Source organism: Providencia sp. PROV267 (assembly GCF_028477825.1).
Taxonomy (GTDB): Bacteria; Pseudomonadota; Gammaproteobacteria; order Enterobacterales; family Enterobacteriaceae; genus Providencia; species Providencia stuartii.
Map to the genome: position 1 here is coordinate 1 of NZ_JAMPLX010000017.1, position 57,671 is coordinate 57,671.

At 42.0% G+C, this 57,671-nt stretch carries 53 protein-coding genes, 1 tRNA gene and 2 pseudogenes (1 of these 56 running past the window's edge); 31 read left to right on the forward strand and 25 right to left on the reverse strand.

What is annotated here, in order from left to right:
• The 4 genes and pseudogenes from PR709_RS11640 to PR709_RS11655 all read left to right on the forward strand — a co-directional run.
• Window positions 1–401, forward strand: a pseudogene (locus PR709_RS11640) (hypothetical protein); the annotation flags it as partial.
• Window positions 402–443: 42 nt separating this feature from the next.
• Window positions 444–1,061: a hypothetical protein gene (locus tag PR709_RS11645; RefSeq protein ID WP_239505687.1), complete on the forward strand. Its 618-nt coding sequence runs from the start codon at window positions 444–446 to the stop codon at window positions 1,059–1,061.
• Between the two features lie 35 nt (window positions 1,062–1,096).
• A protein-coding gene (locus tag PR709_RS11650) for an IS3 family transposase (RefSeq protein ID WP_272570908.1) occupies window positions 1,097–2,205 on the forward strand; the annotation gives its coding sequence in 2 pieces (ribosomal slippage) (window positions 1,097–1,349 and window positions 1,349–2,205; 1,110 coding nt in all).
• A gap of 211 nt (window positions 2,206–2,416) precedes the next feature.
• On the forward strand, window positions 2,417–2,581 hold the full coding sequence (locus tag PR709_RS11655) for a hypothetical protein (RefSeq protein ID WP_190956435.1): 165 nt from the start codon (window positions 2,417–2,419) through the stop codon (window positions 2,579–2,581).
• Here the strand turns inward: PR709_RS11655 and PR709_RS11660 are convergent.
• From PR709_RS11660 to pth, 4 genes and pseudogenes are all read right to left on the reverse strand, one after another.
• Window positions 2,578–3,195: a Fic/DOC family protein gene (locus PR709_RS11660; RefSeq protein WP_150375471.1), complete on the reverse strand. Its 618-nt coding sequence runs from the start codon at window positions 3,193–3,195 to the stop codon at window positions 2,578–2,580. The genes PR709_RS11655 and PR709_RS11660 overlap by 4 nt on opposite strands.
• A 172-nt stretch (window positions 3,196–3,367) precedes the next feature.
• Window positions 3,368–4,557 (reverse strand): annotated as a pseudogene (locus tag PR709_RS11665) (tyrosine-type recombinase/integrase).
• A 215-nt stretch (window positions 4,558–4,772) separates the two neighbouring features.
• Window positions 4,773–5,864 (reverse strand): redox-regulated ATPase YchF, encoded by a 1,092-nt coding sequence (ychF, locus tag PR709_RS11670; protein WP_004919376.1) that lies wholly within the window; start codon window positions 5,862–5,864, stop codon window positions 4,773–4,775.
• A 122-nt stretch (window positions 5,865–5,986) separates the two neighbouring features.
• Window positions 5,987–6,577 carry an aminoacyl-tRNA hydrolase gene (gene pth, locus PR709_RS11675; RefSeq protein WP_004919378.1) on the reverse strand — a complete coding sequence of 197 codons (591 nt, stop codon included), beginning with the start codon at window positions 6,575–6,577 and terminating at the stop codon, window positions 5,987–5,989.
• 299 nt (window positions 6,578–6,876) lie between these two features.
• Here pth and ychH point away from each other — a divergent pair, with 299 nt between their 5' ends.
• Window positions 6,877–7,149 (forward strand): stress-induced protein YchH, encoded by a 273-nt coding sequence (gene ychH, locus PR709_RS11680; protein ID WP_004919381.1) that lies wholly within the window; start codon window positions 6,877–6,879, stop codon window positions 7,147–7,149.
• A gap of 323 nt (window positions 7,150–7,472) precedes the next feature.
• Here the strand turns inward: ychH and prs are convergent, their stop codons facing one another.
• The 3 genes from prs to lolB all read right to left on the reverse strand — a co-directional run bounded on the left by prs (window position 7,473) and on the right by lolB (window position 10,022).
• Window positions 7,473–8,420, reverse strand: a complete 948-nt coding sequence (prs, locus tag PR709_RS11685; protein WP_006661866.1) for a ribose-phosphate diphosphokinase — start codon at window positions 8,418–8,420, stop codon at window positions 7,473–7,475.
• 64 nt (window positions 8,421–8,484) lie between these two features.
• Entirely contained in the window at window positions 8,485–9,360 is an 876-nt protein-coding gene (gene ispE, locus PR709_RS11690) for a 4-(cytidine 5'-diphospho)-2-C-methyl-D-erythritol kinase (RefSeq protein ID WP_004919385.1), read from the reverse strand.
• Window positions 9,357–10,022 (reverse strand): lipoprotein insertase outer membrane protein LolB, encoded by a 666-nt coding sequence (lolB, locus tag PR709_RS11695; RefSeq protein ID WP_042116548.1) that lies wholly within the window; start codon window positions 10,020–10,022, stop codon window positions 9,357–9,359. Before lolB ends, ispE begins: the two co-directional genes overlap by 4 nt.
• A 529-nt stretch (window positions 10,023–10,551) precedes the next feature.
• Here lolB and hemA point away from each other — a divergent pair.
• From hemA to PR709_RS11725, 6 genes are read left to right on the forward strand one after another with little or no spacing between them, the layout of a single operon-like run.
• Window positions 10,552–11,814, forward strand: a complete 1,263-nt coding sequence (gene hemA / locus PR709_RS11700) for a glutamyl-tRNA reductase (protein ID WP_272570900.1) — start codon at window positions 10,552–10,554, stop codon at window positions 11,812–11,814.
• A 31-nt stretch (window positions 11,815–11,845) separates the two neighbouring features.
• Entirely contained in the window at window positions 11,846–12,928 is a 1,083-nt protein-coding gene (gene prfA / locus PR709_RS11705) for a peptide chain release factor 1 (RefSeq protein WP_004919392.1), read from the forward strand.
• On the forward strand, window positions 12,928–13,773 hold the full coding sequence (gene prmC / locus PR709_RS11710; RefSeq protein WP_036940091.1) for a peptide chain release factor N(5)-glutamine methyltransferase: 846 nt from the start codon (window positions 12,928–12,930) through the stop codon (window positions 13,771–13,773). The genes prfA and prmC overlap by 1 nt, the downstream gene beginning before the upstream one ends.
• Entirely contained in the window at window positions 13,773–14,582 is an 810-nt protein-coding gene (sirB1, locus tag PR709_RS11715) for an invasion regulator SirB1 (protein WP_004919394.1), read from the forward strand. Before prmC ends, sirB1 begins: the two co-directional genes overlap by 1 nt.
• A gap of 44 nt (window positions 14,583–14,626) precedes the next feature.
• Window positions 14,627–15,481 (forward strand): 3-deoxy-8-phosphooctulonate synthase, encoded by an 855-nt coding sequence (gene kdsA, locus PR709_RS11720; protein ID WP_014658273.1) that lies wholly within the window; start codon window positions 14,627–14,629, stop codon window positions 15,479–15,481.
• Window positions 15,482–15,493: 12 nt separating this feature from the next.
• Entirely contained in the window at window positions 15,494–16,396 is a 903-nt protein-coding gene (locus PR709_RS11725) for a TIGR01212 family radical SAM protein (protein ID WP_040133088.1), read from the forward strand.
• 221 nt (window positions 16,397–16,617) lie between these two features.
• On the opposite strand, the gene dauA is transcribed toward PR709_RS11725, so the two are convergent.
• The 5 genes from dauA to PR709_RS11750 form a co-directional block, all read right to left on the reverse strand.
• Window positions 16,618–18,306, reverse strand: a complete 1,689-nt coding sequence (gene dauA / locus PR709_RS11730) for a C4-dicarboxylic acid transporter DauA (protein ID WP_004919397.1) — start codon at window positions 18,304–18,306, stop codon at window positions 16,618–16,620.
• 641 nt (window positions 18,307–18,947) lie between these two features.
• Window positions 18,948–20,288: a phosphatase PAP2/dual specificity phosphatase family protein gene (locus tag PR709_RS11735; RefSeq protein WP_036940096.1), complete on the reverse strand. Its 1,341-nt coding sequence runs from the start codon at window positions 20,286–20,288 to the stop codon at window positions 18,948–18,950.
• Between the two features lie 186 nt (window positions 20,289–20,474).
• Entirely contained in the window at window positions 20,475–22,241 is a 1,767-nt protein-coding gene (locus tag PR709_RS11740; RefSeq protein ID WP_053110883.1) for a bifunctional alpha/beta hydrolase/class I SAM-dependent methyltransferase, read from the reverse strand.
• Window positions 22,238–22,873, reverse strand: a complete 636-nt coding sequence (locus PR709_RS11745) for a CDP-alcohol phosphatidyltransferase family protein (RefSeq protein WP_004919403.1) — start codon at window positions 22,871–22,873, stop codon at window positions 22,238–22,240. The genes PR709_RS11740 and PR709_RS11745 overlap by 4 nt, the downstream gene beginning before the upstream one ends.
• A 463-nt stretch (window positions 22,874–23,336) precedes the next feature.
• Window positions 23,337–24,152 (reverse strand): helix-turn-helix domain-containing protein, encoded by an 816-nt coding sequence (locus PR709_RS11750; protein ID WP_004919404.1) that lies wholly within the window; start codon window positions 24,150–24,152, stop codon window positions 23,337–23,339.
• 151 nt (window positions 24,153–24,303) lie between these two features.
• On the opposite strand from PR709_RS11750, the gene PR709_RS11755 reads away from it, so the two are divergent.
• From PR709_RS11755 to PR709_RS11775, 5 genes are all read left to right on the forward strand, one after another.
• On the forward strand, window positions 24,304–25,254 hold the full coding sequence (locus PR709_RS11755; protein WP_004919407.1) for a 4-hydroxyproline epimerase: 951 nt from the start codon (window positions 24,304–24,306) through the stop codon (window positions 25,252–25,254).
• A gap of 9 nt (window positions 25,255–25,263) precedes the next feature.
• Window positions 25,264–26,511: an NAD(P)/FAD-dependent oxidoreductase gene (locus PR709_RS11760; protein WP_004919408.1), complete on the forward strand. Its 1,248-nt coding sequence runs from the start codon at window positions 25,264–25,266 to the stop codon at window positions 26,509–26,511.
• A gap of 18 nt (window positions 26,512–26,529) precedes the next feature.
• Window positions 26,530–27,393 carry a 4-hydroxy-tetrahydrodipicolinate synthase gene (gene dapA / locus PR709_RS11765; RefSeq protein WP_004919411.1) on the forward strand — a complete coding sequence of 288 codons (864 nt, stop codon included), beginning with the start codon at window positions 26,530–26,532 and terminating at the stop codon, window positions 27,391–27,393.
• 11 nt (window positions 27,394–27,404) lie between these two features.
• Window positions 27,405–28,889: an aldehyde dehydrogenase gene (locus tag PR709_RS11770; protein WP_004919412.1), complete on the forward strand. Its 1,485-nt coding sequence runs from the start codon at window positions 27,405–27,407 to the stop codon at window positions 28,887–28,889.
• 82 nt (window positions 28,890–28,971) lie between these two features.
• On the forward strand, window positions 28,972–30,474 hold the full coding sequence (locus PR709_RS11775; protein WP_004919417.1) for an alanine/glycine:cation symporter family protein: 1,503 nt from the start codon (window positions 28,972–28,974) through the stop codon (window positions 30,472–30,474).
• A gap of 28 nt (window positions 30,475–30,502) precedes the next feature.
• Here the strand turns inward: PR709_RS11775 and PR709_RS11780 are convergent.
• A tRNA-Ser gene (locus PR709_RS11780) sits at window positions 30,503–30,590 on the reverse strand.
• 318 nt (window positions 30,591–30,908) lie between these two features.
• On the opposite strand from PR709_RS11780, the gene ghrA reads away from it, so the two are divergent.
• Complete coding sequence (ghrA, locus tag PR709_RS11785) at window positions 30,909–31,850, forward strand: glyoxylate/hydroxypyruvate reductase GhrA (RefSeq protein ID WP_004919418.1); 942 nt, start codon at window positions 30,909–30,911, stop codon at window positions 31,848–31,850.
• 148 nt (window positions 31,851–31,998) lie between these two features.
• A complete protein-coding gene (locus PR709_RS11790; RefSeq protein WP_014658284.1) occupies window positions 31,999–32,544 on the forward strand; it encodes a TorD/DmsD family molecular chaperone in 546 nt (181 codons plus the stop codon).
• 219 nt (window positions 32,545–32,763) lie between these two features.
• Here the strand turns inward: PR709_RS11790 and PR709_RS11795 are convergent, their stop codons facing one another.
• Complete coding sequence (locus PR709_RS11795) at window positions 32,764–33,324, reverse strand: lipoprotein (RefSeq protein ID WP_004919424.1); 561 nt, start codon at window positions 33,322–33,324, stop codon at window positions 32,764–32,766.
• Between the two features lie 124 nt (window positions 33,325–33,448).
• On the reverse strand, window positions 33,449–34,651 hold the full coding sequence (gene mdtH / locus PR709_RS11800) for a multidrug efflux MFS transporter MdtH (protein WP_004919425.1): 1,203 nt from the start codon (window positions 34,649–34,651) through the stop codon (window positions 33,449–33,451).
• Between the two features lie 177 nt (window positions 34,652–34,828).
• On the opposite strand from mdtH, the gene rimJ reads away from it, so the two are divergent.
• Together rimJ and murJ are read left to right on the forward strand one after the other, a co-directional pair.
• Window positions 34,829–35,416, forward strand: coding sequence for a ribosomal protein S5-alanine N-acetyltransferase (gene rimJ / locus PR709_RS11805; RefSeq protein WP_004919428.1), 588 nt, complete (start codon window positions 34,829–34,831; stop codon window positions 35,414–35,416).
• Between the two features lie 160 nt (window positions 35,417–35,576).
• Window positions 35,577–37,112 carry a murein biosynthesis integral membrane protein MurJ gene (murJ, locus tag PR709_RS11810; RefSeq protein WP_004919431.1) on the forward strand — a complete coding sequence of 512 codons (1,536 nt, stop codon included), beginning with the start codon at window positions 35,577–35,579 and terminating at the stop codon, window positions 37,110–37,112.
• A gap of 820 nt (window positions 37,113–37,932) precedes the next feature.
• On the opposite strand, the gene argS is transcribed toward murJ, so the two are convergent.
• Window positions 37,933–39,663, reverse strand: coding sequence for an arginine--tRNA ligase (gene argS / locus PR709_RS11815; protein WP_004919432.1), 1,731 nt, complete (start codon window positions 39,661–39,663; stop codon window positions 37,933–37,935).
• Between the two features lie 244 nt (window positions 39,664–39,907).
• On the opposite strand from argS, the gene PR709_RS11820 reads away from it, so the two are divergent.
• Complete coding sequence (locus tag PR709_RS11820; RefSeq protein ID WP_004919436.1) at window positions 39,908–40,462, forward strand: VOC family protein; 555 nt, start codon at window positions 39,908–39,910, stop codon at window positions 40,460–40,462.
• Window positions 40,463–40,640: 178 nt separating this feature from the next.
• Window positions 40,641–41,402, forward strand: coding sequence for a copper homeostasis protein CutC (gene cutC / locus PR709_RS11825; protein WP_004919437.1), 762 nt, complete (start codon window positions 40,641–40,643; stop codon window positions 41,400–41,402).
• A 376-nt stretch (window positions 41,403–41,778) separates the two neighbouring features.
• On the opposite strand, the gene PR709_RS11830 is transcribed toward cutC, so the two are convergent.
• The 6 genes from PR709_RS11830 to PR709_RS11855 all read right to left on the reverse strand — a co-directional run bounded on the left by PR709_RS11830 (window position 41,779) and on the right by PR709_RS11855 (window position 46,083).
• Window positions 41,779–42,585 (reverse strand): hypothetical protein, encoded by an 807-nt coding sequence (locus tag PR709_RS11830; RefSeq protein ID WP_004919438.1) that lies wholly within the window; start codon window positions 42,583–42,585, stop codon window positions 41,779–41,781.
• A 210-nt stretch (window positions 42,586–42,795) separates the two neighbouring features.
• Window positions 42,796–43,767 carry a tRNA 5-methoxyuridine(34)/uridine 5-oxyacetic acid(34) synthase CmoB gene (gene cmoB, locus PR709_RS11835; RefSeq protein ID WP_004919439.1) on the reverse strand — a complete coding sequence of 324 codons (972 nt, stop codon included), beginning with the start codon at window positions 43,765–43,767 and terminating at the stop codon, window positions 42,796–42,798.
• Window positions 43,764–44,519 (reverse strand): carboxy-S-adenosyl-L-methionine synthase CmoA, encoded by a 756-nt coding sequence (gene cmoA, locus PR709_RS11840; protein WP_004919440.1) that lies wholly within the window; start codon window positions 44,517–44,519, stop codon window positions 43,764–43,766. Before cmoA ends, cmoB begins: the two co-directional genes overlap by 4 nt.
• A 132-nt stretch (window positions 44,520–44,651) precedes the next feature.
• Complete coding sequence (locus PR709_RS11845) at window positions 44,652–45,050, reverse strand: MAPEG family protein (protein ID WP_004919441.1); 399 nt, start codon at window positions 45,048–45,050, stop codon at window positions 44,652–44,654.
• 155 nt (window positions 45,051–45,205) lie between these two features.
• Entirely contained in the window at window positions 45,206–45,610 is a 405-nt protein-coding gene (locus PR709_RS11850; RefSeq protein WP_004919442.1) for an NUDIX hydrolase, read from the reverse strand.
• 152 nt (window positions 45,611–45,762) lie between these two features.
• Complete coding sequence (locus PR709_RS11855; RefSeq protein WP_004919443.1) at window positions 45,763–46,083, reverse strand: DUF4377 domain-containing protein; 321 nt, start codon at window positions 46,081–46,083, stop codon at window positions 45,763–45,765.
• 573 nt (window positions 46,084–46,656) lie between these two features.
• Between PR709_RS11855 and aspS the strand changes: the two genes are divergently transcribed.
• The 6 genes from aspS (at window position 46,657) to ruvB (ending at window position 52,214) form a co-directional block, all read left to right on the forward strand.
• Window positions 46,657–48,429, forward strand: a complete 1,773-nt coding sequence (gene aspS / locus PR709_RS11860) for an aspartate--tRNA ligase (protein WP_042116553.1) — start codon at window positions 46,657–46,659, stop codon at window positions 48,427–48,429.
• A gap of 10 nt (window positions 48,430–48,439) precedes the next feature.
• Window positions 48,440–48,871, forward strand: a complete 432-nt coding sequence (gene nudB / locus PR709_RS11865; RefSeq protein WP_169342169.1) for a dihydroneopterin triphosphate diphosphatase — start codon at window positions 48,440–48,442, stop codon at window positions 48,869–48,871.
• 30 nt (window positions 48,872–48,901) lie between these two features.
• Window positions 48,902–49,645, forward strand: a complete 744-nt coding sequence (locus PR709_RS11870; RefSeq protein ID WP_004919448.1) for a YebC/PmpR family DNA-binding transcriptional regulator — start codon at window positions 48,902–48,904, stop codon at window positions 49,643–49,645.
• 330 nt (window positions 49,646–49,975) lie between these two features.
• Window positions 49,976–50,497, forward strand: a complete 522-nt coding sequence (gene ruvC, locus PR709_RS11875) for a crossover junction endodeoxyribonuclease RuvC (protein ID WP_004919450.1) — start codon at window positions 49,976–49,978, stop codon at window positions 50,495–50,497.
• Window positions 50,498–50,569: 72 nt separating this feature from the next.
• The gene (ruvA, locus tag PR709_RS11880) at window positions 50,570–51,187 is read left to right on the forward strand and encodes a Holliday junction branch migration protein RuvA (protein WP_004919453.1); all 618 of its coding nucleotides are present in this window, start codon (window positions 50,570–50,572) and stop codon (window positions 51,185–51,187) included.
• Between the two features lie 16 nt (window positions 51,188–51,203).
• Complete coding sequence (gene ruvB / locus PR709_RS11885; RefSeq protein ID WP_004919456.1) at window positions 51,204–52,214, forward strand: Holliday junction branch migration DNA helicase RuvB; 1,011 nt, start codon at window positions 51,204–51,206, stop codon at window positions 52,212–52,214.
• 72 nt (window positions 52,215–52,286) lie between these two features.
• Here ruvB and PR709_RS11890 read toward each other — a convergent pair whose 3' ends face one another.
• From PR709_RS11890 to znuC, 3 genes are all read right to left on the reverse strand, one after another.
• Complete coding sequence (locus PR709_RS11890; RefSeq protein WP_004919459.1) at window positions 52,287–52,760, reverse strand: hypothetical protein; 474 nt, start codon at window positions 52,758–52,760, stop codon at window positions 52,287–52,289.
• A 167-nt stretch (window positions 52,761–52,927) separates the two neighbouring features.
• On the reverse strand, window positions 52,928–53,713 hold the full coding sequence (znuB, locus tag PR709_RS11895; protein WP_004919461.1) for a zinc ABC transporter permease subunit ZnuB: 786 nt from the start codon (window positions 53,711–53,713) through the stop codon (window positions 52,928–52,930).
• Entirely contained in the window at window positions 53,706–54,473 is a 768-nt protein-coding gene (znuC, locus tag PR709_RS11900; RefSeq protein ID WP_004919464.1) for a zinc ABC transporter ATP-binding protein ZnuC, read from the reverse strand. The genes znuB and znuC overlap by 8 nt, the downstream gene beginning before the upstream one ends.
• 76 nt (window positions 54,474–54,549) lie before the next feature.
• Between znuC and znuA the strand changes: the two genes are divergently transcribed.
• The 3 genes from znuA to lpxM form a co-directional block, all read left to right on the forward strand.
• The gene (gene znuA, locus PR709_RS11905) at window positions 54,550–55,509 is read left to right on the forward strand and encodes a zinc ABC transporter substrate-binding protein ZnuA (protein WP_272570901.1); all 960 of its coding nucleotides are present in this window, start codon (window positions 54,550–54,552) and stop codon (window positions 55,507–55,509) included.
• Between the two features lie 27 nt (window positions 55,510–55,536).
• A complete protein-coding gene (gene mepM, locus PR709_RS11910) occupies window positions 55,537–56,859 on the forward strand; it encodes a murein DD-endopeptidase MepM (RefSeq protein WP_004919469.1) in 1,323 nt (440 codons plus the stop codon).
• Between the two features lie 108 nt (window positions 56,860–56,967).
• A protein-coding gene (lpxM, locus tag PR709_RS11915) for a lauroyl-Kdo(2)-lipid IV(A) myristoyltransferase (RefSeq protein WP_004919471.1) crosses the window boundary here: on the forward strand, window positions 56,968–57,671 show its 5' portion. Its footprint extends 271 nt past the window's final position; only the first 704 of its 975 coding nucleotides appear in the window; it begins with the start codon at window positions 56,968–56,970; its stop codon lies beyond the right edge, outside the window.

A 57,671-nucleotide genomic window follows, 5' to 3' on the forward strand; every position in this document is an offset into this window, starting at 1 on the left:
TAGATCCGTTAATATCAAAAAACTTTGGTATGGAAGCCACCTTTGTGCTTGATAACAATGCACCAGCGACTTTTGATGGCGGCTATGAAAAAAAATCAGGAGATATAAATGAGCAGTTAATATTATTTCCGTTGATTAGCGAGCGATTTATAGGGGGGTATGTCAAACAATTTTGGTTAATAGCTAAATATGAAACTATGACCTATAAAGTAATAAACACTCAAAATATCAATATAAATATTGATTATAGATCTAACATAAAAAGTTACTGGGTTGGGGCAAAAAAGAAAGGCGAAGATTCTTTTTTAAAGTATCCAAATGGCGATGTTATTCTTAATTCTGAAGTTGAACCTGAGTATAAAAAACTACTTGAAATATCAGAATCCATGATCCAAAAATAAAAACACTAACTTATACACATTATATGGGTGTAATATTTTTATATGAAATGTAAAACACTCCCCATTATTACCTCTTTGCTTTCTTTGTTGTTTATGTCTGATGCACTTGCTTTAAAAACGTGCTCAAATGAGCAGAGAAATATTAACAAACAGAACGCTTATATAATTACCAGTGATATTTTTTATGGTCCCGTAAAATCTGTAAAAGCCATACACACGAGACCTGAAAATAAATACGGTAAAACCGATAATGGAACAAGAGTATATCAATTCTCAGATTGTAATGAGCTGACTGAATTCAGCTGGAAATCTCAAAGAGTCATATCACCGTCGGATTCTGTAACCTTTGTTTCAGACGGGGAATTAATTGGCAGTAATCCTTACCATGTTAAAGCTGTCTCTGACTTCAGTGCCTCCAGTAACTCCAGCTATACCAATGCCAGCTTATTTTATTACACTGATAGCAATGGGCGGATTATCAAAAATGAGGAAATAGTTCTGACTAAAAACAGAGTCTTTTCTGATGCCGATGAAGAAAATAAACGCCGTGAATTGTCAGAAAATTCAGACGATACTTTTTCTGTTTCAGTTATTAACTGGAATAATGGACTTATTAATAACAGGGTTGTGTCCACTCCCCCTAAAATAATACAGCTATAATTAGAGTTTCTGCCCTAAAAATTGCAGAGGTCATGATGAAAAAAGCCCGTTTTACTGAAACTCAAATCGTTAATATTTTAAAGCTCGCTGATTCAGGGATGAAAGTGGAAGACATTTGTCGCCAAAATGGGATCAGTAACGCCACTTATTATAATTGGAAATCAAAATATGGTGGCATGGAAGCTAATGATGTTAAACGATTAAAAGAGCTTGAGGATGAAAATGCGAAACTGAAAAAGCTCTTTGCGGAAGTCAGCCTTGAAAATCATGCGATGAAGGAGCTTTTTGCAAAAAAGGGTTGGTAGTGACTGAAAAGAAGTCCTGTGCACAATCATTAAAAGAGGCAGGTTTATCAGTCATTAAGGCTTGCAAACTAACTTCATTGCCCCGAGCTACTTTTTACCGTCAACCGTTAGATTGGCGTAAAAAAGACCAAGTGGTGATCGATGCCATACAATCTGTGTTAGCGAAATCACCACAATCAGGATTTTGGAAATGCTATTTTCGGCTGCGATTTCAAGGCTATTCTTTTAATCATAAACGAGTTTATCGCGTTTATTGTCGATTAGGATTGAACTTGAAACGACGGGTTAAAAAGGTGCTTCCGAAGCGTGAAAAAAGACCATTAGTGATAGAAAAAGTCCCGAATATTCAATGGGCTTTGGATTTTGTACACGACAGTTTGTACTGTGGTAAACGCTTCAGAACCTTGAATATTATTGATGAGGGGACACGTGAGTGCCTGGCAATTGAAGTTGATACGTCATTGCCTGCTGAACGAGTCATTAGAGTACTAGAACGTTTGAAAATCGATAGAGGATTGCCGAAACAAATTCGAGTGGATAATGGGTCTGAACTTATTTCAGCTAATCTATTGAATGATTGTAAAAATAATCGAATTGATTTATGCCATATTCAACCTGGTAAACCTCAACAAAACGGTTTTATCGAACGATTTAATGGTTCATTTCGCCGTGAATTTTTAAATGCCTATTTATTTGAATCATTAAGCCAAGTACGAGAGATGGTGTGGTTTTGGCAGCAAGATTACAATCTAAATCGAACCCACGAAAGTTTAAATAACCTCCCACCGGAGACATACCGTAAACAGTTAGAAATCTCTAATTTGAAGTGTCTTAATTAATGGGGAGTGGACACTCCCCATTGGGAGCATGTTTTTTATACGTCAAAGTATTCATATAATGAAGTATTAAAGATAGCCAAGGATAGAGCTAAAAACAGTGGTTTTTAAATTGATATCTAGCTTTAAGGTTATAGTTTCGCCATAAGATCTATGTTGCCATATAAACCAACGATGATAAAATGCACTATCGCCCGTTTGATGTGAGACTACCATGAAAAAGAACGAATTAATTCAAATAACAAGACCAACTCGTACTCAGCTCACTCGTTCGGTAGCAACCTCTACAGCTATTGAAACAGGGCAGGAGTCTCGTCGCCTTGAAGAAGAGATGAAGGCTAAGCGTGAGAAGTTCGGGCATTTGAAACTGGCGATTTAGTTCTCTTTCAAGGCTTCATTAACCCAATATTTCATGGGTTCATAGTTAAGGTTTAGCCCTGCGTGGATTGTTGCAATGTATTGCTCGGGGTGTTGAGTCCAACTTTCATAGTCTAACGACTGAAAACCAGCTTGTACCGCCATCACATCAGCGAGTAAGCGCGATAAGCGCCCATTTCCTTCCCTAAATGGATGTATCAGAATTAATTCCACATGTACTGTTGCAATTGCTTCTATGACTTGTTCTCGGCTCATATTAGTGCAGGGTGTATACTTCGCTAGAAACTCTTTTTCAAATTGAGCAAGTAACTTTGCAACACGACCCGCAGGGGCAAACATAAAACCACCCTTGCTAATATTCACTGTGCGTAATTGACCAGCCCACTCGTAAACATTCCCTAACCATTGGCGGTGCCAACGCTGAATAAGAGATACAGTAATTTGCTCAGTGGGGAATTGTTCTTCAAAAATGACTTGATACAGTTTTTCTAACAGGACAAGCTCTGCGTCATTGATATCATCAACGTTTGAAAGTCCTAGCTTGTTAGCCAGTACCTCTTCATCAGAGCCGTCAGCAAATTTTCCTTCGCTGTTAGATACATCATATCTATTCATTTAAGCGTGTTCTTTTGGTGTGGGTATGAATTTTGTACGTTATCATGCTAAAAACATCAAATAAATAATAACTACCTATAAATCAACGGATTAATTAAGTGTAGGTTAAATTATAGGTTTTTCTAAAAAATTCATAAATATCGTTATATTTCAAAGCTAACACACCCATGCATCATGGTTTTAATTCAAAATTGGCTCGTTTTACCCAAATATCAAGTTTATCAGCCCAATCTTGCATCATGATTTTGCGCTCTTCAAGATAAGTTGCATGGTTATATGAATGTCTAACACTATTTGAGTCCATATGGGCTAACTGTGCTTCGATAGCATCAGGTCTATATCCAAGCTCATTTAATCGTGTGCTGCCTGTTGTGCGTGTCGCATGAGGGCTATATATAGCACTCCAACCTCTCGTTTTAAGAAATTGCCTTAGTGAGTTGGTAGACATCGGTTTTATGACAAGAATCCCGACCGGGAAATAAATGTTTACGGCTACCAGTAAAACCATAAAGAGATTTTAGAATCGCAATAGCTTGTGTAGGTAGAGGAACAATATGTTCTCTTCATGCTTTCATTCGCTCAGCTGGAATTGTCCAAAGTGCATTATCAAGATCGAATTCAGACCATTCAGCCTCAGCGACTTCAGATGGACGAGAAAGCGTCCACCACATTAACCACATACAATAGTTTAGTTGAAAGGTGCCACGGCTATTATCAAAGTTATTGAGTAATTGACCTATTTGATCTGTAGTGAGGGCTTTTTTATGTTGAGTTTTGTTTGCTGGGAGAGCTTTTCTTATTGCCCATACAGGATCGCTATCAGCTCTTAATGTGGCAACAGCAAATTCAAAAATCGAGGATATCGTCCGTTTAGCTTCAGCAGCAACTGTTGGAGCACCTCTTTGAACTTCACGCTGCAATATTTTGAGAATATGGTGAGATGTAATTTCTCTTATTGGTCATTGCCGATAGAAGGAAATACAATGCGCTCCAACATATCAAGGCGACGGTATTTTGTCACATCAGCCTAATCTTTCATTTCAACCATTCTTTTGAGATGATTTGAAATATATTTGCAGATTCGTTCGCTTTTCTGATCTTGTCTAGTTGCTTAGCTTGTGTTGGATTAATTCCTTCTGATACGAGTTTTCTGGCATCATCACATTTAGATCTGGCTTCAGCTAGTGTTATTAATGGGGAGTGACCTAATGCAAGCATGCTTGATTTTCCATTTAGTTGAAAACGGAATCGCCATGTTTTTTTACCATTAGGTTTCATTTTAAGGTACAAACCGTTGAATTCATTGATACGATAAAGTTTTTCTTTAGGTTTTGCAGTTCTGCATTTTGTATCAGTAAGCATAATAAGTTCAACTAGTTATGTAAGTTGATATTATTATACTCACTTAAAAAGGGAGGATAAATAAGTTGTACCCAGTTACATACTCATTTAGTCACGAGCTTTTATGAAACTTAATGAGGCATAAAAAAGCATAAAACCCAGTTAATATCATGAATTTTATGCTGTTTTATTATGATTTGATACTTTGTGAAATAATATAAGGCTAAAGCGCAGGCTTACACATTAAACAAGAAGTTCAGCACATCGCCATCTTGAACAATGTAATCTTTACCTTCTGCACGCATTCTACCGGCTTCTTTAGCGCCTTGCTCACCGCGGTATTTAATAAAATCATCAAATGCGATAGTTTGAGCTCGAATAAAGCCTTTCTCAAAGTCAGTATGGATCTTACCGGCGGCTTGTGGGGCTGTTGCACCGACAGGGATCGTCCATGCGCGAACTTCTTTCACGCCAGCAGTAAAATAAGTTTGTAGGTTCAATAACTGATAACCTGCACGGATCACGCGGTTTAAACCAGGCTCTTCAATGCCAAGATCTGCCATAAACTCATCACGCTCCTCATCTTCCAATTCAGCGATATCTGATTCGATAGCGGCACAAACAGGAACGACGACAGAACCTTCTGATTCAGCAATTTTATTTACCGTATCTAAATAAGGATTATTTTCAAAGCCATCTTCATTAACATTCGCAATATACATTGTTGGTTTGAGTGTTAAGAAACTTAAATAACGGATCAGTGCTTTTTCTTCTGCGCTAAGATCTAAAGTACGCAGCATGCCTGCGTTTTCAAGATGGGGTAAGCACTTCTCTAATACTTCTAATTCTGCTTTAGCATCTTTATCGCCACCTTTTGCACGCTTTTGTATGCGATGTATTGCGCGTTCACAGGTATCAAGGTCAGCGAGCGCTAATTCGGTATTGATAACCTCAATGTCCTCAGCAGGGTTAACTTGACCTGCCACATGGATGATATTGTCGTTTTCAAAGCAACGCACTACGTGGCCGATAGCTTCCGTTTCACGGATATTAGTCAGGAACTGGTTACCTAAACCTTCTCCTTTTGAGGCGCCTTTGACTAAACCCGCGATATCAACGAATTCCATCGTAGTTGGTAGAATACGTTGTGGCTTTACAATCTCAGCCAACTGGTCAAGACGTGGGTCTGGCATTGGCACAACGCCCGTATTCGGCTCAATTGTACAAAAAGGGAAGTTGGCTGCTTCGATGCCGGCTTTGGTCAACGCATTAAACAGTGTAGATTTACCCACGTTAGGCAGACCAACGATACCGCATTTAAAACCCATATGTTTCTCACCTTAAAAATAGCAAGGGGCAGGCGAGCGCTGCTCCTGAATGTTAGAAAATTGGCGCTGATTATACACAAAAAGTTGTTTTTGATGAAATGAACTCTTTACGTACACTGATTTTACGCTGTTGCTTTAAAACTATGTAGGCGATTTATCGCTTTATCCATCCCATCACTAAGTAAGATATCTGTGCACCTTAAGGACTCATCAATCGCTTCATCGATGAGTTTTTGCTCAGATGCAGGTGGTTTGCCTAAAACAAAACCAACAACTTTGTTTTTATCGCCTGGATGACCAATACCTATGCGTAAACGATAAAAGTTTGGGTTATTACTAAACTTGTTTTGAATATCCTTAAGACCGTTATGCCCACCATTACTGCCGCCTAATTTCATTTTTGCAACACCGGGGGGTAAATCTAATTCATCATGCGCGACTAAAATTTCATCAGGGTTAATGCGATAGAAGTTAGCAACAGCCAGAACCGATTTACCACTCAAATTCATAAAGGTGGTTGGAACAAGTAACCGAACATCGTTGCCATTAAGGTTGATACGGGCGGTATAACCAAAAAATTTTGCTTCTTCTTTTAAAGATTGGTTATGGCGTTCGGCAAGTAAGTCAACATACCATGCTCCAGCATTATGACGAGTTTGGGCGTATTCAGCACCTGGGTTGGCGAGGCCAACAATTAGTTTTATTTTGCTCACGGCTAATTATTCACTGTCAGTTAAGTCAAAAAATTATATCTAGTTTACCTTGTGATAGGGGGGATGTACAAAATTGAAATAGGGCAATGGGGTGTTTATTTAGTTTCGTATGAAACTATTCGGGAAAAATATTTTTAAAAAAAGCATCTTTTGTACAGAAATTATGGGAAAAGTCTCACCATGTGATAGCCATCGCAAACAATTTTACTTATTACACTATAATAATCATATAACAATATAATTTTTTCGAATATTTCAATTATGCTTTGCTTATCAGTCTACTGAGATAGGAGGTAGATATGAAACGTAAAACAGCAGTTTTGGTTGGTAATATTTTGATGGCGTTAGGGCTAATCGTTATGATAGGAAGTATTGCACTGAACCTATCTTCCCATATATTTAGTCTCAATTTACCGGACATGATCACAATGGGCTCCTTGTTTGGCATCTTTGTTGGTGCGATGATCTGGTTAACTGGAGCGAGAATTGGCGGTAGAGAAAAAATTGCTGACCGTTACTGGCTAATAAAACATTATCCACATTCAAATAAAGATAACCATCGTTATCCATAATATTTGTTTTTAATTTATGTGGACTAACAATATTAGTTGATCTTATTTAGCAACGAAGGGTGATTTCATATTTTAGATAATCACTCTTTTGTTTTTTTATTTATCTCTAACTCTCTCTTCTTTCGTGCGTATTTTATCACCATGGTAATATGAAAAATTAAGCCAACGAGGTTACCTGTAGGCTATGGTGAGTAAAAATGAATGGATAAATAAAGCCCCTACGGTTGATATTCAACCGTAGGGGCGCTACTTAAATTATGACATTTCTTTGATTTTCAAAGCAATATAGAAAAACGAGGTATTGCTACCTCGTTAATTAATTCTTAGTGCTCGAACATCGCAGAAATTGACTCTTCATTGCTAATACGGCGAATTGCTTCGGCCAGCATGCCTGAAAGTGTCAGCGTGCGAACTTTGTTCAATGCTTTAATTTCAGGTGAAAGAGGGATTGTGTCACAAACAATGACTTCATCAATGACTGAATTTTTGATGTTGTCTACGGCATTACCTGAGAAAATCGGGTGAGTTGCGTATGCAAATACGCGTTTTGCACCACGCTCTTTCAGAGCTTCAGCCGCTTTACACAGCGTGCCACCAGTATCTATCATATCGTCGACTAAAATGCAGTCACGACCAGAAACATCACCAATGATGTGCATCACTTGGGAAACGTTCGCGCGAGGACGACGTTTATCGATGATTGCCATATCAGTGTCATTTAACAGTTTCGCAATTGCTCTAGCACGGACGACGCCGCCGATGTCTGGAGATACAACGATTGGGTTTTCCAAATCTTTCTGCAACATATCTTCCAGAAGAATAGGGCTACCGAATACGTTATCAACAGGAACATCAAAGAAGCCCTGGATCTGCTCAGCGTGTAGGTCAACGGTGAGAACACGGTCAACACCTACACTGGACAGAAAATCGGCAACAACTTTAGCGGTGATTGGTACACGGGCAGAACGTACGCGACGATCCTGTCTAGCATAACCGAAGTAAGGGATAACAGCGGTAATACGACCAGCAGATGCACGGCGCAGCGCATCGACCATAACAACCAGTTCCATCAGGTTATCATTGGTTGGTGCACAGGTTGACTGGATGATAAAGATATCACCACCGCGAACATTTTCATTAATTTGAACACTGACTTCGCCGTCGCTAAAACGACCAACAGCCGCGTCTCCAAGATTAGTGTAAAGGCGGTTAGCAACACGTTGTGCTAGTTCCGGTGTAGCGTTACCAGCAAAAAGCTTCATATCGGGCACGAGAAAAACCTCAGGCTTGCGTCCAGAGAGATATTGTTGACCAATAACCGATGCTAAATCGTTATTATTGGTGCAATACACGGGTTATCCCAGCGCGGAATTTGTGCAACGGCGATTCGTTCACCCCTTGAGCGACGAAACCATGCACCCACGATGGGGCTTTATTTAACACCTTAAGGGCATCAGCTTGTGTTTCAAATTCAGAAAAAACACAAGCACCTGTCCCTGTAAGGCGAGACGGGGCATATTCTAACAGCCAAGAAACGAGCTGTTCAACCTCACGAAAACGTTTTCTTGCAATTGGTTCGCAATCATTTGCGTACGGAGCCAGTAATAATGCGGCTAGTGAGCGTTTTGGAGAATTTCGATTTAATTGCGGATCTGTGAAGATCATCGGAGTTGAGATTTCAATTCCTGGATGTGCAACCAGATACCATTTCTCTTTAGGCGAGGCTGGAGTCAAAATTTCACCTATTCCTTCCGCAAAAGCGGCATGGCCTCGCACAAAAACGGGAACGTCTGCTCCAAGGCTTTTACCTAGCTCCGCTAACACGTCATCACTCACTGCTGTTCCCCAGTGAGTATTTAATGCAATAAGTGTGGTGGCCGCATTGGAAGAGCCTCCACCGATACCGCCGCCCATTGGCAATATTTTATTGATTTTGATATCTGCCCCGAGAGGTTCTGAATAGCCTAAAGTATCACGGCAGTAGTGTTGTAATAATTTTGCGGCTTTGACGATTAAGTTTTGTTCTGGTTCTACTCCCTCCATTGGCGTGAGTAGATTGATGTGATCGTCTGCCCGCGTGGTGATGGTAATGTCGTCACCGTAATCAAGAAATTGAAACAGTGTTTGTAATTCGTGATAGCCGTCTGCTCGACGGCCTGTGATATAGAGAAAAAGGTTCAATTTAGCAGGGGAAGGCCATGTTAACGTCATTTTTGTAAAGTCCAGCTATCCATTTTTAGCTTAATTAGGCGCGAACCCTGACGTAATTCAAGGTTGCTTGGTAACATTGGAGTGGTATTCATATTGTAAGAAAGATAGTTAAGCTGCCACTTTTCACCATTGGTTTGCTGTAATGTTACAGATTTTAGGAGGTGGTTTTTATCCAGCGTAAATTGTGTTGCGCGCCCAGGTGAGCCAGTTAACCAAGCGGTCAGGTCCTCAAGCGGGATCTCCATGCCAGTAAGTTGATAAATCAGCTCGGAAGGAACATCACTCATATGCGTTTGCCCATCTTTTGTGGTTAAACGCGCTAAATCAGGTTCAACGGTGAGCTCTAACTCGCGGCTGCCGAGTGGGTTTGTCAACAATAAACGATATTTTTCAGGTGTATACTGCTGCCAGAAGAATTTAGCATAGGTTTTACTACCATCAAATTCATAGGCAAAAGAACCGCGAGTTTGATAATTGCGAAGTGCGTTGACTTCTTGTAAATGGGTTTTCCATTGTGGATCAGACGCGGAACCTGTACCAGACGTTGTTGTTTGTTGAGTGGTCACACAAGCCGTCAGCAATAAGCAAGAAAGCGGCAATAAACGCCAAAAACGCTTTGCGGTGGAAGGAGCGAAACAAGACCAAGTAGTGAACAGTTGCATAGCGACTCTCAAAAATCATTGAGTAAAAAGTAAATAGGTTTTATCAAAGCTGATACCCACTGAAGTGTAACGTGTTATTGCAATTTAGAAAAATGACTCACTGGATAATATGGTGCGACAGTGGGCAAAATATTGCGTTAAAACAGCTAAATGATCAATCGGATTGAAGAAGTTTTGCCTATTTATACAATTGGTCAATGAGTATCGATAGTTTGATTCATCAGTTGACAGATGACAATCGCAGCATATCTCATTGATATTGATAATTTCTTAATAAGTATAATAAAAAAGGGTACATCTCCGATATAAAGCGGTGTAGAATAGCAATACTAATAGTGTTGAATTCGGCTAAATCGTCAGCAGTTTTCTATGGAAAAAGTTTGGTAGTGATCATCTTTATGGTTTTCATTATTCGCGGGGCATAGAAAGCGGGGCGGAGATCATCTACAATAGTCGATAAACAAATAACAGTAGTGTGGTTATACTACTGGATAAATAATTAGCAATGTGAGCAATGTAGTTAAGCACAATGACCCTATTAGCCCTAGGCATTAATCATAAAACGGCGCCAGTAGCCCTTCGTGAACGGGTGGCTTTTGGACCAGAAAAAATCGACCATGCTCTTGAGGAGTTGCTTAAGCAACCTCAGGTGAGCGGTGGCGTTGTGCTGTCGACCTGTAATAGAACTGAGTTGTATTTGAGCCTTGAATCACAAGAACAAGCTCAAGAACAGCTTATCCAGTGGTTATGCAAGTTTCACAATATTACAGATAAAGATTTAAAACCGAGTCTGTACTGGCATGAAGGTGACCGAGCAGTCAGTCACCTTATGCGGGTTGCAAGTGGGTTGGATTCTTTAGTTTTAGGTGAACCGCAAATCCTTGGGCAGGTTAAAAAAGCGTTCGCCCTTTCTCAAGACAACCATTCTTTGTCGAGCGAATTAGAGCGTTTATTTCAAAAATCATTTTCTGTCGCTAAACGCATTCGTACCGAAACAGAGATCGGAGCGAATGCGGTTTCCGTTGCATTCGCCGCTTGTACATTAGCAAGGCAAATTTTTGAGTCACTCAAACATTTGAATATTTTGTTAGTGGGAGCAGGGGAAACAATTGAATTGGTGGCACGCCATTTACGCGAGCATGGTGTGCAGAAGATGATGATCGCTAACCGTTCTCGTGAAAGAGCGGAGTTATTAGCTAATGAGGTTAATGCGGAAGTGATCACGCTGTCTGATATTGATACACGTTTGGCTCAAGCCGATATTGTGATCAGTTCAACAGCAAGTCCGTTACCGATTATAGGCAAAGGCATGGTAGAGCGTGCGATGAAAGTGCGTCGCAGCAAACCCATGTTGTTAATTGATATTGCGGTTCCTCGTGATATCGAGCCTGATATTGAAAAACTCAGAGATGTTTACCTGTATACGGTGGATGATCTTGAGTCGATAATTCAGCAAAACCTTGCTCAGCGCAAAGCCGCAGCGGTTGAAGCAGAATTTATCGTGGAACAAGAAAGCAGCCATTTCATGGATTGGTTGCGCTCGCAAGCCGCAGTGTCTACAATTCGCGATTACAGAGCGCAGGCTGAGGCAATCCGCGCGGGGATGACAGAAAAAGCACTCGCGGCAATTAGTCAGGGTGCAGACCCTGAACAAGTTATTACACAACTTACCCAACAATTGACCAACCGCCTGATCCATGCACCAACAAAATCTTTACAGCAAGCCGCTGGAGATGGTGACTTGGAACGCCTGAATCTACTTAGGGACAGCTTAGGGCTGAACCAACAATAACCACATTTTAATCATGGGTCTGATATAACGAATGAAGCCTTCTATTGTCGCAAAACTGGAAGCATTACAGGAACGCTATGAAGAAATTCAAGCACACCTCGCCGATGCAGGTGTGATTGCTGATCAGGGACGCTTTCGTGCCTTATCAAAAGAGTATGCTCAACTGACAGATGTCGCCAAATGCTTTACGGCATGGCGGACTGTTCAGGAAGATATCGAAACAGCAGAGATGATGTTAGATGATCCTGAAATGAAAGAGATGGCTCAAGAAGAGCTAAAAGAAGCGAAAGCGCGCAATGAAGAGCTTGAACAGCAATTACAACTGTTGTTGCTGCCAAAAGATCCTGATGATGAATACAACTGTTTCCTTGAAATTCGTGCAGGGGCTGGTGGAGACGAAGCGGCTATTTTTGCGGGTGATCTATTCCGTATGTATAGCCGTTATGCCGAGGCTAACCGTTGGCGTGTTGAGTTAATGAGCACTAGTGATGGTGAGCATGGTGGCTTCAAAGAAGTGATTGCAAAAATTTCCGGTGAAAGCGTTTATGGTCGCTTGAAATTCGAATCTGGTGGTCATCGTGTACAACGTGTGCCAGAAACGGAATCACAAGGACGTATTCATACATCGGCTTGTACCGTCGCTATCCTTCCTGAATTACCGGAAGCGGAATTACCTGAAATCAACCCAGCAGATTTACGTATTGATACATTCCGCTCTTCGGGAGCGGGTGGACAGCACGTTAACACAACTGACTCCGCAATCCGTATTACCCATATTCCAACGGGTATTGTGGTTGAATGTCAGGATGAACGTTCACAGCATAAGAACAAAGCAAAAGCGATGTCTGTATTAGGTGCTCGTATCCGTCAAGCAGAAATGGATAAGCGTCAAGCCGCTGAAGCCTCGGAACGACGTAACTTATTAGGTTCTGGTGACCGTTCTGACCGTATTCGTACCTATAACTTCCCTCAAGGTAGGGTGACCGATCACCGTATCAATTTGACGTTGTATCGTTTAGATGAAGTGATGGAAGGGAAGCTGGATGCGTTAATTCAGCCGATTATCAACGAATATCAAGCAGATCAACTGTCTGCATTGTCTGAGCAAGATTAATGCAATACGGCGAGTGGGTTGACCAAGCAGTCGCAAGGCTGCCGATGAGTGATAGTGCTAAACGAGATGCGGAAATCCTGCTTCAACACATTACAGGGCGGAGTCGTACCTTTATTTTTGCATTTGCAGAAACAGAGTTAACACAGCCTGAGTATGAAGCACTTGAATCACTATTATGTCGTCGTGAGCAAGGTGAACCCATCGCCTATATTATTGGTGAGCGTGAATTTTGGTCATTGCCTTTATTTGTCTCGCCAGCCACTTTGATTCCCCGTCCTGATACTGAATGTCTAGTTGAACAGGCCCTAGCACGGCTTCCGGCTCAGCGCTGCCAAATACTTGATCTTGGCACAGGGACAGGCGCTATTGCTTTGGCGATCGCCTCTGAACGTCCAGACAGCGTGATTATCGGTGTTGATTTTAATCTGGATGCTGTTTCTTTAGCACAGCGTAATCAGCAACGTCTGGCGCTTAACAATGTACAGTTTCTACAAAGTGATTGGTTTACCTCACTGTCTTGCCAACATTTTGATATGATTGTGAGTAATCCACCTTATATTGATGGAAATGATGACCATTTGCAGCAAGGCGATGTTAGATTCGAACCTTTAACCGCTTTAGTGGCAGATAATCACGGACTGTCAGATTTAGACCATATTGTGTCTACATCGAGATCATACCTTAACCCACAAGGTTGGTTACTTGTTGAGCATGGATGGCAACAAGGTGCCGCAGTTCGTGAGTTATTCAAACAGTATGGATATAGCAATATTGAAACCTGTCTAGATTATGGTGGCCGAGATAGAATTTCGCTTGGGCAGTGGAATAAATCAGTGGAAATGTGATGAAAACCATAGCAAATATTGAATTTAACAAAATACCTTTGAGTGAAGGTATTATGATAGTTTCCCAAAGTATTCGTATCGATTTTCCTCTTATGCAAGTACAGGCTCGATTGGATAGCTTGGTTGAAGCAGCCAAAGCGGTTATTGATTTACAAGCGGATAATGAAAGTAAAATTAATCAACTAATAACGCTTTTTTATCATCAATGGCAATTTGGTGGTGCTGACGGCATCTATGCATTATCCGACATGCTTTGGCTAGATAAAGTCTTAGCAACGAAGCGTGGAACACCGGTCTCTTTAGGTTCCATTTTCCTTTATATTGCTGAGAAATTAGAGATTGATATCGAACCTGCCGTGTTTCCAACTCAGCTGTTATTACTGGCTCAGAAAGAGGATGGTTCACAATGGTTTATTAACCCAGTCAATGGGGAAACCTTGACATGGCATACGCTCAATTTGTGGCTTAAAGGAACCGTGGATCCCTACTCTGAGTTGGGTGAGGATCAACTTGATGTTGCGGAAAACAGTGTGATCATTCGTAAGTTATTTGACACGCTGAAAGCCTCTTTAATGGAAGAGAAAAAAATGGAGTTAGCGTTAAAGGTCTGTGAGACGCTATTAACGTTAGATCCTGAAGACCCTTATGAAATTCGCGACCGTGGATTAATTCTTGCACATTTAGATTGTAACCATGTGGCGTTGAATGATTTAAACTATTTTATTGAACACTGCCCAGAAGATCCTATTTCTGAAATGATTAAAATTCAGATATATTCATTAGATAATCATCCAGTAGTGTTACATTAATTTATGCACAGACAGCAAACTGTCTCGATATGAAAGGTAAGAGCATGCAACAGAAAATGGTCAGCATTGGTGATATCAAAGTCGCAAACAATCTCCCTTTTGTTCTTTTTGGTGGAATGAATGTCCTTGAATCCCGTGATATGGCAATGCAGGTGTGTGAGCACTATGTCACAGTGACGCAAAAGCTAGGCATTCCTTACGTATTTAAAGCGTCTTTTGATAAAGCTAACCGTTCATCAATTCATTCATATCGTGGCCCAGGCCTTGATGAAGGGATGAAAATCTTTCAAGAGTTGAAAGAAACCTTTGGCGTGAAAATCATTACTGATGTGCATGAGCCATCTCAAGCTCAACCTGTTGCTGAAGTGGTGGATGTTATCCAATTACCTGCATTTTTAGCTCGTCAGACTGATCTGGTTGCAGCAATGGCGAAAACTGATGCCGTGATCAATATTAAAAAACCACAGTTTATTAGCCCGGGCCAAATTGGCAATATCGTAGAAAAGTTCATTGAAGGTGGTAATGATAAAGTCATCTTATGTGATCGTGGCGCTAATTTTGGTTATGATAACCTAGTTGTTGATATGCTTGGTTTTAATGTCATGATGCAAGCTTCAAATGGTTGTCCAGTTATTTTTGATGTTACCCATTCGCTGCAATGTCGTGACCCATTTGGCGCTGCTTCTGGTGGTCGTCGTGCTCAAGTGGCTGAATTGGCCAGAGCAGGCATGGCAGTTGGGTTAGCAGGGCTATTCCTTGAAGCGCATCCAGATCCTGACAGTGCTCGTTGTGATGGCCCGTCAGCACTACCACTTGCTAAATTAGAGCCTTTCTTACAGCAAATCAAAGCGATTGATGAGTTAGTAAAAAGCTTCCCTGAGTTAGATACGAGTCGTTAATCTCGGTTTGCAATGCAACTGAACCAAGTTGTCTCCATGTTCGGCGCTGATCTTCAGCGCCGTTATGGCGAGAAAATTCACAAAATAACATTACATGGTGGTTTTAGCTGTCCGAACCGCGATGGTACTCTTGGGCGAGGTGGTTGCACCTTTTGTAATGTCTCCTCTTTCTCTGATGAAACGCAATCGACTCAATCGATTAGTGAGCAAATTCGTCATCAAAAAGCCAAAATCACGCGAGCCAGCCGCTATCTAGCCTATTTCCAAGCCTATACTAGCACTTATGCTGAAGTGTGTTTACTACAGCAGTTGTATGAGGAAGCTCTTAAGCAGGCGAATATTATTGGATTATGTGTTGGCACGCGTCCGGATTGTGTGCCACAAGACGTGCTCTCTTTATTAAGTGGCTATCGAGAGCATGGGTATGAAATATGGTTGGAATTGGGCTTACAAAGCGCACATGATAAAACACTTCATCGCATTAACCGAGGGCATGGTTTCGCCGAATATCAAAAAACCGTAACGAAAGCAAGGCAACTCGGACTTAAGGTTTGCACGCATCTTATTTGTGGCTTACCGGGTGAAAGCACTTTAATGAATATGCAGACATTAGAAAAAGTGCTGGAGTGTGGTACGGATGGGATCAAATTACACCCTTTGCATATTGTTGAGGGGAGTATTATGGCGAAAAGTTGGCGAGCAGGGCGATTAGCGCCGATGACCTTAACTGACTATACCCAAGTGGCTGGAGAACTGATCCGCTATACACCTACCGATGTGGTTTATCACCGTATTTGTGCCAGTGCGCGCCGACCAACATTATTAGCCCCAGAGTGGTGTGAAAACCGCTGGTTAGGCATGAATAGTCTATACCAATATCTACTCACACATGGTGGACAAGGCTCCGCACTTTAATGGTTATTAATAAGCCGAGTATGGTTTCTTATATTGTTAATACTAACCATTGAAAATAGAGATCTGTTGGTGGTAGAGGAGAGATGGTTAGGCATGTGACAGGGTAGCAGTCACAAACAACGTAACTCAGCATACCCCGTCAGAGATTATTTAGCGTTTGTTCCTAGATTAGCATTATAAATTAGCCACTCCCGCGCTTTTTGGTTGTGGCTCATTTATGGTTATTTGGAATCAAGTTCCTCGAGAGCTTTATCAATCGAATTATGGAAACTTAACACTCCCTCAATAGGCGTTACACCAGCGCGCGCCAAGGTTTTAAGCGGCTGGAATGGAATGTCACAAATAACGATATGCGTGTCTTTTTTGACTATGTCGATAAATTTCTGGAATGCTTCTAACCCGCCAGCATCAAGTACAGGCACCGCATCCCACTGCATGATGATGGTTTTATAACCTTCACTTTTGACCCTTAATTCATCAAAGATACGCTCTGCTGCGGCAAAAAACAGTGGGCCGTTGATACGAACCACTAAACGGCTTTTGGCTTCATCGGTTTCTGCTAATTCACTGATCCGAGTCATATTAGCAATACGGCGCATAAACAGCAGTGAGGCGAGAACAATCCCTACAGTGATGGCAATGACCATATCGAAAAGCACAGTAAGAGACATACACAAAAGCAAAACAATGATGTCATCTTTAGGCGCGCGGCGGATCAGGTCTATCACTTTACGTGCGGCGCTCATATTCCATGCAACCATCAACAGCAATGATGACATCGCCGCTAAGGGCAGATAGGAAAGCATTGGGGCGAGGACCAATAACGTCAGCAAGACTAACAATGAGTGGATCACTGAGGAAATCGGCGAGGTTGCACCTGCACGAACGTTAGCTGCCGAACGTGCAATGGCGGCGGTAGCTGTAATACCACCAAAGAATGGCGCTGCGATATTACCAAAGCCTTGCCCGATAAGTTCACTGTTAGAGTGGTGTTTCTTGCCTGTCATATTATCAAGAACAACCGCACATAGCAGCGACTCGATCGCGCCAAGGACAGCCATTGAGAAAGCCGCGGGCATCAATGCGGTGATCATCGACCAGCTAATAGGGGGGCTGCCGGGAAGCTGCCATGGTAAAATAAACTGAGGCAAGATAGGGGGGATACCGTTACCTTCTGAGCCATCGGGCAATAAATAGCTAAATTGTGAGCCGATGGTAGCAACATTTTTATCAAACAGAGAGAGCACCCACATGACCAGTGTACCTGCAACGAGAGCAGGTAAGTGACCCGGTAACTTTAGTCCTAGCTTAGGCCATAAAATTAAAACGAAGAGTGTCACTAAACCAATCAAAGTATCGCTGAATTGGAGTGTCGGCAAAGCGTTGACTAAGGCGATAACTTTATCGACATAGTTTTCAGGAACATATGCCATTTGTAAGCCAAAAAAATCTTTAATTTGCATGGTCGCAATGGTAATTGCGATACCAGAAGTAAAGCCTAGCGTGACAGAGACAGGAATGTATTCAATAAACTTACCAAAACGAGCGAACCCCATTGCAAGCAAAATAATACCAGACATTAAGGTTGCAACGAGTAGCCCACTTAACCCGAATTGCTGTGAGACGGGATAGAGAATGACGACGAAAGCGGCCGTTGGCCCTGAAACACTGTAACGTGAGCCGCCAGTGATTGCGATAACAATACCCGCGATAGCAGCAGTATAAAGGCCATATTGTGGTGGAACTCCACTTGCTATTGCCAGTGCCATTGCTAATGGAATGGCGATAATCCCAACGGTAACCCCGGCAATTAAATCTTTAATAAAGCGAGCAAATGTATATTTCTCTTTCCAACACGAATCTATTAATGCGCTAAATAGGCGCAAGCTATTAATTTTTTTTGTACTCATTGTACCCCACCAAAATAACAGGGTTAAATAACGGAAAACAGAACCAAAGGATACGCGGAACTTACACAAAAAAATCTGCTATGTGTCAATGAACTCGCAATTATCATAACGTTTACGGGTACAAAAGTAAAAAAACCTGCGAATATTCTGTATGAATATATCTAAAAATGAATTGTTGAAGTTTTTGTTATAGCGCAAGTTATATTTAAGATAGTGTGTATAATAAATTAAATTTCATTATTAATTTCCCGTTAATAATGAAATTAAAACCCACAACCAGAGTAAAATAGTCAATAATAGTGTGTAATTGAATAATCTCTTTGTGCCAGCCCAGCGCTGCTCCATAGTAGCAACGGGTTGTTTTTTAGGGAAAAGGTAATGTAGAGCAAGGTCAAAATGATAGGGCTCTTGTCGCTGGTATAATATTTTAAAAAGATGGCTGTCAAACCATAACCGGAAAATAAAATAGTGGCTCACAATAAAAAGGAGTGTGCTAATAAAGAAGGTGAGATTATCAATTAATGAGTAAATAAATAAGATAAATTGACAAATAAAAGCGAGTAGTGATGCACAACAAAAATAACGCCAACTTGTTGTAAAAATAACCATGACATCGCCACATTGTTTATCAGATAAATGATTCATGATGATGCTCGCTTTAAATAATAGTGTTGATACCAATAATGTAATTGTTCAAGAGTTGCTGAGTTTAGGATCACTTTTGGTCTGGCTTGAGTGATTAGCGCAATCGCATCATCAATCGTTTTAGATTGTTGACTATGAACTAACCATGCAGCGGCGACGGTCGCACTGCGCGAATAGCCTAATTTGCAGTGAACATAAATTGTGCCGCTTTCTGCAAGCTCATCCATTGTGTGCACGGCGCTTTCAATATCCTTTGCACTTAGTGGTAACAAATCGATTTGAGGTTGGCTACGATAATTTAAATCGTGGCTATAGGAATTGCGAGGCCACTCGCAAGTCATATCGAAAACGGCTTGAGCTTGCAAAGGATAAAGCGGGCGTCCACCCAAAATAAGTTTATCGTTAATTTTGCTAGGTTGTCGACACGCCTTGGCATAGTAATGATAAGTTCCTACGGCAATTAATCGATACGGGAGTAGCAAGAGGAGCGCCGAAGGTGACATGCTACCCATCGGAGTTTTTTGGAATACAGAAGCGCCTAGACCTAAGTAGCCAATCGCGACGATAAATAACGCAATAGCAGGCCATAGGAGTAGCCATGCGATACCTTGAAGCGTTATTGCGAGTAACAAACAGGCAAACGCCCCTAAGCCATAATTCGTGCTCATTTTAAAGCTACGACGGCTGCCGGTGTAGTGCCAGTGCCATTGGCTTTCAATAGGCAATAGATAACTAATAAGGACACCAACGGCAAAGCCACTGATAACATCAATAAAATGGTGTTGCCACGTCGTGAGGACAGAAATGAGGATCAGTAGCGACCAGCTATGTAGCAACCAATGCCATTTAGTCGGCATATGAGCTCGGAAACGTAACCACAATAGCCACAGTAAAATAATATGTAATGAGGGGGCTTGGTTATAAGGGAGGTCAAATAATTCAAGGCTATCGAACATCCAACCGGTGATACCGCTTGTGTCAGGCCGAGGGAAGCTAAATTTTAAGGGGAATAATAAAAAGCCAACACAGGCGGCTAATGAGGCAGCGATTAAGCGTAGCCCTTGGATTGTTTGCTCTCTTAAAGAGGTGCAAATAAAAAGGGATAGGCCATAAAACAGGTCAATACTCCAATAAGGGATAATCGTCCAAGGTAAAAAAGGAATATGTGTTTCCCATGAATAAACATAAGAGGGAACATTGGCTAGCGTAGACGTATAAGTGTTAACTTGCCCATAGGTAAGAAAGAAAAAAGGGGCTAAAAAGACTAACCAAAAGAAACCGTATAACCAAATTTTTCGCCGCGGCGAGGAAGGCAAGGGCTTATGTGTGGTTGTCATTCATCTATCCGTTTAGCTAGTTTAATTGATATTGAGATGGGAATTAAAAAGAGTATCGCGTTCACTCAGTGAGTTGTTGCAAGCTATTAGTATATCAGCTTTATTGAATATTAAAGGGGATAAGGTAGTGATGGTTGTCACCACCTTATCAAGCAAAATATCAGGTTCGTTTATGCTCAAATACGCTTAACGGCGTCGAGCAATAGAAACACTGAATATGCCCCAGTTATCAATTAACTGATTAAGTTTTTCGAATCCAGCTTCGTCGACAAGTGCGTCCATTTCACCTTGGCTCCGGCAACGCATCACCCATGCTTGTCCACCTTGGTGACTTGGTAAGACGCGAGCGATCATTTCAACCTGAGGGTGCCAAGGTTGGCAGGTGTAGATAAGTAGGCCACCAGAAGGGATCGCCTGAGATAAACCACTCAGTGAAGCTCGAATCAGGTCATTACTTGGGAAAAGTTCGTATAAACCACTTACGATACCAAGTGTAGGGGCTGGCGTTATGGAAGCTAAGTCATTCGTATCAAAGGCATTGCCTTCTTCAAAACGCACTTTATCTTCAAGATAGCGCTCTTTAATATGTGAACGACCTTGCTCAACATTGACAGGGCTATAGTCTCGCAGTAAGACGGACTCCACTTTGCCATAGTCATTAATAGCGTCGAAGACGTAACGACCTTGTCCGGCGGCTATATCGACAATACGCACTGGCTGGTGTTGTTCAGTTAGCTCACGAATAGCTTGTCGAATGATATTTTCGATGTTGGTTTTACGTTGGCGGATCCCTTGCCAGCCGATGCTATTGAGGTATTGCCTATCAATGATTCGGCCAAATAACCCTTTACCTTGTGCTTTATCACGGTAAATGTAGTCAAGGGTCGACCCAGAGTCAAAACCTTTGTCATAACCAATGCGAACACCTTCTGAAGCCTTGCCTAGTGTACTCATAGAACGGCTAAGTAGCTTATAACCAAGGTTTTTAGGGCACCATGCAGGCAGAGGTTGCGTTAGCTCGCGATAAGCGTCTGCACTCACGCTCCAAGTATCTTCATATTGGTAATCATGTTGATAGCGAGGAACTGAGAATAGTTTGCCAATGAATTCACGGATTTTGGCAATAGGGATATGGCGCTCTTTTTCACCCAGTGTATCGTGATAGAAGCCAGGTAAAATATGTTTCTCTTTAATGGGAGTATTAAGGCGCTCATAAAATTGATGCTGTGGTTTATGGTGTACCACATGATCACTACCAGAAATAAACAGTTGTGTTGGGAGGGTAATCGCACCTGCATCAGCCACTATTCTATCAGCAGTTTTGTACAGTTCGAGCAGGATATTAACTGCAATAGGGCGCGTAATTAATGGGTCACGGTTGAATGAGGCTATGCGGCTTTGGTCGTGAGTTAGGAATTTAGCTTTCACATATGAGTTAACATAAAACAGACCCCGCATTTTTTGCATCAAAGCAAGTCCTGTGCGCGCAAATGGTACATACAACTTAACTTTAAAAGCTGGGGATGCTAATACCATCCCTCTAATAGGAGGGGCATAGTCATGTACCCAAGCAGAGACTAACACGGCACCAACGCTTTGACCAATGACGATAATATTTGCTAATGGTATTTGGTACTGGGATGACACATAACGTACAAATTCATCCACATCATGAATAGAGGTGCCAAGGGATGGGCTATAACCACGAGGGCCATCATTTCTGCCATGGCCTCGGGCATCCCATGCGAACATGGCGTAGTCAGGCAAGTCTAACTCATCGACAAGATGAGCAACGCGTCCTGAGTGTTCGTGGCCGCGGTGAAATAGAATAATGGCTTTATCTGTTGATTGTTCTGTTGGCCAGTAACGATAAAACAGCGGGGTACGGTCACTGGTGATAAACTGAGATTCAATGACAGGACGTTGAGTTAAATAGTCTGTCTGAGCGTTCATAATGGTTCCTTATGATGATCCGTTTGTGTATTAAGCTCACTTAAGGCCTTACGGATACGGTTGTAGCAGGTGTAAAACAGCAACAATGAAAGGACAATAAAAATAGCAGTAAACCAGTTAGAAGAAGTGATTTGGGGAAAGAGTGCGACTAATAGCCCAAAAGTACCGAAAATAAATGCACGGTCACTCTTACCGATAGGGCCATCATAGCGACGTGAAGCGCCAATAGCTTGTGCGATAACCCCAATAAACTCTGTTAATAATGACAAGAAAAGGATCAGTAAAATCCATCCAAAATCATGAGGGAACAACAAAACAAAAGGGATATACAAGGCCATATCGGAGATAACATCCCCCGTTTCATTTAATATTGCACCGAGATGACTTTTTTGGTGATGTTCACGTGCGAGCATACCGTCAATGGCGTTCAGCGCCATGCGAATAAATAAAACAAAGGGTAATAAAATAAACAGGTGTGGGTTAGGAAAAATAAATAGCAGTGCTCCGATCAAAATAGATAATAGCATTGCAGCCAATGTTACCTGATTTGCTGTCACGCCTGCGTCATAAAGCTTTTGTACGATAGGCCGTAGCAGGTTCTGAAATTTAGGTTTCAGATCATAAATTGTCATTTATTCATCCTTGCAAATTACAACCATAATGGTGCAAATATAGCGTATATGAATACGCGATTATTTTTTAGCTGCAATAAGAGCTATCCTAAGTTAGATTTCTCTCTTGTGATGATAACCTGTGTTCGTGGATATTACCTTTCTATAATATATTGATTGTAAATGAATAATTCATTATCGTAAAATTAAGTGTTTATTTATTGTTCATTTACTTTTATGTTTCGTAATTGTAATAAATTAATTAAGTCGATTTTATAAAGTAATAGAAAATTTTAATCAAAAAGTGAATCAATAACGTCATTCGGCGTAAAAAGAATGCTCAAGTGGCGTATAAAAATCATCCATTGCAGAAATAATAGTATCGCCGATCTGGATATCATGAGTGTTGAATATCGAAAGTAAAAAAACATCTTAAAATAAGATGTTTTCTGTAATAAAACAGTTTCTATTGGGATGAGATTATTTAAACAAGTTGTTCTTCAACGCGATATCTATTGGCAATATTCAACCTCATCCGTTTAAATTGGCTTGGGGTCATTGTCGTCATTTCTTTAAATTTCCGACAAAATGCACTGTGATCAGCATAAGCACATTTTATGGATATTTCAGTAATCGAATAATCTTCTTCGAGTAATTCAATCGCATGTTCAAGACGTTTTTTTTGAATATATTGTTGGGGAGTTATGTGGAATATGGCTTTAAATTGGCGATTTAGTTGGGATAAAGACAAGCCCGATATATCTGCAAGAGTGGTTATTTTTATTGGCATATCAAAGTGTTCGCTAATAAATTGTTCCACCTGACCCAACTGCTTGTTTAATTTTTGACTGACCGACTTTACATCTTGCAAATCTACCGAAATCCCAGCCACACCAATCACTTGGTTATGTGTATTGAAGATAGGAACTTTGGTTGTGACGCACCAACCTAATATGCCTGCTTTATATAAATGCAATTCTAATTTGTTAATGACGCTGATCTTTTTTTGCATCACCAGATAATCCTGAGAGCTATAACTGCGACCTAACTCATGATGAAAAATATCTTCGGCTCGCTTCCCAATGACATCGTTAGTCGTAGCCATTTTACAGCGTTTGGCTAGGTTCTCATTAGCAAGAAGATATTTAGCATTACGATCTTTAACAAAAAAAGTGACATTCGGTAATGTGTTAATTAATGGCATGACCAGCCCGAGGTGATTTAAAAGTATTTCAATATTATCAACGGGAAACAGCATATTTTCCTGACTAATTAATAGCAGCTTATTTAAATTAATCATGCGGCCTCCAACAAGTTCAACAAATATGATTAGTTCTCTGAAATATTTTTATATTGTGCCGAATTGCGCATCAGTGAGCACGAAAGATATCAAGATTCTTTAACAAAAATCAAGCATTCTGTTAACAATTAAAGTGAGCAGAGGATGCAATATGCACAAGCGCTATACACAAATTGAGGTAATTGATTCACATACGGCGGGTGAACCAACTCGATTAGTTATTGATGGTTTTCCTGATCTTGGTAATGGCTCTATGGCATCTCGTTTACAGCGTTTAAGGCACGAGCATGACCTATGGCGTACCACCACCATATTAGAGCCACGAGGCAGTGACATTTTAGTCGGTGCGCTACTTTGCAAACCTCAAAATCCACAAGCCACTGCGGGCGTCATCTTTTTTAATAACGAAGGATATTTAGGCATGTGTGGGCATGGCACGATTGGCCTTATTGCTTCGTTAGCTTACCTAGGAACAATTACGGTTGGCGAACATACCATTGAAACGCCAGTGGGTGATGTTCAGGCGACATTGCACCCAGACGGCAGTGTCAGTATCCAAAATGTTTACTCTTATCGCTACCGCAAATCGGTCGCGGTGAAGGTTCCTGACGTGGGAATGGTGACGGGGGATATTGCTTGGGGAGGAAATTGGTTCTTTCTGGTTGAGCAATCACCGGTAGAGATCCATCACCGCAATACCAAGGCGTTGACTGAAACGTGCTTAAAAATAAAAGCGGCCTTAGTTGAACAACATATTTATGGCAAAGATGACCAAGAAATTGACCACATTGAACTTTTTGCTGCGTCTTCACAGGCCGATAGCCAAAGTTTTGTGTTATGCCCAGGAGGGGCTTATGACCGTTCACCTTGTGGAACAGGCACGAGTGCCAAACTCGCGTGTTTAGCCGCTGATGGCAAGTTAAACGAAGGGGCAATTTGGCGTCAAGCGAGTGTCATCGGTAGCCAATTTGAAGCCAGTTATCTCTGGGCTGATGGGAATGGCATTATCCCAACCATTCGAGGTACGGCCTATATCAGTGGGCGTAATACCTTGCTTATCGATGAAGCCGATCCATTTCGTTGGGGGATCACGGTGTCGTGAGAGGTTGATATGGATAAGAAACGTTCAGTGATTGTTATCGGTGGCGGCATTATTGGCTTAAGTATCGCGCTGACATTACAAGCGGATGGAACAGATGTTTTGCTGGTCGAGAAAGAGCAGGTCGGCGCTGGAGCATCAATGGGGAATGCTGGACATATCGCGACGGAGCAAGTTTTCCCTGTAGCTGACCCATCAATTTTAAAATCGATTCCTGCGATGTTGTTTGATCCTCTAGGGGCACTGCGTCTCGATTGGCGTTATTTATTGCCATTGACGCCTTGGTTACTACGTTTGTTGGGAAATATGCGACATAAACCCTTTCAACGTATTCATCATGCGTTATCCACAATTAATGGTGCATCACTGGCTGCGTGGCAAGCGTTCAGCGATGACTGGCAACTGGCTGATCTTGTAAAAATTCAAGGTTCACTGCTGGTGGCAGAGAGGGAAGCTTCCTATGAAAAACTGCAAAAGCAAGGTGAGTACCTCAACTCCATAGGAGTGAAAAATCAACTATTAACTCAGGCACAACTATTGGCACGAGAGCCTGCTTTGGCTGGTAATCAATTAGGTGGGCTTTATTACCCAGATACGGGGCATGTCGTAGATCTCAATGCACTACATACTCAATTAACAAATCACTTTTTGAGATTGGGGGGTGAGTTACTTTCTCAGTGTGAAGTTACGGGCATTCATACCACTTCAGGTAATACAGTGCGCCTGACAACCTCACAAGGACAATTGGCGGCGCAGCGAGTAGTGATTTCAGGAGGCGCATTTTCTAAATCATTGGTCAAGATGGTTTGCCGCATACGTGTTCCACTTGAAACAGAGCGTGGCTATCACCTTATGTTGCCTAAAGAGGCAAGTAGGTTAAGCGTTCCTGTTTCAAGTATCGATAGGCGCTTTATCATGACGCCCATGAAAGGTGGATTGCGCCTTGCGGGTACGGTTGAATATGCGGGATTGAAACGTCCAGCCAATATGCAACGTGCTCGACACTTTATTCCTCTAGCTGATCCCATGCTTAACACACCGCTAAATAGCGAGCAAGCAACTGAATGGATGGGATTTAGACCGACTCTCTCAGATTCGTTGCCAGTGATTGATAAAAAAGGACCTTATATTTTTGCCTTTGGTCATCAACACTTAGGTCTAACTCAAGCGGCCATCACGGCAAAAATTGTACATAGCTTATTCAAAGAACAGCCGACACCGATCGATTGTTCACCTTATTCCATTGAACGATTTATATAAAAGTTAAGGAGATTTCACATGAATTTTCACGGCATTATTGTTCCAATTGTGACGCCATTTCACAGTGATTTTTCATTAAATGTTAGTGGGCTAGCACAATTAACTGAAACCTTAATTGAACAAGGTGTATCAGGACTTGTTGTGTGTGGCACGACTGGGGAGTATTACGCATTAAACGAGAAAGAGCGTGAAGTGGTGCTGACTACCGTGAGTAAAGTCGCCAAAGGGCGAGTTACCTTGATTGCAGGGATTAATGACCTATCGACAGAAGGGGCGATTAAGCGTGCAGAGCAAGCGGTTTCATTAGGTTATGAAGGCTTGATGTTAGCACCGCCACCATACAGTTTACCGGATCAGCAAGGGGTAATTGCGCATTATGAGCAGGTTGCTTCAGCAACACCATTACCCATCATCATGTATAACTTCCCTGCGCGTATTGGGATCGAAATCGAATACGACACTGTCATACACCTATCTAAGGTGAAAAATATTGTTGCGATTAAAGAAAGTAGTGGTGATTTCAGCCGAGCGCTACGTTTATTACAAACTCAATTCGACAATTTTGAGGTGATTTGTGGCTGTGATGATCAGCCTGTCGATTTCTTTTTTTGGGGCGCGAAAAGTTGGATTGCGGGGGCTGGAAATGTATTCCCAGCAGAGCAAGTGGCAATTTATCAGGCCGCACAGCAAGGGGATTGGTCTACGGCGAAACGGATCATGTCAGAAATTTACCCTGCAATTTATTCGATGGAATCTGGGGATTATAACCAAAAAGCCAAAGCGGGTTGTATCAAGGGTACTGTCGATGTTGGGCCAGTTAGAATGCCACTTTCCAATATTTCACCGCAACAACAACGTGAATTTCTCGCCTTGATAAAATAAGGAAAAACGCCATGAAAGTGACCAAAGAAGCAGTATTTGAGCGAGCTCGTTCAGGTTTATTGTGGGCGGGTAACTTGATAGAAAACTACCAAGGGAGCAATGAAAAATTAGAAACCAGAACGCCTATTGATGACAGCATTATTGGATTTATTGCCGATGGTGATGCTCAAGATGTCGATGCCGCAGTTTCAGTGGCAAGAAAAACCTTTAGTGATGGCTGTTGGCAAGGTTTGTCGCCGCAAGAGCGCAAACAAGTCATGCTGCGTTGGGCACAGTTGATTGAGTTACATCAGGAAGAGCTTGCTGCATTAGATTGTGTTGATGCGGGTAAGCCAATCACAGAATGCTTAAATACAGATATGCCAGCGACCATTGAAACTTTTTATTGGTATGCCGAAGCACTGGACAAAATGTTTGGAAAAGTTGCGCCGACAGGTCATCAGGCGTTGGGGTTGATTGTACATGAGCCAATAGGTGTTGTGGGGGCTGTTTTACCGTGGAATTTCCCCGCACAAATGTTTGCATGGAAAGTTGCTCCAGCGTTAGCTGCGGGGAACTCAGTGATTGTAAAGCCCGCGGAGCTGACCTCATTGAGTGCTTACCGAATGGTTGAATTGGCTTATGAAGCTGGGGTGCCAAAAGGTGCTCTGAGCTTAATTTGCGGATTAGGGGAAAAAGTGGGTGAGGCGATAGGTCGACATAGGGATATCGATATTGTCTCTTTTACCGGTTCGACTGAGGTGGGGCGGTTATTCCTTAAATACTCTGCTGAAAGTAACTTAAAAGAGATCGTGTTGGAGTGTGGCGGGAAAAGCCCGCAAGTGGTCTTTGAAGATGCCGATCTTGATGCTGCTGTGCCTCATATTCTATCAGCCGCTTTCTGGAATATGAGTGAAAATTGCAGTTGCGGCTCTCGCCTAATTGTTCATGAAAGTGTCCGTCAAAAGCTATTAGATAAACTCGTTGCAGCATTAGCCGAGTGGAAAGTTGGCGATCCCATGGATGAAACTGTCTCCATTGGGCCAATGGTTGAAAAAGCTCACTTTGAGAAAGTGAAGTCATTTATTGATCTTTCTGTGAAACAGGGCGCAAACATTGTTGCAGGTGGAAAAATCCACAGTGAAATGGGCAGTGGTTGGTACATTGAGCCGACAATATTCGATAACGTCACTCCAGAGATGTCATTATTCCAAAATGAGGTTTTTGGACCCTTACTTGCCGTGTCAACGTTTGCAACAGAAGAAGAAGCGATTGCCCTCGCTAATAATACTCACTATGGGTTAGCGGCCTCATTCTATAGTCAAAATATCCATCGAGTGATGAAAGTTGCTCGGCAAATTAATGCAGGCACAGTGTCGGTGAATGGATTTAGTGAAGGTAATATCACGACGCCTTTTGGTGGCTTTAAGCAGTCAGGCTTTGGCGGCAAAGATAACGGATTAGAAGCTTTCGAACAATATACTCAAACAAAAGTCATTTGGATGATTAATCATTAATTTATTCACAACCTGAACAGCGTTAAGTTCAGGTTTTTTTATCCCTACAAATACATAATGACAATAACGAAGGAGTACTCATATGGAAGCCATCGTTAACACACTCGTTGGATACATTTGGGGCAACGCATTAGTGATTTTATCGCTCGGTGTCGGGCTCTATTTTACATTAGCTACACGCGGTGTTCAGTTTCGCTATTTGATTAAAATGGTCTGTTTGCTCAAAGAAAATAAATCATCAAAAGAGGGCATATCTTCATTCCAAGCTTTTTGTCTTGCGCTATCAGGGCGGGTAGGTGTAGGTAATATTGCTGGTGTGGCTACTGCCATTGCGGCGGGCGGGCCAGGGGCGATATTTTGGATGGTAGTGATGGGGCTTTTAGGTGGTGCTAGTGCATTTATTGAATCGACACTCGCTCAGATCTATAAGCAACGCTCCGATGGGCAATACCGAGGTGGCTCGCCTTACTATATCGAAAAAGGGTTAAAACTAAAGCCATTTGCGATTATTGTCGCTGCCGTGATCTGTCTATCTTACGGTGTGTTAGTGCCGGGGATCCAAGCGAATACCATTGCTGACTCTTTCCAAACGTCTTTCAACATTCCGCCTATCGTTACAGGTGTGATTATTACCTTATTGATGGCGTGGTTGATTTTCGGTGGTGTTAAGCGTATTGCCAGTGCTGCCGATAAAATCGTTCCTCTGATGGCGGTCGCTTATATTGTCATGATGGTGATAATTTTAGGTAGCCATTATGACAAAGTACCTGCCATGTTTAGCCTAATCTTTCGGAGCGCTTTAGGGATGGATGCCGTTTTTGGTGGCATCGTCGGTACCGCGGTTTCGTGGGGTGTTCGACGCGCTGTATTTTCTAATGTCGCGGGTGCGGGGGAGGCCACGTTTAGTTCGGCGGCGGCTGAAGTGAGTCATCCGGCGAAGCAGGGGTTGATTCAAGCGTTCTCAATCTATATTGATACTCTTGTGGTGTGCACGGCTTCAGGGCTCATGATCCTAGTCACCAATATGTACAATGTTTTTCCCGATGGAGGAGCAACGGCGCTGATTGAACATGTCCCGGGAGTGGCTGCAGGAACTGCGTGGACACAAATGGCCGTCTCAACAGTATTTGAATCAACGGGCTCTGGTTTTGTCTCAATTGCCGTGTTTTTATTCGCATTTACCACCTTGATGGCATATTACTATATCGCAGAGACAACCATTGTTTATCTAGACCGTCAACTCAAATATCCCATTCTCAAGTTGGTCCTAAAAATGGTCTTTTTGCTTATTCTGTTTATGGGGAGTGTGCAGTCCGTTAGCATGATGTGGAGCCTTGGTGATATTGGGTTTGGTAGTATGAGTTATCTTAACTTAATCGCGATAGTCTTTTTATCTAAACCAGCACTTCGCGCACTACGTGACTATGAACGCCAAGAAAAATTGGGAATCGATCCGGTTTTCGACCCGAAAGTCGCGGGCGTTGAAAATGCACAATTATGGGAAGAGATCAGTCGCGAATATCAATCGCAAACACAATCACCACAACATAAACAGATTGGAAAATTAACCGAAGAGCAGGAATAACATAAGAGGGCATTGATTTGATTAAAAATGGCGGTGAGGGAGGGATTCGAACCCTCGATACGTTGCCGTATACACACTTTCCAGGCGTGCTCCTTCAGCCTCTCGGACACCTCACCGTATTTTTAAATGCAGGTTGCTAACAAACGATATAACTTGTGTTGCAACGGGGCGCTACTATAGGGAAAAGCCGGGCTTGCGTCAACTCCCTATTTGCGCTTTTTACAGTTTTACTGCTTGTTTAGTTAAATATAAAACAATTTGGTTATTATCTAATCTTGAATGGTGAATCTGTGATCGACTTAAACTTCAAGTATTAATTATAAAATTCGTTAGCGGCTTAACAAAATGCTCATCATAACATTCATCAACCGTTGTATTCGCTTGAAAATGAGACATTTTCGGCACACTCTGTTGTAAACATAAGAGGAGTTGTCATGAATATTCTATTTTATCATCCATTTTTTGATGCTAATGAGTGGATCGACGGCATGAAAGCTAGACTTCCACAAGCCAATATTCGTCAATGGGTTAGGGGCGATAAACAAAGTGCCGATTATGCTATGGTTTGGCTCCCTCCTTATGAATGTCTAGCAGGGCGAAAAGATCTGAAAGGTATATTTGCGTTGGGGGCGGGTGTTGACGCCATTTTGAAGCAAGAGCATGAGAACCCAGGAACATTACCTGCTGGCGTGCCTTTAATGCGCTTAGAAGACACGGGCATGGCATTACAAATGGAAGAGTATGCGATGGCGAAAGTCCTCTATTACTTTCGTCGAATGGATGAATACCGCCAATTTCAATCGCAACGTCAATGGAAACCGTTGCCAGCCTATCGCCATGATGAGTTTGTCGTCGGAGTAATGGGGGCTGGTGCATTGGGGCAAGCGGTGGCTAAAAGGCTCGTGGAATTTGGTTTTCATGTGAGAACGTGGAGCCGAAGTGCAAAACAGCTCAACAACGTAAAGAGCTATTATGGACAAGAACAGCTAGGGGAGTTTCTGCAAGGTACACGGGTGATTATTAATTTATTGCCAAGTACCCCCCAAACAGTCGGAATTTTGAATCAAAGCTTATTTAGTCAGTTACAAAAAAATGCCTTTATTATTAACCTTGCTCGTGGCTCGCATCTTATTGAACAAGACTTGTTGGCAGCATTAGAGTCGGGGCAAGTTGCAGGTGCCTCTTTGGACGTATTTGCCAGTGAACCTTTACCACAAATGCATCCTTTTTGGACACACCCGCGCGTTGCGATTACACCCCATATTGCCGCGATTACACTACCGCAAGAAGCGATGGACATGATCAGCAGCAATATTCAACGCATTGAAAATGGGCAAACACCTGTCGGGATTGTTGATATGCAACGCGGTTATTAAGGTATACTTATTTTATTTCAGGTTGCAGCTTGGTTGATGGCACTGCTTTATATTCTTCATGCCATCATTTCTTATCCTTGCTGCGCCTCAAATGACTTAGAGTATGCTGGTGATAAGCCACCGTATAATGCGAAAACAGGAACCTGACATGAACGAATTTTCGATCGTCTGCCGTATTTTGGGAACACTCTTTCAGCGCTCCCCCGATGATAGTGTGGTAAAGCCATTACTGGATATGATAGCCCAAGATAAATTAAAGGCATCTTGGCCATTGGAGCAAGATGAGTATTGGGCGCGCATGGCAAAATCGGTTGATATGGCAGCGATTACCGCCGACTATCAAACGTTATTTGGTGGAGAAACACCTGCGGTTTCGGTGTTTGCCCATGATTATGATGATGAAATCGCGGAAGCGGAAATCCGTGAATTTCTTGTTGAGAGGGGGATGGCTCTGACAAACGCGAGAACCGATGCCTTTGGTGCGCTCTTATTGGCGGCATCTTGGCTTGAGGATCAAGCGGCAGAAGATGAAACAGCGGCGCAAATTGAGCTATTTGATAGCTTTATATTGAGTTGGTATGGTGCATTTCTAGGCAAAATGGAAGCTCATGCGACAACGGCATTTTATCGTACGCTGGCGCAAATTGCGCGTGATGCAGTGATTGCATTACGTGATGAATTAGAGTCAGAGTGACAGCGTCACTTTTGGTGTAATAAAATCCGCCTCTAAGCGAACCTTGTCAATGTAAATTGGCTATCAGAAAAACGAGGTAAGCCACTTAAGAGGCTTTTGTATTGGTATTAAGTATAACGCGTAGCATTTTGATAAACGCGTATATAGGTAGATAAAGAAAAGGCAACGTCTAAAAACGTTGCCTTTTGTGCTGTTTTCAATCGAAAATTTTTATGGATGTTAGTCAACTAAAGGAATAACGAGCTTGCCTGGTTTGATTTCAAGCCCTTTTGCTAATTTTTTAGCCGTTGCCTCAGCTGCACTATTTTCTGGATTCAACACATAAACCGGTTGTGTCTCAAAAAAGGTTTCTAATGAACTGTTGAGGTATGGGATCACGGCAGCAATAGCGGTATCCATACTCTCAGGAGTGACAGTGTATTGGCTGATGTTCAGCTCTTTTAAGTAAATGGCGCCTGCTTGAGCGTCAAAATAAGGGCGAGCCGTTAGGGTAAGCGCTATTTTGGCCTCGGCTTTACCTAATAAAGTATCTAAGTTGACTGCGGCATCCCCCGTTAAGGCGATTTTCCCCGGCTCACTGCGACCAATTTCTGATTTCAAGTTGGTTAATTGGATGTCTGCATCCGCGACGCCAGAAATACCAACTTTATTGTTATATTTAACTTTATTTGCAAGATACTGATTAACCGTATTTTCGCTAATCGAAAATTCAGTAAGTTGGCTACAGCCAGTGAGTAAAGTCAAACAGCCAATCAGAGCCGCCAATATAAATTGTTTCATAAACACTCCTTTTACAGTAACTTGACTATCTTATCCTATAATTATGGTTAATTGGCCTTTTACCCACATTTTTGTTAGTTAAAGTTTAAATTTATGGGCGTGTAGAGTCTAAATATCTCCGTTATTAACCACTTAACATGGCAGATTCAATTTTCTTACGGTTAAATTGTTTATGCAGTGCCCAAAGAGTGATGAAACCAATTACACCTAATAAAAACCACGGTAATTGTGGCAGATCCCATTGGTGACCAATATCGTACATCCAACCTCCACCAGTGTAGCCAACAGCACCTCCTAAAGCTAATCCTAAGCGGCTAAACCCCATATAACTACCGCGTGCACGTGGATCTGCCAGTGAAGCACTTAATGTTTCTCGTGCAGGATCGGCGGTTACAGTGCCTAAATAAAATAAGCATATTAATCCAAATAAAACAGGTAAAGAGCTCGTCATACCGATAGGAAACATGCTTAAACTCATTAAAAACAATCCAGCCATTAAACGCTGCTCAAGGCGAAAATATTTTTCACTCCAACGGGCGATGGGATAAAGTAACGTTAATGAAATAACGGCTTCAATGGCATACATCCATTTCACTGCGGTTGGCGTGCCTGCGATTTCATTCACAACAATAGGGAACATCAGCATAACCTGTACAGAGAGCATAAAATAACCAGCTAACGTGACCACATAGGTCACAAAACGGGTATCTTTGAGTACTCGGCTCATACCTTCTTTGATTGGTGTTCTTACCGTTGAAATACGGTAGGCCGGGAGTAGCCAAGCATTACAAATAGCGGCAAGTACAAAGACGGCCGCGCCAGCCCAACAGACATAATGGAAATCGTATTGCAATAACCAACTACCAATCAGTGCACCAATAACGGCGCCCGCGCTGTCTTGCATGAGCAGCAGAGAATAAAAGCGTCCACGCTCATAAGGCCTTGTTAGCTTAATAACTAATGCGGTTCTTGGAGGATCAAATAGTGTTCCACCTAATGCTGACAAGACACAGGAGAGCCACAACACCCAAGGGTCATTGGCAATTGCCATGAGCACAAAGCCACAGGCTCGCAATAGCATCCCTATGACTATCATTGGCTTAGCGCCAAAGCGGTCTGCAATAGCACCACCAAAGATCCCAAGTCCTTGCTGAACAAATTGTCTCAGACCTAAAGCAAAGCCAACAATGACGGCGGCCCAACCTAGCTGGTCAACAAAGCGAATAGAGATCAATGGAAACACGACAAAAAAACCGAGAACAACCAGCATGTTGTCTAGGAGTAAAAAATATTTGCCTAGACTTCTTGCCTGTGACACCTGCGCCATGACACACCATCGTAAAAAATAATAAAGAGGGAAGGATTCTTAATGTTTCTCATCAATAATATCAGTAGAATAGAAAGGGGAAGATGATATTTTTTTATCGTTATACCTAATGGTTATTGATAATGTGTTTTTATCCTTATGCCATCTCTGGCGATTTAATTTTTAAAAGGGTTAACGATGTTTGGTTATCGGACAAATGAACCAAAAGTGCGTCTTGTGACAGAAAGGATGGTTGTACGGTTAGCATATGAGCGTGACGGCTATCGATTAGCGGATTACTACAGCGAAAACAGAGAATTTTTGAAACCTTGGGAGCCAACCCGAGACAGTTCACATTTCAATCCATCAAGCTGGAATAGTCGCTTACATTTAATGACCGAGCTGCATCGTCAGGGAAACGCCTATCATTTTTTACTCTTAGACAGTCAAGAAAATGAAGTGATGGGTGTGGCGAATTTCAGTAATGTATTGCGTGGTGCTTTTCATGCGTGCTATCTAGGCTACTCATTAGGTGAAAAGTGGCAGGGGCAAGGGTTGATGTATGAAGCCCTTTCACAAGCTATCCGTTATATGCAAAAACATCAAGGGATGCACCGCATTATGGCTAATTACATGCCACACAATTTGCGTAGCGGTAACCTTTTGGCTCGTCTCGGTTTTGAGCGAGAAGGGTATGCCAAACAATATTTGCAGATTGACGGCCAGTGGCGTGACCATGTACTTACGGCGTTAACCGATGCAAATTGGAAACCGGTGAAACCCTAATTAACGGTATACGCCTAATAATTCGAGTGCAGCGTATCAAAATTATCAGCTTGCTGCTCTCGGACTCGGGCAAGTAACCTCTGATTTTATCATCCAATCATAGTCAGTCATGCTCCACGCTGATAAACTGGCATAATTGTTTTCTTTTAGTCTACCTATCATGAATTTATTAAAATCATTAGCAGCGATAAGCTCTATGACTATGATGTCTCGGGTTCTTGGATTTATCCGTGACGCAATTATCGCTCGGGTATTTGGTGCAGGGGCAGCTGCGGACGCCTTTTTTGTCGCCTTCAAATTACCTAATTTATTACGCCGTATTTTTGCAGAAGGGGCGTTCTCACAAGCATTCGTGCCAATACTGGCGGAATATAAAAACCAACAAGGCGATGAAGCAACTCGTACTTTTGTGGCGTATATTTCGGGGATGCTTACCCTCGCACTAGCGATTGTCACCGTGATCGGTATGATTGCCGCTCCTTGGATTATCTATGTGACGGCACCGGGCTTTGCTGCCGATGCCGATAAGTTTGCATTAACCACAGACCTATTGCGGGTCACCTTTCCTTATATCTTTTTAATCTCACTCGCGTCGTTAGCTGGTGCAATTTTAAATACATGGAATCGTTTTTCGGTTCCTGCGTTTGCGCCAACGTTGTTGAATGTGAGTATGATTTTCTTTGCAGCATTTGCGGCGCCTTACTTTGATCCCCCCGTAATGTCATTAGCTTGGGCCGTGATTGTGGGGGGGATTTTGCAACTGGTGTATCAACTCCCGCATTTGAAAAAGATCGGCATGTTAGTTCTGCCACGGATCTCTTTTCGCGATAGTGGTGTTTGGCGAGTAATGAAAATGATGGGGCCTGCCATTATTGGGGTATCTGTTAGCCAAATTTCGTTGATTATCAATACTATTTTCGCATCATTTCTGCAATCTGGCTCAGTGTCTTGGATGTATTATGCGGATAGGTTGATGGAGTTGCCATCAGGGGTGCTGGGTGTTGCATTAGGAACCATTTTGTTACCTTCACTATCGAAAAGTTTTACTAGTGGTAACCATCAAGAATATCGTCATTTAATGGATTGGGGCTTACGCCTCTGTTTATTGCTCGCCTTGCCTTGCGCGATTGGTTTAGCGATCCTTTCGGAAGCGCTTACCGTATCGCTGTTCCAGTATGATAAGTTTACAGCTCATGACTCATTGATGACGCAATACGCATTAATGGCCTATTGTGTAGGGCTGACAGGGATGATCCTAGTGAAAATTTTGGCGCCAGGGTTCTATTCACGTCAGGACATTAAAACACCAGTTAAAATCGCTATTGTCACATTAATTCTAACTCAGTTAATGAACTTAGCATTTATTGGGCCAATGAAGCATGCCGGATTAGCACTGTCGATTGGTTTAGCAGCGTGTTTTAACGCGGGTGTCCTTTATTGGCAATTACGTAAGCAAGAAATTTTCAAACCACTTGCCGGTTGGCGAGGTTTTATTTTTAAACTCGTCATTGCCCTTATCGTGATGTCAGCGGTTCTGTTTGGTGTATTGCACTTTATGCCAGAATGGCAAGAAGGCAATATGGCCATGCGTTTATTGCGCTTAATTTTTGTGGTGATTATTGGTGCTGGGAGCTATTTCGCCGCGCTATTCGCTTTAGGTTTCCGCCCAAGAGATTTTAAAAAGCAGAGTATTTAAGCCACAATAAATAACTGAAACGCCCCATTGGGGCGTTCAGAAATTCTTATTGTAGCAATTTTCTCACTACCCATTTGCTTGGCAATAGTATTAGGCATACACAAAGCGCTTAAGTAGCGCCTTATGCCACCCGCAGTATTTAACAGGTTGTTAAAATTTTGTCAGTAATGACAGGGCCATTTGAGCTGGATTATTAGTCAAATAGTCCTGTAATAATCCATTCATTGGAAGATCATGTACGTCGAGTCTTGGCCTTTCCCCATGGGGTAGCGATACATGCCACCTTGCCACGGCTTTGCCGATCAATATAACAGCAGGATTAACAGGGGGATTATTGGCTCGTATGTCTCAACGTAATAAAAAAATGACCATTGCACTTAACTATATATCGGGGATAGCGCTGGTATTGATTGGTTTAATACTTCTATATGATAATTTCATTTTCAAGAGATGAATTTAAGGTTAAATGTGTCAAAACAGTATCGGCATCTTTGCCTGACTATAATGATACATTTAACCAGAGAAAAATAATTACTAACACTTGCTGTAAAAAACGTCATAACAGCTGGTAAGAAGCTTCGTGAAAATTTTAAAGAGAGGGGCTTTCGTCTAATAAATAATATCGCTGATTCATATAATGAGGCCGCTTTTTATTACGGTATTGGAGGGGCATGCTATTTCGTCTCTCAGCTCTAACGCTCATATTGAAATAAGGCGGTCTAAAGAGCACGAAAAAAATTTCCTGAAATTGAGTCGACAGAAACAATAAACCCTATGCACAGCATAGGGTTTATTATCAATATGACACTTAGATATCAGCTTACATACGTTCGACGGTATCGATCCCTAAAGTATCCAACCCAGCTTTTAATGTCTTCTGGGTCAATAACGCTAATTTTAAGCGGCTTTGGCGCTGAGCTTCATCTTCGGCGCTTAAAATAGGACAGTGTTCATAGAAGCTTGAGAACAGGCCGGCTAAATCATAAAGGTAAGCGCACATAACATGTGGCGTACCATCACGTGCGACCATCAAGATGGTTTCTTCAAATTGCATCAAACGTGTAGCAAGTGCAATTTCACGTGGGTCTTGTAACACGATAGGCAGTGTGAGATCCGCTTGTGTCACGTTTGCTTTTTTGAAGATTGAGGCGACACGCGTATAAGCATATTGCATATACGGTGCGGTATTACCTTCGAAAGCTAACATGTTATCCCAATCAAAAATATAATCCGTTGTACGGCTTTTTGATAAGTCTGCATATTTCACTGAACCAATACCGACAACATTTGCAACGTTGTTTAACTCATCTTCTGGCATATCGGGGTTTTTGCTGCGGATGAGTACTTGCGCACGTTCAATCGCTTCATCTAATAAGTCAGAGAGGCGAACAGTACCGCCTGAGCGAGTTTTAAAAGGCTTGCCATCTTTACCGAGCATCATACCAAACATGTGATGTTCGAGAGACATTGATTCTGGGATATAACCGGCTTTACGTACGATTGTCCATGCCTGCATCAAGTGTTGGTGCTGACGTGAATCAATATAGTAAAGTGCACGGTCAGCATGCAGTACTTCATGACGATATTTTGCACAAGCGATATCTGTTGTCGTATATAAGAAGCCGCCATCTTTTTTCTGGACAATAACGCCCATAGGCTCGCCTTCTTTAGTTTTAAATTCGTCAAGATAAACGACAGTAGCACCTTCGCTTTCTACTGCGAGCCCTTTGGCTTTCAAGTCAGCGACAATCCCAGGCAGCATATCGTTATATAAACTTTCGCCCATGACGTCATCTTCAGTTAACGTCACGTTCAAGCGACGATAGGTTTCTTGGTTTTGCTGCATGGTGATATCAACCAGTTTACGCCACATTTTACGGCAGTACTCATCACCTGATTGCAATTTAACCACGTAACCTCTTGCGCGCTCAGCGAATACTTCATCGCTGTCATAGTGTTGTTTTGCTTCGCGGTAAAACTCCTCGAGATCTGCCAATGCCATGTCACTTGCATTTTCATTTTGCATTTTTTCGAGGTAAGCGATCAGCATACCAAATTGCGTACCCCAGTCACCAACATGGTTAGCACGGATCACTTTATGCCCTAAAAACTCTAAAGTACGTGCGGCAGCATCACCGATAATTGTCGAACGCAAATGGCCTACGTGCATCTGCTTGGCCACGTTTGGCGCGGAATAGTCGATGACGATAGTTTCTGATTTAACAGAGGATAGGCCAAGGCGATCACAGGTTAATGCTTGTTCCACTTGTGTGGTGAGCCAGCTTGGCTCAAGGAAAATATTGATAAAACCCGGCCCTGCGATTTCTACCTTGCTTGCAATACCTTCAAGATCTAAATGGCTGACAATCTGCTCGGCCAGTTGTCGGGGATTGATGCCCATTTTTTTAGCAGCGCCCATTACACCGTTGGCTTGATAGTCACCAAACTGCGCTTTCGCTGATTGACGCACAAGGGCATCACTGCCTTCTGGAGCTCCCGCTGCCTGCATTGCAGCACTGATTTTATCTGAAAGAATAGCCTGAATATTCACCGGATTACCTTAAATAACGAACCATAGTTATCGCATTGTGCCATCACATGCGTAGAACTAAAAGAAAGAAGAGAAAATTCGGCAGGTTTTATACCATATTTTAAGGGAGTCGTGCTACAGTCTGGCAGTTTTATTCACGGTATAGCTGTCATATTTCAATAGCGTTGATAACACAACAGACGAAAAATTGAGAGTATATCGCGAATGCGAAGAGATAAACGGTGTTTAGAAAAGAGTGTGTTGAATGACTGAATTTGCCAATGTGCCTGAACTGCAAGATCTATGGAACACGTTGCCTGAGTTTGAGCAAAAATTAACGCAAATGGCTAAAGTATTAGCTTTATCCTTAAACGATCACCTGATAGACCATGTTTCTGTCCGTTGTCATCATAATGAAACAGCAGAGCGCTGGCGGAAAGGCCTCCACCAATGCGGTCAGTTACTGTCTGAAAATGAAATTAACGGGCGTCCGATCTGTTTATTCGAGTTGAACAAACCATTAATAATCGCATCTCAACAGGTTTATGTGGTCGAATTGCCTTTTCCAAAAGGAAAAATGTACCCACAAGAGACATGGGAGCACGTTGAGATGGTCATTAATGTCGCCCCAGAACAGCTAGAGCAGAGTGCATTGGCATTACTGCCACATCCGCTTCCAGAAGGCTACAGCTTGAAAATGAGTCAACCGAAAGGGCAGTTAGAAAGATTGCCTAATCCGACATTAGCAGTGACAAATGGGATAATTACTTTGAAATATCACCCTTACGCGCTGAAACAGATTATTGAAAGCGAAAAATAAGTGATGCAATTAACGTTATTACGAACAATTCGTAAAAAACTGTTAATGGTGTGATGTTAATCCGGTAACGTTCAAAAATTAGTGGCATCATTAATCGAATGTTAACGATTAACAAGTTCCTTTAAGTTATTAATTAGATGTTAAAGCAACGCTTTAATCCTACGTTTTGGAGGTGGTCATGGCAAAATTGGAAATTTGCTGTTTCGGTATCGAATGTGCACAAGTTGCACAAGAATACGGCGCTGATCGTATTGAATTATGCTCCGGTGCAGCAGATGGCGGCCTGACACCAAGTTATGGCTATCTAAAATTAGCAAGCGAAAAACTTCATATCCCCGTTCATCCTATTATTCGTCCGCGCGGAGGCGATTTTTGCTATAACACGAATGAATTTGAAGTAATCTGTGAAGATCTGCGGATGGTGAAAGAGATGGGCTTCCCAGGGGCAGTTATCGGAATCCTCGATACCGAAGGGCGTATCGATATCGACCGCATGGCGGTATTGATGGAAATAGCAACGGGAATGAATATCACGTTTCACCGTGCATTCGATATGTGCGTGAATCCCTTATTAGCCTTTGAACAACTAAAAAGTTTAGGGGTTGCTCGTATTCTTACATCGGGGCAGCAGCAGAATGCAGAGTTGGGGTTACCGTTACTTAAAGAGTTAAACGAAAAAAGTATTGAAATTAACGGCCCAGTGATTATGGCTGGTGCAGGGGTTAGGCTGGCTAATTTAAGTAAGTTTATGGAAATAGGGCTGGTAGAATTACACAGTTCGGCGGGGAAATCAGTTCCGTCAAGTATGAGTTATCGTAAAGCAGGGGTGACGATGGCATCAAACAGTGAAAATGATGAATTTACTCATTACTGCGTTGATGGGCCAACCGTTGAAGCGATGAAAGATTTTATTTCGATCACTGAAAAGATTTCAGCATAAAAACGAAATTATTCAATAATAATTAATAAAAAGGGAGAGTTTTATCTCTCTTTTTATTTTGGGTCATGTAATCAATACAGAAAAGAGATAGTAAGTAATAAATCGTTCAATATAGCCTTTTACCCATAAAACAGTATTCAAAGTCATTTTAGAGATCATGCTAAATAAGAATTAAATGATAAGGCAATATCGATAAGATATTAAAAAGGGGAATAGTTTCGCGCTTTAAAGAGAACAGTTATATGCTGTTTTTCTCGAGGTAATAAGGCATAAGAAACCGCGTATAAGATAATCTTCTTTATCCATAAATACACGTAAATTGATTGGGCCGTTATAGAAAATAAGATAATAACGTGCCCAATAAAATTACCTTGAACTAGGATTTGGCTGGAAAAACAGCGTTTGCATAAGAAACACCATTTTCTAGGATCTCAATTGCCAATGGTAGCAGCTTTGAGGGTTTTTCACCGTTATCTTCAGTCGTATAATTTCCTAATACAACGAGGTTCTTATCTTTTTCAGCCCCATGGATATATTTTACGACGGAATTTTTTATAGGCTCTAACTCATAGATCTTTTGATTCAGTATGGAAGCAAAATAGACATCATCACCTTTTTTATAGGCAACAACAGTAACCAAACGTCCTTCTGTTGAGTCAACGACCTTGAGTGTTTCAGGGCTTAATTCATTGTCGTAAATCTCTTTTGCTCTATTAATGAGATGAGCTCTCACTCGATTACCGACTGATGAATCGTTAATATAGTTTTCGATTTGAGCTAACCCATTCATATTATCTATAAACGCTTTATTTTGAAGGTTCTGCGCTTTAATACCACCCTCATAACCGCCGTGCTCACAAACTAAGGCAGGAAAGCTGTCTTTACGAATGCGATTGCCAACACGAACAGAGTTAATTGCGATATCGTCACCGATATAGACTTCACTAATAAATGGCCTAAACCCCATAAATTCATTTTGATTATTCTTTGCATTAAACTCACCACAAACGATGGCTTCATCGGCATTCCTATGAACAACAATATCTTTATATTGTATTGAGTCAGGATCAGGATAATGTGTGGCAATCTCTTTTTTTATTGCAGTATGAATTTTATTTTCTGGGGGGGAGCAAGCGAATAAGAGAAAAGAGAGAGGAAAAATAAAAAAATGGTGCAGTTTCATGATCGTATCCAAATGAGTCTGTCATTAATAAAGGCTAACCGCTATTTAAATTTTTGTATAAGTATATTATATCAATAAATATTGAGAGATAAAATGTTTGCAGGGTTTGATAAATGTATTATTACTATTTGGGCAACTACAGATTTAAAAATACGGAGAATAAATTGAGAAAAGAATAAGAGTGAAACAAGTCACCCTTATTCGATGATTTTAGGGTTTACGTGCAACGAGGATAGCGCGTAATGGAGCAGGGTAACCTTCGATGGTTTTTGTTGAGTCATTAGGGTCTAGAAATTCTGCTAATGAATCCGTTTTCATCCACTCAGTACGGCGCTGCTCTTCAACTGTGGTGACGGCTTGGTCAACGATCCGCACATCGACAAAACCACATTTTTCTAACCAAACTTTAAGCATTTTAGCCGATGGAATAAAGTAAACGTTACGCATTTGTGCATAACGGTCACCGGGTACTAAGCATTGGAACTCATCCCCTTCAACAACTAAGCTTTCTAAAATTAGTTCGCCTTCACTGACTAATTGATTTTTTAGCTGCCATAAGTGGTCAAGAGGAGAACGACGATGATAGAGCACTCCCATTGAAAATACGCTATCAAAGGCATTAAGTGCGGGGAGCTGTTCGATGCCTAATGGTAATAAATGAGCGCGTTGGTCATCGCCCAGTAATTTCCTAACCGCTTCAAATTGGCAAAGAAACAGTTGTGTAGGATCAATCCCGACGACAAATGAGGCGCCTTCGCCTAACATGCGCCACATGTGGTAACCACTACCACAACCCACATCAAGGATCATTTTATCCTTTAAAGGGGAGATGTGAGGTAAAACCCGATCCCATTTCCAATCAGAGCGCCATTCCGTATCGATATTGATACCGTATAGAGAGAAAGGGCCTTTACGCCAGGGTTTTAATTGCTCAAGAATACTATTAAGACGGCGAGTTTCCCCTGCGGATAATTCAGGGTCACGTATCGCAGTTACGCTATTTTTTAAATCGAGTTGGGTGGGGGTCATGATGGGTAAATTTTCTAACATTTTTTCCCATGATTTGAATCCACCGTGTAATTGCGAGTTTTTCCACTCGCTAAGTTGAGCGGGTAATGTTTCAAGCCAATGACTTAAAGGGCCTGTTGCAATTTGCTGATAAAAGCGCCCGAAATCAATCATAACTGTGCCTCTTTAAGTGCTAATAAGGAGCCAAAGTTAAAGCATTGGAACCATACTTCACAATGCGTAAAGCCGGCTTGTTTTAACCGTAACTTATGTGTTTCAACAGAGTCGGTCAGCATAACATTTTCTAACATGCTGCGTTTCTGGCTGATTTCTAATTCGCTATAACCATTTGCACGTTTAAAATCATGATGCATATTGAATAACAATTCACCAATCTCTTTGTCTTCAAAATTGAATTTTTCTGACAGTACAAGGATACCGCCGGGTTTGAGGCCTTGATAAATTTTAGTTAATAGCTGTTGGCGGTCATTAGGATTAAGGAACTGCAACGTAAAATTGAGTACCACCATCGATGCATTTTCAATAGGGATATCGCGAATATCACCTTCGATAACCTCGACGGGCGTTGCGGCTTTGTAAGCGTCAATATGACGACGGCAACGTTCAACCATTGCAGGTGAATTATCGACAGCAATGATTTGGCAATGTTGCGCGGTAATATTGCGGCGAATTGACAGCGTTGCTGCTCCCAATGAGCAACCAAGATCATAGACACGGCTGTTTTCGGTGACAAAGCGCCCAGCTAGCATCCCAATCATCGTGATAATGTTTGAATAACCCGGCACCGAGCGCTGGATCATATCGGGAAAGACTTCGGCAACTTTTTCATCGAATTGCCAATCACCTAAGTTGGCAATCGGAGCGCTAAAGAGGCTGTCTTTATTGTTGGATTCCTGACTTGACATAAGATCTGTGTATGTAAAACAAAAGTAGTTGCGGATTGTAGCAGAAAAGGCGCGTAACCTGAAAATCAATCAGTCAAAACAGCAATAAAAGTTTTACGACACTTAAATAAAGTGCCGCGTTGATAATAAAAATTAAAGATTGAAGGAAAAAATTTGGATCCAAGGTAGGTAATAGATATTGGCGATAACCATCAATGTCATGGCAATATAGGTTGCCGCCATGCCTGAGCGACGATAAGAGATATCATGATTTTTCAGGCCATAAGAGTGGAGTATACGCCCTGCGATTAAAACTAAGCCACATAAGTGGATCATCCAAACCTGCGCGCCGTTCATCTCCATAAAAAGCAATAATATCAAAGCAATGGGGATGTACTCTATAGCGTTACCATGAGCGCGAATCGCTGTTTGTAGCTCATAGAAACCCCCATCACCATAAGATACTCGATATTGATTTCTGAGCTTCACAACATTCAACGATAGTTTAAGTAGTAACAAAGCGCCCAGTACAGCATACAGAGAGCTGACCATTTATTCACTCCATTGCTTAACCAAATTGATTCACTGATTGATTAAAACTATTCACTATATTAATAGATATTAGTAAAATTTACTAATAGTATAATGTCTAATTAGTTTACCCTTAAATTAAGGCTCCACAACAACGTAATCTGTTGGTGATTAACTTAATTAATTAGGCCATCTTGTTGTAATTTCGCCATAATGATCGCAGCAGTGGCTGAACATTTTGCTAGGTCATGGCTATCAAACCAAGCAAGCTCCGCAATTTCTGCGGCAGGGCGAGGGGTACCATTATAATGCGCAAAATAGCAACGAATACGTACCTGAGTTCCATCTTGTTTACCATCAGCAGCGCCAATAAATTCATCATAAAATTGAAGAGAATCTTTATGTAAGGTTAAGGTTAACTCTTCTTCAATTTCTCGACATAAGGCTTGTTCATCACTTTCGTTAGGTTCGCGCTTTCCGCCCGGAATATAGAAGAGTGTCTTATTATGAGAACGAACCATTGCTACTTTGCGGTCAACAAGTGTAATTAAGCCTAACTTATCGATAATTTTATTGTCCATTGCCTTTAACTCTTTGTTTTAAGTGTTGGGGCCACTATGATGTGATGTTAATAATATTACTCAAATATAATGAAAACAATGGGTTTTGTATGGTTCCCCATTAGTAGACAGAATCATGGTCCACTAATGGGTAATATAAAATTTTATATGAATTATTTGGCTTTATTAATAATTTCAACTAACTCATATCTGACATTTGGGGCATCAGCAGGCGGATTAGCAACGTCAAATTGTTTGACTTTCAAAGTGTATTGGTAGCCTGGTTCATATTCAAACCCTTGGATATTGCCATAAAAAAATTCCCACTCGGCATTTGGGGCTTGTTTGACTTTCATACATTTCATGGGGGCAACACCAACGCAATCAGCCAATGTTGAATCAATATAAAAAGTTTTTGTGTTATCAGCAGGTTTCACGGTTTGGCAGCCTACAAGCAGTAGAAATAGAGAAGAAACGAAGAGACTTTTTTTCATCGGATGGCCTTATATGCAGTTCAAATAAGTATGATTATAATAAATAACAGCAGGTAATTATTCTTAAATCAATTCAAATTGAACAATTATTTTGCTCGTATGCAGTTAAATAGGTTTTTGTTTGTTATCACATTCATCGTCGTGCAGTGATGAGCTAGAATAACCCTATTATCTATTTTGTTTGAAAATTAAGCATCATTTTGTTTCGAGCGCGTAAGGATAATGGATAACGCAAACACCATTGTCTATGTTGCGGTCATGAAACAGAATAACGCAATTAAATAAACCCGCCTTGCAATATGTACATAACTCGCGGAGTCACTTAAAATCACCAACAGTCATAAATTCTGTTTATAGCCATGTACAGTCATCGTTACGTGTTTCGATTAACTTTTAATCGATTAAAAGATGATTAAAAACAAAAATATTAGCTGTGTCCGCTAATACGTAACTGTTTGTGCAACAGAATTTCCTGTATAATGTCTGCCTTTTTGACATTCTGAATGTTCAGCAAAATGCCAAATTTCCGCAGCAAGTAAAATGCACAACAAGCTGAGTAAAAAAGGATATTGTATGCGTACTAACTATTGTGGGCAGTTAAACATTGCTCATGAAGGCCAAAAGGTCACTCTTTGTGGATGGGTAAACCGCCGTCGTGATTTGGGTGGTTTGATTTTTATCGATATGCGTGACCGAGAAGGTGTCGTGCAAGTATTTTTCGACCCTGAGCGCAAAGACCTCTTTGAAAAAGCTTCGGAATTGCGTAATGAATTCTGTATACAAATTACAGGAACTGTCCGCGCTCGCCCAGATAACCAAAAAAATAAAGATATGGCGACGGGGGAAATTGAAATCTTTGCTGAAGATCTCAACGTTTTTAATAAATCAGAGCCACTGCCGTTAGATAGCAACCAATCTAATACGGAAGAGCGCCGCTTAAAATACCGCTATCTTGACCTACGTCGCCCTGAAATGTCAGAGCGCTTACGCACTCGCGCAAAAATTACCAGCTTCGTCCGTAACTTTATGGACAAAGAAGGCTTTATCGATGTCGAAACGCCAATGCTGACCAAGGCAACGCCAGAAGGTGCTCGTGACTACTTAGTGCCAAGCCGTGTGCATAAAGGTAAATTTTATGCGTTGCCACAGTCACCACAATTGTTTAAACAATTGCTGATGATGTCTGGCTTTGACCGCTATTATCAAATCGTTAAATGTTTCCGTGATGAAGACTTGCGTGCAGACCGTCAGCCTGAATTTACCCAGATCGACGTCGAAACGTCATTTATGACGGCAGAACAAGTACGTGAAATCATGGAACGCATGATCCGCCAATTATGGTTGGACGTTAAAGGTGTTGATCTCGGTGACTTCCCAATAATGACCTTCGCAGAGGCAATGCGTCGCTACGGTTCAGATAAACCTGACCTACGTAACCCAATGGAATTAGTGGATGTAGCTGATATCGTTAAAAATGTCGAGTTTGCCGTTTTTTCAGGGCCAGCGAACGATCCAAAAGGCCGTGTTGTGGCATTGAAAGTGCCTAACGGTGCTGTCATGACTCGTAAACAGATTGATGAGTATGGTCAATTTGTTAGCATCTATGGTGCCAAAGGGCTAGCATGGATGAAAGTAAACGAACGTGCAAAAGGTTTAGAAGGTATTCAAAGCCCTGTCGCTAAGTTCTTAAATGAAGACGTTATTAACCAACTTCTTGAAAGAACAGAGGCCGCTGACGGTGACATTCTGCTGTTTGGTGCAGGAGCAAAAAATGTTGTGACCGATTCAATGGGGGCATTGCGACTGAAAGTAGGTCGTGATTTTGAACTAGCAGACTTAAATAGCTGGAAGCCACTTTGGGTGATTGATTTCCCAATGTTTGAAGAGGATGGCGAAGGTGGCCTAAGTGCAATGCACCACCCATTCACTTCACCACGTGACTATTCACCGGAAGATCTGGCCAAAAACCCAGAAGAAGCTGTTGCTAATGCCTATGATATGGTCATCAATGGCTATGAAGTCGGTGGTGGCTCTGTGCGTATCCATCGTAGCGAAATGCAACAAACCGTGTTTAATATTCTAGGTATTAATGAACACGAACAACGTGAGAAATTTGGCTTCTTGCTAGATGCATTAAAATACGGTACACCGCCACATGCCGGTTTGGCGTTTGGTCTCGACCGTTTAGTCATGCTATTAACGGGAACTGATAATATTCGTGATGTTATTGCATTCCCTAAAACAACGGCTGCGGCGTGTTTACTAACTAGTGCACCAAGCCAAGCGAATCCAGATGCACTAACAGAATTAGCTATTTCAGTTGATGCAAAAAACGCTGAAGACTAATTTATTCGACATGAATAGTTTTAAACGCCCAGAGTCGGTGTTAGTGATCATTACCGCTGAAAGCAGCGGTAATGTGCTTATGCTACGGCGCAAAGATGATCCCGATTTTTGGCAATCCGTAACGGGTAGCTTAGAAGATCATGAAGGTGCGTTTGAAACCGCAATGCGGGAAGTCCGTGAAGAAACGGGCTTCCTCCCCCAAGAGGGGCAACTGTATGACTTGGCGCGTGAAGTCACTTTTGAAATTTTTGCGCATTTCAGGCATCGTTATGCTCCCGGTGTAACACATTGCAAAGAGCACTGGTTTAAAATGGTACTGCGTGTTGAACAAGTACCACTTTTGACGGAGCATACTGAGTTTTGTTGGGTTCCACCGCAGAAAGCGGCGGAATTAACGAAATCTTGGAGTAACCGTCAAGCTATTTTAGAATTTGCTATTTAATTATTTTATTGACGTTTTTGGAGATATTTCATGGCAGGTCATAGTAAATGGGCCAACACCAAACACCGTAAAGCGGCACAAGATGCTAAGCGCGGTAAGATTTTTACTAAAATTATCCGTGAGCTGGTGACAGCGGCGCGTTTAGGGGGCGGTGATCCTGCTACTAACCCGCGTTTGCGTGCTGCTGTGGATAAAGCATTATCGAACAACATGACCCGTGATACTTTAAACCGCGCAATTGCACGTGGTGTTGGGAATGATGAAAACGATAATATGGAAACTATCATTTATGAAGGCTATGGCCCAGGCGGCACAGCGGTGATGGTTGAATGTTTGAGTGATAACCGTAATCGTACCGTTTCTGAAGTGCGTCATGCTTTCACCAAAACAGGCGGTAACCTCGGAACAGATGGTTCAGTTTCCTACTTATTTACTAAGCGTGGCGTTATCACTTATGCACCGGGCGTTGATGAAGATGCCTTGATGGAAGCTGCATTAGAAGCGGGCGCTGAAGATGTTGAAACTTATGACGATGGCGCTATCGACGTTTACACCACACCAGAAACTTTTGGTGAAGTGAAAGATGCTCTGGATGCAGCTGGCTTTACTAGCGAAGCGGCCGAAGTTTCGATGATCCCATCAACTAAAGCAGAGCTGGATGTTGAAACAGCACCTAAATTACTGCGCCTAATCGATATGTTGGAAGATTCTGACGACGTGCAGGAAGTTTATCATAACGGTGATATCTCTGACGAAGTAGCAGCACAACTGTAATCAGCTATCACTCGCGTAGAGAAAGCGGGCTGAATTCAGCCTGTTTTCTCTAACGCATCTCTAATAATAGCTGCTCCTTTATCTACTCTGCGTGGCTTACTGGTTTGCCATCTAGCGCTTTTGTGCATTTTGTCTTTCCTGTCTGTTTTTTGGGCCTAATGATATTGGAAAATAGGCTATTTCTGTGCTTTTTTATCTCAGCTTAGAGAGACTCGCTAGTCATAGTCGTTTATCAATACGATTATTAAGGAACGGCATGAGTATTGTCGCCGCGGAAAGATACAGATAAGATGATATTAAAAGTAATAATGGATATTAATAGGCTTTGATATGGCGATTATTTTAGGTATAGACCCCGGTTCACGTGTAACGGGCTATGGTGTTATCCGCCAACAAGGCAGGCAACTTTTTTATTTAGGAAGTGGTTGTATTCGTACTCAGGTTGATGATTTACCAAGCCGCCTGCAACGTATTTATGCGGGAGTCTCGGAAATTATCACTCAATACCAACCCGATGTATTAGCAATTGAACAAGTGTTTATGGCAAAAAACGCCGACTCAGCCTTGAAATTGGGCCAAGCTCGTGGTGTAGCGATTGTAGCAGGTGTTAATCAAAATATTCCTGTGTTTGAATATGCTGCGCGGCAAGTGAAGCAAACCGTTGTCGGTACAGGGGCCGCGGAAAAAAGCCAAGTACAGCATATGGTTAAATCGATACTTAAACTTTCTGCTAATCCTCAATCAGATGCAGCGGATGCCTTAGCGATTGCCATAACGCATTGTCATTTTAATCAGAATTTGCTTCGTGTTGGCGATCCTCGCTTAGTGTTAACGCGTGGGCGATTAAGATAGTGACTGGATATACGTCCAGCCTTTTTTATGGTATAAACAGCGCTATCAATAAAATAAACTGAGGGCTTCAAGGTGATAGGTCGTTTACGCGGTATTGTATTAGAAAAACAACCCCCCATTGTTTTGTTAGAATTGCAAGGTGTTGGCTATGAAGTCCATATGCCAATGACCTGCTTTTATGAATTACCCGAAATCGGTCAAGAAGCCATTGTATTTACCCATTTTGTGGTGCGTGAAGATGCGCAGTTATTGTATGGTTTTAATGACAAACAAGAGCGTGCACTATTCAAAGAGCTGATTAAAGTGAATGGTGTTGGGCCTAAACTGGCTTTAGCGATATTATCAGGGATGTCGGCTCAACAGTTTGTTTCTGCTATCGAACAAGAAGCGATTTCATCATTGGTTAAACTACCGGGAATTGGTAAAAAAACGGCTGAACGTTTGGTCGTTGAAATGAAAGACCGCTTTAAAGGCCTCAATGGTGATCTGTTTAACCAACACAGTGATATTAAGCTGCCGGATGTCAATGTCAAAGTATCAAGCCGCGCTGATATTGAAGCGGAGGCGGCAACCGCACTGGTCGCTTTAGGTTATAAACCACAAGAAGCCAGTCGTATGGTCAGCAAAGTGGCTAAGCCAGACAGTGATTGTGAGTCATTGATCCGTGATGCATTACGTGCAGCACTTTGATTGAGAGAAAATAACGATGATTGAAGCTGATCGCCTAATTTCTGCTGAAGTGATCCATGATGAGGAAGAAGCGATTGATCGCGCGATCCGCCCTAAATTACTCAATGAGTATATCGGGCAGCCACAAGTTAAAGAGCAGATGGAAATCTTTATTCAGGCGGCTAAGTTACGAGGTGATGCTCTTGATCATCTATTAATTTTTGGCCCCCCAGGTTTAGGTAAAACCACGCTTGCAGGGATAGTCGCGAATGAAATGGGGGTAAATTTACGGACGACCTCCGGCCCAGTACTCGAGAAAGCAGGGGATTTAGCGGCGATGCTCACCAACTTAGAGCCGCATGATGTGTTATTTATTGATGAAATCCACCGCTTATCTCCCGTTGTTGAGGAGATCTTGTATCCCGCAATGGAAGATTATCAACTTGATATTATGATAGGGGAAGGGCCAGCAGCGCGCTCGATCAAAATTGATTTACCGCCTTTTACTTTAATTGGGGCAACAACACGGGCTGGCTCTTTAACTTCACCATTACGTGATCGTTTTGGTATTGTGCAGCGCCTTGAATTCTATAATGTCGATGATTTGCAATACATTGTGAAACGTAGCGCTCAGTTTATGGGTGTAGAAATTAGTGAAGAAGGGGCTAGACAAGTCGCCATGCGCTCGCGAGGTACACCGCGTATTACTAACCGTTTATTACGCCGTGTACGTGATTTCGCACAAGTCAAAGGTGATGGCAGCATCAATGAGCTAATTGCTAGCCAAGCACTCGATATGTTGAACGTCGATGCCGCGGGTTTTGATTACCTTGACCGGAAACTGTTAGTCGCCATTATTGATAAATTTATGGGTGGACCTGTGGGGGTTGATAACCTTGCAGCGGCTATTGGTGAAGAGCGAGAAACCATCGAAGATGTTTTAGAGCCATTTTTGATCCAACAAGGTTTTATCCAGCGCACCCCTCGTGGCCGGATGGCAACAGCTCACGCTTATCTACACTTTGGTTTAACTCCGAAAGAAGTTTAAGTGCTTAATGTCAGAAATTTCCCCCTTTACGGATAGGAAAAATAAAGGGGGAATATGATGCTACACGATCATTTACTCATTTGAATTAGGATCAAATGAGTAAGGGGAATCATATAATTCTAATGCTGGATCTGTACGAATCTGATAATTTAAAATGTCGTATAAATCAAATGAATTCCAATTTTGGCACTCTTTCTTATTGATTAACTTGTTATTTTTATAAACAGCTAATCCCTTAAATGCCCAGCCGCGCCCCTCGCCTTGATACAACAAATAGCTGTATGGGCCATTTTGAAAACGAATATATAGAGATTCACCAGCAATAAAATGTCCTTGCCCAACAAAAATATTTCTCGCTCCTTTTTCATTAAGCGGTAAGGTTATCTCTGGCTTAGCCAAAGTTCCGTATCGATATTGTGGTGTTTTCCCCGGGTCGACTATCACGCTAACATACTTTTTATTCTCCAGTTGGCAGGTAAATTCTGCGGCCATCACTGGTGTTGCAGATACCCCAATTATAACCATCCCAAGTAATGTTTTATTCATTTCGATACCTTGATACTTAATATTATTAGAGTATTAAGTATTTATTTTTTATTTTAATTAACGAGATGGTTAAGACTGAAAATAGCAAAAGTGTGAAGTTGATATAAAATAAAACCGCTCAATGGGGTATCACCTATTGAGCGGTAAGAGAAAAGCCTCAGTCGGTATTAATTTTTCGTTTTGACTAATAAGCTAAAGGCAAACAAGATTGCAGCGGTTAAGACCACTGAAGGGCCGGCTGGCGTATCGTAAAACGCGGAGAATGTGAGACCTCCTGTCACCGATAACATACCAATTAAAATCGCGATCAGTGCCATTTGCTCTGGTGTTTTAGCGAAACGGCGTGCTGTGGCGGCAGGGATAATTAATAAAGATGTAATAATTAGCGCACCGACAAATTTCATTGCGATCCCAATGGTCAATGCAGTGACTAACATCAGTAGCAGACGTAGGCGTTGAATATTGACACCATCAACAAAAGCGAGCTCTTGGTTAACCGTCATGGAAAGCAGCGCCCGCCAGCGCCAGCAAAGTAAGCCGCAGACTACAATCACACCAATAAAGATAGTGATAATATCCTCGTAATTAACCGAAAGGAGATCCCCGAATAAGTATGCCATTAGGTCAACACGCACATTGGCCATTAAGCTGACAACGACGAGGCCGAGGGATAAGGCGCTGTGAGCCATAATGCCTAATAAGGTGTCAACAGCCAGCTGAGGGCGTCGTTCTAACCACACTAAAATCAAAGACAGCAGCAAAGTGACAGTAATTACGGCATAGAATGGGTTGATATTCAGCAATAGGCCAAATGCCACACCTAATAAAGAAGCGTGTGCAAGGGTATCCCCAAAATAAGACATGCGACGCCATACCACAAAGGATCCTAACGGGCCGGCAGCAATCGCCAATAACATCCCCGCAATCCAACCGGGTAACAGTAACTCAATCATGACGGCACTCCTTATTATGAATATGAGGAGCCACAACGTTACCTTCTAAATCATGTTGATGGTTATGATGGTGGCGATAAACGCCGAGTTGTGATGCGCCACGATAGCCAAACATCGCAACAAACTCAGGGTGGTTCGATACAACATCGGGTGTACCTGAACAGCAAATATGCCCATTAATACATAATACTTTATCCGTTTTCGCCATGACTAAATGCAAGTCGTGAGACACCATAAGTACGGCACAACCAAGCTCTGTGCGTAATTGGTTAATTAAGTCATAAAGTGCGACTTGCCCATTCACATCAACCCCTTGAGCGGGTTCATCCAGAACCAAAAGGTCGGGCTTATTCAATAAAGCACGTGCTAATAACACACGCTGTGTTTCGCCACCAGACAGTTTCTGCATTGGCTGTGTCAATAAATGGGCGGCTTTAACACGTTCAAGAGCAGGTAACAGTTGGTCTGAACGAACAGCAGGTTTTAGCATTAAAAAACGCTTTACGGTTAATGGTAAGGTGGCGTCTAAATGTAATTTTTGTGGAACATAGCCAATAGACAGTGAAGCGGCTCGCTCAATGATACCTGTAGTCGGCGCTAACAGTCCTAGCACGACCCGAACAATTGTCGATTTGCCCGCGCCATTAGGGCCTAACAAAGTGACAATATCGCCTTTATTTAAGGTAAAGCTGACGTCTTTGAGCACCTGTTTCTCGCCAAAAGAAACGGAAATTTTATTTAAATTCAGTAATGGTTGCATGTGAAAAACATCTTGCAGAATTCATGTTGTGTTATATTATAACATTTCAAAATTAAAATCACGGAAAAAGACGTCTATGATACATAAATCTCAATTCAATGCCCGACAATTTATTTTAGGCGCCGTTGCGGCATCTGTCCTTAGCACAACGTTGGTCACTGCGGCAAAGGCGGATGTTGTGACCTCTATTCGCCCACTTGCCTTTATTGCCGCGGGTATCGCTGATGGTGTGACTGATACTCAGGTCTTGCTGCCAGATGGTGCATCACCCCATGATTATGCGCTTAAACCTTCTGATTTGAGGAAAATTAAACAGGCAGATCTTTTTGTTTGGGTAGGCCCCGATATGGAGATGTTTTTAGAGAAGCCACTCAAGACGTTACCACAGGATAAACGTCTGGCGCTGGCAGAACAAGCAAATATTATTCCCTTGCTGATGAAAGGGGATGAGGAAGAGGCGCATGACCATGAACAGGGTGATGAAGCTAATCATGATGAGGATCACGAACATCACCACCACGGTGAGTATAATATGCATATTTGGCTGTCGCCCGAGATTGCAAAACAGGCTGCGTTAGACATTCACGATCGTTTAGTAGTGCTTTATCCTGACCAAAAAGATAAGCTGGACGTAAACCTTCGTAAATTCAATGAAAAAATGACGCAAAACGATAAGAAAATTGTTAATATTTTAGAACCAGCCAAAAACAAGGGCTATTTTGTTTTTCACGATGCCTACGGCTACTTTGAAAAACACTATCGGTTGGCTCCTTTGGGGCATTTTACGATAAACCCGGAAATTCAGCCTGGTGCACAGAAATTACATAAAATACGAACTCAATTGGTTGAGCATAAAGCACAATGTGTTTTTGCTGAACCCCAATTCAGGCCAGCCGTCATAGAGAGCGTAGCAAAAAATACGGGAGTCAAAATGGGAACTCTCGACCCGCTAGGTAGCGGGCTGGAAATAGGACCAGATAGCTATATGCAGTTTTTAACGCAACTGTCTAAGCAATACGCGAGCTGCCTGAATTAAACAAGAAGGAATTGTTTAGTGCAGCAAATGGCTAAAGGGCTTGCGCAGGTTTACGGTAGCCTGTCCAAGTCTCACAAAATAATGTTAGGAACATTAACAGTAGCAACATTGGCCGTCGCGATTTGGCGGCCAGCGCATTTACCATCAACTAACACAGATACTGAAGGTTCAGTCGATACCGTTATTCCTCTTGCATTTGTACCTTTGACTGATGCAACTGATGATATTATTCAAGATAGTAGCGACCAACTTCCTGATGAAGGCGTCGCTGATAGCACTGACGGTGAAACGGATGGTGCGCCAATCCCCCATGAATATGTTGTTGCAAGCGGCGACAACCTCACTAGCATACTGACTCAATTCGGTATTGAATCAGGTGATGTGGCGACGTTAGCTAATCAACATAAAGCGTTGCGTAATCTAAAAATTGGTCAAACGCTAAACTGGAGCCTGACCGATCAGGGGGAGCTCGACACTTTAACATGGGAAGTTTCTCGTCGTGAGACCCGTGTGTACACCCGTGTTGGTAGCACAAATAAATTTGAAGAAAAGAAAGAGATCCGTTCAGGTGAATGGACAAATAGCGTCCTGGCGGGGGTGGTAAACGGCAGTTTTGCGCAAAGTGCCAGCCAAGCAGGTTTAACACGCAGTGAAGGCCGTGAAGTGATAAAAGCACTTCAATGGCAAATTGATTTCCGTAAACTGAAAAAAGGCGATAAGTTCACCGTGTTAATGAGCCGTGAAATGCTTAATGGACGTAGTGAACAAAGCCAGTTGATCGGTGTTCGTCTACGTAGTGGTGGGAAGGACTATTATGCTTTCCGTGCTGAAGATGGTAAATATTACGATAGCGAAGGTAATGGTTTAGAAAGAGGTTTCCTGCGTTTCCCAACAGCCAAGCAGTTCCGAGTATCATCACAGTTTAACCCACGTCGAGTTAACCCAGTAACAGGGCGTGTAGCACCGCATAAAGGGGTGGATTTTGCAATGCCAGTGGGTACCCCAGTGCTTGCAGTAGGTGATGGTGAAGTGATTGTGTCGAAATATAGCGGAGCCGCGGGGAACTTTATCGCGATTCGTCATGGGCGTCAGTACACCACGCGCTACATGCATTTACGCCAATTACTGGTGAAGCCAGGGCAAAAAGTTAAACGGGGTGATCGTATTGCACTTTCTGGTAATACAGGGCGCTCAACAGGACCACATCTGCATTTTGAAATGTGGGTCAACCAACAAGCGGTTAACCCATTGACAGCGAAATTACCGAGTTCAGGTGGTTTAACTGGTAAAGAACGTAAAGAGTACTTAGCCATGGTTAAAGAAACTAAACCACAGTTAAAACTCAATTAACTCTTCATTACTGGCAGGTACAGTGTATCTGCCAGCTTTCTTTGTAACGCTTTCACTTATTATCATTTTAAGCTATAAAAGAGCGCGAACAGTTCTTTTAGGTACATTATGAATAAAGATAAAGATACCGACAGTAAATTAGGCTATGTGCCAACCTTTCATAAATCCTATTTACATCCTAAATACTGGGGAGTTTGGGCTGGGGCTGGCGTTTTTGCCGCTTTAGCCTATATTCCTGTTAAAATTCGTGACCCCATGCTGGCAAAAGTGGGGAAATGGGTAGGAAAATTGGCAAAAAGCGCAAGGCGCCGCGCAAAGATAAATCTATTATATTGCTTCCCTGAGCTTACCGAGCAGGAAAGGGATCAATTAGTGGATAGAATGTTTGAAACTGCACCTCAATCGTTTGTGATGCTTGCAGAGTTATGTATTCGTGGCGCTGATAAAACGTTAGCAAGAACACATTGGCATAACCAAGAGATTATTGATAACTTAAAGCAACAAGGCAGTAATGTTATTTTTATGGTGCCACATGGGTGGGCTGTAGATGCTCCAGCCATGTTACTTGCTGCAAAAGGCTATAAAATGGCGGCGATGTTTCACCACCAAAAAAACCCAGTAGCAGATTATTTATGGAATAAAGCACGTTACCACTTTGGTGGTCGCTTACACTCTCGAGAAGCAGGAATTAAACCTTTCATTGCTTCTGTACGGCAGGGATATTGGGGGTTTTATCTTCCCGATCAAGATCACGGCGAAGAGCATAGTGAATTTGTCGATTTTTTTGCGACTTATAAAGCAACATTGCCTGC

Coding starts and splice junctions, on each gene's coding strand:
- PR709_RS11645 (WP_239505687.1), top strand. CDS start 444: ATGAAATGTAAAACACTCCCCATTATTACCTCTTTGCTTTCTTTGTTG.
- PR709_RS11655 (WP_190956435.1), top strand. CDS start 2,417: ATGAAAAAGAACGAATTAATTCAAATAACAAGACCAACTCGTACTCAG.
- PR709_RS11660 (WP_150375471.1), bottom strand. CDS start 3,195: ATGAATAGATATGATGTATCTAACAGCGAAGGAAAATTTGCTGACGGC.
- ychF (WP_004919376.1), bottom strand. CDS start 5,864: ATGGGTTTTAAATGCGGTATCGTTGGTCTGCCTAACGTGGGTAAATCT.
- ychH (WP_004919381.1), top strand. CDS start 6,877: ATGAAACGTAAAACAGCAGTTTTGGTTGGTAATATTTTGATGGCGTTA.
- ispE (WP_004919385.1), bottom strand. CDS start 9,360: ATGACGTTAACATGGCCTTCCCCTGCTAAATTGAACCTTTTTCTCTAT.
- lolB (WP_042116548.1), bottom strand. CDS start 10,022: ATGCAACTGTTCACTACTTGGTCTTGTTTCGCTCCTTCCACCGCAAAG.
- hemA (WP_272570900.1), top strand. CDS start 10,552: ATGACCCTATTAGCCCTAGGCATTAATCATAAAACGGCGCCAGTAGCC.
- prfA (WP_004919392.1), top strand. CDS start 11,846: ATGAAGCCTTCTATTGTCGCAAAACTGGAAGCATTACAGGAACGCTAT.
- prmC (WP_036940091.1), top strand. CDS start 12,928: ATGCAATACGGCGAGTGGGTTGACCAAGCAGTCGCAAGGCTGCCGATG.
- sirB1 (WP_004919394.1), top strand. CDS start 13,773: ATGAAAACCATAGCAAATATTGAATTTAACAAAATACCTTTGAGTGAA.
- kdsA (WP_014658273.1), top strand. CDS start 14,627: ATGCAACAGAAAATGGTCAGCATTGGTGATATCAAAGTCGCAAACAAT.
- PR709_RS11725 (WP_040133088.1), top strand. CDS start 15,494: ATGCAACTGAACCAAGTTGTCTCCATGTTCGGCGCTGATCTTCAGCGC.
- dauA (WP_004919397.1), bottom strand. CDS start 18,306: ATGAGTACAAAAAAAATTAATAGCTTGCGCCTATTTAGCGCATTAATA.
- PR709_RS11735 (WP_036940096.1), bottom strand. CDS start 20,288: ATGACAACCACACATAAGCCCTTGCCTTCCTCGCCGCGGCGAAAAATT.
- PR709_RS11740 (WP_053110883.1), bottom strand. CDS start 22,241: ATGAACGCTCAGACAGACTATTTAACTCAACGTCCTGTCATTGAATCT.
- PR709_RS11745 (WP_004919403.1), bottom strand. CDS start 22,873: ATGACAATTTATGATCTGAAACCTAAATTTCAGAACCTGCTACGGCCT.
- PR709_RS11750 (WP_004919404.1), bottom strand. CDS start 24,152: ATGATTAATTTAAATAAGCTGCTATTAATTAGTCAGGAAAATATGCTG.
- PR709_RS11755 (WP_004919407.1), top strand. CDS start 24,304: ATGCACAAGCGCTATACACAAATTGAGGTAATTGATTCACATACGGCG.
- PR709_RS11760 (WP_004919408.1), top strand. CDS start 25,264: ATGGATAAGAAACGTTCAGTGATTGTTATCGGTGGCGGCATTATTGGC.
- dapA (WP_004919411.1), top strand. CDS start 26,530: ATGAATTTTCACGGCATTATTGTTCCAATTGTGACGCCATTTCACAGT.
- PR709_RS11770 (WP_004919412.1), top strand. CDS start 27,405: ATGAAAGTGACCAAAGAAGCAGTATTTGAGCGAGCTCGTTCAGGTTTA.
- PR709_RS11775 (WP_004919417.1), top strand. CDS start 28,972: ATGGAAGCCATCGTTAACACACTCGTTGGATACATTTGGGGCAACGCA.
- ghrA (WP_004919418.1), top strand. CDS start 30,909: ATGAATATTCTATTTTATCATCCATTTTTTGATGCTAATGAGTGGATC.
- PR709_RS11790 (WP_014658284.1), top strand. CDS start 31,999: ATGAACGAATTTTCGATCGTCTGCCGTATTTTGGGAACACTCTTTCAG.
- PR709_RS11795 (WP_004919424.1), bottom strand. CDS start 33,324: ATGAAACAATTTATATTGGCGGCTCTGATTGGCTGTTTGACTTTACTC.
- mdtH (WP_004919425.1), bottom strand. CDS start 34,651: ATGGCGCAGGTGTCACAGGCAAGAAGTCTAGGCAAATATTTTTTACTC.
- rimJ (WP_004919428.1), top strand. CDS start 34,829: ATGTTTGGTTATCGGACAAATGAACCAAAAGTGCGTCTTGTGACAGAA.
- murJ (WP_004919431.1), top strand. CDS start 35,577: ATGAATTTATTAAAATCATTAGCAGCGATAAGCTCTATGACTATGATG.
- PR709_RS11820 (WP_004919436.1), top strand. CDS start 39,908: ATGACTGAATTTGCCAATGTGCCTGAACTGCAAGATCTATGGAACACG.
- cutC (WP_004919437.1), top strand. CDS start 40,641: ATGGCAAAATTGGAAATTTGCTGTTTCGGTATCGAATGTGCACAAGTT.
- PR709_RS11830 (WP_004919438.1), bottom strand. CDS start 42,585: ATGAAACTGCACCATTTTTTTATTTTTCCTCTCTCTTTTCTCTTATTC.
- cmoB (WP_004919439.1), bottom strand. CDS start 43,767: ATGATTGATTTCGGGCGCTTTTATCAGCAAATTGCAACAGGCCCTTTA.
- cmoA (WP_004919440.1), bottom strand. CDS start 44,519: ATGTCAAGTCAGGAATCCAACAATAAAGACAGCCTCTTTAGCGCTCCG.
- PR709_RS11845 (WP_004919441.1), bottom strand. CDS start 45,050: ATGGTCAGCTCTCTGTATGCTGTACTGGGCGCTTTGTTACTACTTAAA.
- PR709_RS11850 (WP_004919442.1), bottom strand. CDS start 45,610: ATGGACAATAAAATTATCGATAAGTTAGGCTTAATTACACTTGTTGAC.
- PR709_RS11855 (WP_004919443.1), bottom strand. CDS start 46,083: ATGAAAAAAAGTCTCTTCGTTTCTTCTCTATTTCTACTGCTTGTAGGC.
- aspS (WP_042116553.1), top strand. CDS start 46,657: ATGCGTACTAACTATTGTGGGCAGTTAAACATTGCTCATGAAGGCCAA.
- nudB (WP_169342169.1), top strand. CDS start 48,440: ATGAATAGTTTTAAACGCCCAGAGTCGGTGTTAGTGATCATTACCGCT.
- PR709_RS11870 (WP_004919448.1), top strand. CDS start 48,902: ATGGCAGGTCATAGTAAATGGGCCAACACCAAACACCGTAAAGCGGCA.
- ruvC (WP_004919450.1), top strand. CDS start 49,976: ATGGCGATTATTTTAGGTATAGACCCCGGTTCACGTGTAACGGGCTAT.
- ruvB (WP_004919456.1), top strand. CDS start 51,204: ATGATTGAAGCTGATCGCCTAATTTCTGCTGAAGTGATCCATGATGAG.
- PR709_RS11890 (WP_004919459.1), bottom strand. CDS start 52,760: ATGAATAAAACATTACTTGGGATGGTTATAATTGGGGTATCTGCAACA.
- znuB (WP_004919461.1), bottom strand. CDS start 53,713: ATGATTGAGTTACTGTTACCCGGTTGGATTGCGGGGATGTTATTGGCG.
- znuC (WP_004919464.1), bottom strand. CDS start 54,473: ATGCAACCATTACTGAATTTAAATAAAATTTCCGTTTCTTTTGGCGAG.
- znuA (WP_272570901.1), top strand. CDS start 54,550: ATGATACATAAATCTCAATTCAATGCCCGACAATTTATTTTAGGCGCC.
- mepM (WP_004919469.1), top strand. CDS start 55,537: ATGGCTAAAGGGCTTGCGCAGGTTTACGGTAGCCTGTCCAAGTCTCAC.